This window comes from Sphingobacterium sp. 2149, assembly GCF_031455655.1.
In the GTDB taxonomy this organism is placed as follows: domain Bacteria; phylum Bacteroidota; class Bacteroidia; order Sphingobacteriales; family Sphingobacteriaceae; genus Sphingobacterium.
Map to the genome: position 1 here is coordinate 230,686 of NZ_JAVDTD010000012.1, position 48,910 is coordinate 279,595.

Sequence of the window (48,910 nt, forward strand, 5' to 3'; positions counted from 1 at the left end):
CGTTTGGCTGGCATTACCGAAATTCCAGCATATATCCGTACAGCCAACGACCAGCAGATGCTGGAAATGGCTTTGATTGAGAATATCCAGCGGGAGAACTTAAATGCGATTGAAGTAGCCTTGAGTTTTCAGCGCATGATTGAGGAGTGTAATTTAAAGCAGGAAGAGCTGGGAGAGCGTGTGAGTAAAAACCGGTCTACTGTCACAAATTATCTTCGTTTATTGAAACTTCCGCCTGTCATTCAAGCGGCGATACGGGATGGAGCATTGACCATGGGACATGCTCGCGCATTGATTAATATTCCTGAAGTTGATAAGCAGCTTTATATCTTTAAGTTGATTATTGATCAAGGTTTATCTGTTCGTAAGGCCGAGGAATTGGTTCGTGAACTACAAAAAGGTGGTAAGAAAAAGGCTGGAAAGGATAAAGCTCCGATGTCTTTTCAACTACAGAAAATTGAAGATGATCTGGCATCTAAATTCTCTTCGCGTGTCAAATTGAATCTCAAGAGTACCAAAGGGAAAGGTGCTATCGAGATCCCTTTTGAATCAGAGGATGATTTAAGTCGCATTCTAGAATTATTAGATTGGTAATATGGCCAAATTAATAAGCTTGATACTTGCAGTGTTTGCGCTGGCGATAGTACATGGGCAGACGGTGGATTCCATTGCGAAGAAACAAGTGGCACCTGTAAAAATAGATAGCATAAAGCAAAAAGGGGTACAGGATACTGTAAAGAAAGAATCTAGGAAAGAACGTAAAAAGCGGGAGAAAGAGGAAGCTAAGGCAAAGGAGAAGGTGGTGTTCAAAGATTCGACCCGCTTGGCTATTGAAGCAAAAAATAAGCAAGCCTGGAAACGTTCTTTGGTTCTTCCCGGATGGGGACAATATACAAATGGAGGCGTTTGGTGGATAAAGGTCCCTGCAATTTATGGCGGGTTATTGACAACTGTGCTTGTTTTTGATTTTAATAACCGTTATTATAAAGAATTGTTGGGGGTATTGCAAGACAAGGCTCTTGGAAGGCCAATCGATCCATATTATCTCAACGTTTCCGAGCAGTCTATCATTCGTGCAAAAGATAATGCGCGGCGAGATCGCGATCTCATGGTGCTTCTTACTTTGGGAGTGTATGGCCTTAACGTCGCCGAAGCCTATATCGACTCGATGCTTAAATATCGTTGGAGCATTGGTGATGATAAGCCTAAAAAGACTGCTTTATTAATTGGACCGACTCTAATGGATGCCAGTCTCGCGTCGGGAACTTATTCGTTTAAACCAACTGTTGGACTTAAATTGACCATGAAATTCAATTAAAATCTGATTTCTTCAACCTCATATTTCGATCGAAAATGACTGTTGATGTGGGGATGTATAATCTGAATTTCAGTAATATTAGTTTTACACGGTCTGTAAGATCAAGGATTATGGTTTTTAAATAGGGGTATTTCATTGAAATTTTTTAATTTTAAAAATAAACTATACTTTTTTCTGAATATATGAACATCATTCTCTTGGGATATGGCAAAATGGGGCAGATTATCGAAAGATACGCACTAAAAAGAGGCCATCAAATTTTTTTAGTTGTGGATGAACATAATCGTCCTAACCTGACTGCTGATGATATGAGAGGAGCTGATGTCGCGATAGACTTTAGTGTGCCTTCTGCAGCATTGGATAATATAAATCTTTGTCTGGAAGCAGGGGTGCCTATTGTGGTAGGGACAACGGGCTGGTACGATCAATTGGAAGATGTTAAGGCGAAGTGTTTGGCGTTTGGAGGTTCGATTTTGTACGGGTCTAACTTTTCTATCGGTGTGAACGTGTTTTTCCATATCAATCGCATGTTGGCAAAAGCATTACAACCTTACAAGCAATATGATGTTCAAGTCGAGGAAATTCACCATATCCACAAATTGGATGCTCCGAGTGGTACCGCAATAACCATTGCTGAGGGGATATTGGAGAATAGTGATGTGAAGACCAACTGGGTGAATACTGTCGTTGGCGAGCAAGATGAAATTATTCCAAAGCCCCAAGAACTTTTGATAGAAAGTCATCGCATTGAAGAAGTTCCGGGAACACATACGGTACTTTATAGTTCGGAGGTTGACCAGATAGAATTTAAGCATACTGCACATAGCCGTGATGGCTTTGCTTTGGGTGCTGTTGTTGCTGCGGAATGGTTAAATGGTAAAAAAGGCTTTTATCAAGTTACAGAGATTTTTGATTTTAATAAATAGTACTAATTAGTAGTTTATGGGCTTAATTATATTTGCGGTTTTAACAGCAATATCGGGATATGGGTTGTGGCAATTGTTTGTTAAAGCTGGCAGAAATGGCTGGGAAGCGATCGTTCCTTTTTACAGCCAGTATATTCAGGCAAAATTGATGGGGAGACCGCTATGGTGGGTAATATTATTGCTCGTTCCAATTGTCAATGTCTTTATTTTCTATAATCTTTATCTTGATTTTATCCATTGTTTTGGGAAGCGTCGTTTTTGGGAGAATGCGGCTGCGGTTTTAGTCCCTTTTATCGTGCTGCCCATGTGGGCAAAGGATAATAATTTGCGTTTTTTGAACGGCCTGTACGCTAAGAATCTGAAAGCTGCTAGTCAGGAAGGCATTGTAATGACTGAAGAGAAGCGTGCCGAAATAGCCCTTGAATCCTATAAAGAGTATAAAATTAAATATCCATACAAAAAGTCTATGGTACGCGAATGGGCTGATGCTATCGTATTTGCCACTGTCGCAGCGTCCCTTATTCGTGGTTTTCTGATCGAAGCTTATATGATTCCGACAGGATCTATGGAACGTACCTTGTTGGTTGGCGATTTCTTATTCGTCAGCAAGTTGAATTATGGGCCACGTATTCCTAATACGCCGATTGCTTTTCCTTTTGCGCATCATACCATGCCCATTACAGGAGGGAAAGCATATTCTGAATTGATAGAACTCCCTTATAAACGTCTACCTGGATTTCAAAAGATTGAGCGCAATGATGTGGTCGTCTTTAATTTTCCCGCTGGTGATACTGTCGCCCTCGAAAACCAAAATGCAAGTTATTATGATCTTGTTCGAGCGTATGGCTGGCAGACCGTGAATTCGCAGTTTACGATTCAGGCAAGGCCGATTGATAAGCGTGAGAACTATATTAAACGTTGTGTGGGATTGCCAGGGGATAAGATTTCCATGAAAGATGCCAAGCTTTTTGTAAATGATCAACCGGGATTTGATCCTCCTGAAAGTCAATTGGACTATCTGGTATTAACGGATGGTACACCCTTAAATATGGAAAGGTTAAAGGAGTTGAGAATTGAAGCAGTAGGTGGCGATCAGCAGCCTGGGGTCTATCAGTTGTTCATGACTCAAGATGAGCTGGCCATTGTAAAGTCCTGGTCGAATGTCAAAGAAATCAGAAGGAGCCCCGTTGGAGAAGGTGCTTATCCATATGATGCGCAATATAAATGGAATTTTGATAATTTTGGACCGATTTTAATTCCGAAAAAAGGTTGGTCAGTTGCTTTAAATGAGCAGACTTTACCCATCTATGAAAGAGCTATCCGCGTGTATGAGAATAATAAGCTTGAAAAGCGGTCGGATGGAATCTATATCAATGATGTTAAAGCAGATCACTATACATTTAAAATGGATTACTTTTGGATGATGGGTGACAATCGGCATAATTCGCTAGATTCAAGGGGATGGGGATTTGTTCCCGAGGATCATATTGTTGGAAAGGCTTTATTTACTTGGATGAGCTGGGATGACATTGGTACGGGACTCTCGAAAATTCGCTGGAATCGAATCTTTAAGGGCATTCATTAATCGGTGCAAATCAACATGCTAGCCTTCTGATCTGAAGGTAATAAAAAGGGCTTTCGTTAAGAAAGCCCTTTTTTCTGAAATTACTTGTGTTTACTGCTTATAGGCCTCGGTCTTCGCCGAAAGTTGTACTACTTCAAACAGGCGAGGTAACGTTTGATCGTTTCCTCTAATCCTAAATATAGTGCATCGGAGATAAGTGCATGGCCTATGCTTACTTCCAACAATTCCGGAATATGCTGATTGAAATATTGCAGATTGTTGAGGTCCAGATCATGGCCTGCATTGAGTCCTAATCCAACTTCACGCGCCTTTAAGGCTGCTTTGAAATAGGGCTTTATAGCAGTTTCTTTATCGAAACCATACTCCGTTGCAAATCCTTCTGTATAAAGTTCAATACGATCTGTTCCTGTTTCTGCGGCAGCTTCTACCATTTCTTCGACAGGATCAACAAAAATAGAAACACGTATCCCGGCATCTTTGAACAATTTGCACATATCTTGTAGGTAAGCTTTGTTCTTAATGGTATCCCAGCCATGATTGGAGGTCAATTGACCTTCGGTATCAGGTACTAACGTAACCTGTGCTGGTTTATTGGCCAATACAAGGTCTATAAATTTCTGCTCCTGGCAGTTTCCTTCAATATTTAGCTCAGTCTGAATTGCTGCTTTTAAGTCAAATACATCCTGATAGCGGATATGTCTTTCATCAGGTCTGGGGTGAACAGTGATACCCTGAGCACCAAAACGTTCACAGGCTAATGCTGCTGAGACTAGATTAGGATTATTCCCACCTCTAGAATTTCTGAGCGTTGCGATTTTATTGATATTTACTGAAAGTCTAGTCATTTTGCTGTATGTTGTGTTGTAAAAATACGAATAATATCTATTTTTTTTTAACTTGCATGTATGGATGGAATCGACTATAGCCTATTTAGCGGCTTTCGCCTCTTGGACGTTATCGATATTATATTGGTAGCGATTATTATCTACTATATTTATAGTTTGATTAGGGGTACCATTGCTGTTAATATCCTAATTGGTGTCGCATTGTTTTATGGCGTTTATATTGTCGTCAAGCAGATGCATATGCGTTTGCTGACAGAAATATTCGGCGGTTTTATATCGGTGGGTTCGATTGCGTTGATTGTCGTATTCCAGCAGGAAATCAGGCGGTTTTTGCTGCATGTTGGGAAGAATATATCGATGAAGCGAAAAAAGGTTTTTTGGTCGTTTATCGGGAATAAGAAGGCTATACAAAAGGATTTGACGGATGATTTAAGACCTGTAATTGAAGCCTGTAGAAGTATGTCGCGTACGCGCACCGGGGCATTGTTGGTTTTTTCAAAATATTTTGATGAGGAGTATTACCAGAGTAGTGGTGAATATATCGATGCTCATATTTCCAAACGTTTGATTGAAAGTATTTTTCATAAAAATAGTCCCTTGCATGATGGTGCGGTCGTTATTGTCGATTTTAAGATTATGACAGCATCATGTGTATTGCCTTTGTCGGATAGTGAGGATCTGCCCTTGCAATTTGGATTAAGGCATCGCGCGGCAATTGGAGTAACGGAAGTCTCCGACGCTATTGCTGTTATTGTTTCAGAAGAGACTGGCGAGATCTCTTTTGCGAAAGATGGAAATGTCAATATGAACGTTTCGCCGGAAGAACTTGAGCAGCTACTGAAAGATGAGTTGTAAAAAGTGATCATTGAATGCAATGCCCCAAAAAGTTAGTTGCTTTTTGGGGCATTGTTATGTATAGACCGCTATTTTTTCGCAGCATTGATCACTTGTGTATTCAACTTGATGTACTCAGCATTCTTGTCAGCTGTGGCCACTTCAAGACCTTTCGTGGCAGTTTCCACCGCTCCTTTTTTATCTCCTGCTTTCAATTGAGCTTTTGCTTTCCAATAAAGAACATGTGCAGCTTTGGGTTGGGCTTTAGCAGCTTCATCGAACCAGTTTAAAGCTTTATTCAGATCCAAATTATTAGTAAAGTAATATTGAGCGGCTGCAAAATATGGTTTTTTCTCCCCTTTCATAGCCTCATCGATTGAAGCTAATATTTTATCCTGCTGGTTTACTTTAAGGGCAATTTTTACAGCAGTTTTTTCCCAAGCCAAACTTAAAACCGCATCCGTTGGCGTAACATTGTCAAAAGCGATGGTAAAAGTTTCCACCGGATTGGCTAATGTCTGTGGTTTAACATTGAAGCGTAAAGCGTCTTCGGTTTGTTTATACGTGTATGCGCCCCATTGTTTTGTGTTTTTACTGATGATGATGGTCCACTCCGATTTGTTTGGGATAGTAAAAAGCGAATAGGTTCCTGCTGAAAGCTTATTGCCATTTAATGTAACATCTCCTTCAAAAGTTAATGTGGTATTGGTATTTGCTCCTGTACGCCACACCTGATTATAAGGGACGAGATCACCAAAGATCTTACGTCCATTCATACTTGGTCTGCTATAGTTTAGTGTTACATTTTCAATACCTAATCCTTGTGTAATCGTTTGTGAGCTGCTGGCTGCAGGAAGCTTAATTTGAGCAAAAGATTCTCCAGCCGTAAACATCATGGTTGCGGCAATGGCAATTGCAAAAAGATTTTTTTTCATCTGTATCATTGTTTGTTTTGTTGTCTACGCGTTTTGAACAGTTTCACGCCTCTATCTATCTTCTAAAAATAGGAAGAATTTCACAGAAAAAGGGCATCTATTTTTAGATGCCCTTTCGCTAGTTGCACTAAGGTGTTCTATTAAGCGTTTTCTTTTCCAATTTTATGCCCTTTAGTGGCAAAAAATAAGATATACAGGTAGGCCGGAACCATCGCAAAGAGAAACGCATGTTGGAAGTCAACATGTAAAGTGTCCTTTAAATAACCATATATCAAAGGCCAGATTGCTCCTCCGGCAATACCCATAATCATAATGCCTGATCCTGTTTTCGTAAAGCGTCCTAGTCCTTTTATACCCAGTGGGAAAATTGCTGGCCACATCAATGCATTCGCGACACCCAATAGGGCCACAAAGATATAAGACGTCAGTCCTGTAGAAAATGCTGAAATTGCCGTGAATGTTATTCCAACAATTGTACAGATACGTAAAGCGGTTTGCTGCGATACAAACCTCGGAATAGAGATAATACCAATGAAATAGCCAACTAGCATACATACTAGTGTAAACGTAGTGCCATACTTAACAAAAAATGGCGGCAGAGATAATAATCTCCCATAAGTTCCGATGATGTCGCCTGCCATTACTTCTACTGCAACGCAGAAGAAAATAGCGAGAAATCCTAAAAATAGATGTGGAAACTGAAAGATACTTGTCTTTTTAGTACTTGTGACAGCAGCGTCATCTGTTGCTTCTTCTTCCTTATTGACATCAACTTCGGGCATTTTTACAACAAATACGACAATCGCTAAAATCGCAACACCGATAGCCACTCCAATGTAGGGTCCATGAAGCCTTTCAGATAATTCCGCTAACAGTGCATCGTGTTCTGCACCTGCTTTGAGTTCTTTGATTCTACTGGAAATGCTGTCGTAATCTTTTAATAGGATGCTCCCCAAGACTACTGGAACAATCATGCCAGCTGTTTTATTGAAAATCCCTACGATGGAGATCCTTTGGGCGGCACTTTCTATGGGGCCGATTATACTTAAATAAGGGTTAATCGCTGTCTGTAAAAGCGCCATGCCTGAAGCTTGCACAAATATAGCAACCAAGAAGAGTTGGTAGCTCAGGTTTGATGCGGCAGGAATAATGATAAGGGCGCCTAAAATAATTAACACCAGACTGGCCACTAATCCATTTTTGAAGCCTGTTTTCCCTAAAATCCATGAACTGGGTAATGCGAGAAAAAAATAGGCAATATACGACGCGAACAGAATTAAAAATGCTTGTGTGTCGGTCTCTAAATTAAATGCTAAGCGTACAAAAGGGATCAATGCGCCATTGGCCCAAGTGATATATCCAAGAATAAAAAATAATGCACAGCAAATGAGCATAGGGACTATTGCTGTTTTACCCGAATTAGGATTAGTGGTCATTTTTTTAATTATATTTAGTTAAGTTATCGTTCACGCAGTAGAAATCTGTCGAAAAAGTAGCGTTAAGCAATCGATTGCATGCTATTTTGTTGATTTTTAAACTATCCAACGTACAAGACTACTTAAATTTATTGAATATAGGAAATAAATAAAGGCATATTTTTGCGCGGTTTTGGGAATTAATTCGTAGAAAAAAAGGAGGATAAATTGTAATTTATCCTCCTTTAAATTTTAATCTGTCAGATTAAAATTTGATGGTTTTGGAATTCGAGTTGCCAAAAGCCCTATAAATTGTATTATTTTGGAACGATCGCTACTGTAAGTCTGGAAATACAATTTAATTTATTGAACCGGTCATACATCTTTATTTCCCAGATATGTGTGGAACGGCCAATATGTATTGGACTGCATTTCGCTGTAATTATTCCGCTGCTTACGGGACGTATATGGTTTGCGTTCACTTCAAGTCCAACGCCGCGATATTTATCTGGATCAACCACCAGGTTAGAGGCAATGCTGCCTAGAGACTCTGCCAGGACTACCGAGGCTCCACCATGTAATATTCCGTGCGGTTGCTTGACTTTATCCGTTACAGGCATAGTCGCTGTAATGGTGTTGTCATTTATTTCTGTCGCTTGAATTTCCAGGAGACCTGACAGGTATTTGTTAAAAAATACATTTATTTCCTCAATGCTGTAATGCTGAAACCAAATTTTTGACATCGTCTGAGTTTAAGTAACGTTCTTGGATAATAATGCGGTGATGATTGAGGTGTCCCGCAATAACATATAACAGTGCCTTTACACTTGTGAGTCGCTCAGATGCCATTCCTTTACGCTCCAATTCAGCGTCATTGAAACTGTTGAAAAGCATCATATTGGCTTTGCGAAGAAAGGTGAATTCTTTGCTCAAGCTTTCTAACGTACGATCATTATAGCGTGAATACTGGATGAGGTAGTCTTGGTCATAACCGGCTAGCTCCTTCAGGTCATTACGGGAGAAGCGCAACGCACGATAGGCCATGATTCGTTCATTATCGATGACGTGGCCAACGACTTCTTTGATGGTCCATTTATCCTCGGCGTATTTAAAATTGCCTCTTTCCTCAGGAATCGTGTCCAGAAATGCTGGAAAGGAGAGCGTTTGTTCTTCAAGTGCATCAAACACGTTATCGACGACAGTCTCAATATATGGCGCATAGACTGCTGGATATTCGTCAGATTTGAGTGGCTTCATATTTTAAATTGCTTTTTAAGATTATTCGAAATGTTGTTCCTTTACCTAATTCAGATTCTTTTACAAAAATTTGTCCTTGGTGATACCGTACCATTCTTTTTGTCAGACTAAGCCCAAGCCCCCAGCCTCTCTTTCTTGTTGTGAAGCCCGGCTGGAAAACTGATTCAAAATTAGATCTCGGAATTCCTTTGCCCGTATCGCTAATGTCTATAAAAATTTCTTCTTTCGCAATATTTTCTGAAATATTAACAGTTATCTTTCCTTCTGTACCAATGGCATTTACTCCATTTTTCAATAAATTTTCTATAATCCAGTCGAAGAGCGGAATATTGAGCTTTGCTTCAAGATGTTTGTCTCCTTTTAATTCGAAAGTAATTTTATTGCTAGTCCGTATACGGAAATAATCCATGTAATTTTTAATGACCTCGTAGAGGTTGTGATTGGTCAGTACGGGAGTAGACCCTATTTTTGAAAAGCGGTCAGCGACGATTTCAAGCCGCTTTATGTCGTTTTCCATTTCATTTAGGGTATCATCTTCTTCGGCATCAAATTTTATACGAATCAGTTCTAGCCAACCCATCAACGACGAAATGGGGGTGCCCAATTGATGGGCAGCTTCTTTGGTGAGGCCTACCCAAACAAGATTTTGTTCAGATTTTCGGATAGAGTTGAAAACGGTATACGCAATGATCAGGAAGAGCGCAATGAGCGATAGTTGTACGTACGGAAACACCCTTAGCTGTTGCAAAAACCAAGAATCCTTGTAGTATACATGCCATTTTTGCCCGTTCTCTAATTCCAGAGTAATGGGGGGATGGCTTTTTTTCATAAATGCCAGCTGTTTCTGAAAATAAGCCGGGTCGTAATTTAGATGCTTTGTAACACTGTCGTTTTGTCCGGGCTTAATATTGGTCTTCGTAGAATCGAGGTTCCGCCAAAAAATGATATCTTCTTTATCGTCAGTAATAATCGCTGGTAAATTTAAGCTGTCTCTCACAGCGTAAATAAATGTAATGAACTCATCATCTACGTCGGGCATGGTCATGATATTTTTAGTACTCATGGCCCATACCTCGGCCTTTGAACGTTCGGCGTGAGCAAGATTTCGAACGAGGTAATTGGTGTACACCAAGGAGGCAACAGCAATGACTGCAGCAAAGATGAGCAAGATAAATTTCCAGCGTTGCTGGCTAATCTGATAGGGTTTCATGATTCCGTATTCGTGTCCTTCATCGCAAATTACTGAATAAATGTCTGTTTTCTGCACTTTTATTTCATTGAAGAAGTGGTCGTAGCGCCCAAATCAAAAATTTTGTGGTAATTTTGCTTCATGAGTTCAGAAAGAAAAGTAAGAGTGCGTTTTGCACCAAGCCCTACAGGTGGTCTTCACCTTGGTGGGGTACGTACAGCTTTGTTTAATTTTCTCTATGCGCGTCAGCATCAGGGAGATTTTATTTTACGTGTCGAGGATACGGATCAAACTCGTTTTGTCCCAGGTGCTGAAGAATATATCAACGAATGTTTAGCATGGTGTGGTCTGACCCCTGATGAAAGTCCGTTAAAAGGGGGGAAATATGGGCCTTACCGTCAAAGTGAGCGAAAACCATCTTACCGCAAATATGCTGAGCAGTTGATCGCAAATGGGTATGCTTATTATGCCTTTGATACTGCTGAAGAGCTAGATGAACAGCGTAAATTACAGCCTAACTTCCGGTATAGCCACGAAAACAGACTTCAATTGCGCAATTCGTTGAGCCTATCTGAGACTGAAACTCAACAACTGTTGGATGCGGGAACTCCGCATACCATTCGTATAAAAATTCCTACAGATGACACGGTAACATTCACGGATATGATCCGAGGTAAGGTTGCTTTTGATACAAATCTTGTTGATGATAAGGTATTGCTTAAAGCTGATGGTATGCCCACTTATCACCTGGCCGTTGTTGTCGATGATAAAACCATGGATATTTCGCATGTATTCCGTGGCGAAGAGTGGTTGCCTTCGGCACCTATCCATATCTTGTTGTGGGAATACCTTGGGTGGAGCGATAGCATGCCGAGCTGGGCACATCTTCCTCTAATCCTCAAGCCCGATGGAAATGGTAAATTAAGTAAACGCGATGGCGATCGTTTGGGATTCCCTGTTTACGCGATGAACTGGACCGATGCGAACTCTGGCGATACAACAAAAGGTTTTCGTGAGATGGGTTTCTTGCCGGAGGCTTTCGTCAATATGCTTGGGGTGTTAGGCTGGAATGATGGAACTGAACAGGAACTTTTTTCTTTAGATGAATTGATCCAGAAATTCGGCGTTGACCGTATCAGTAAAGCTGGGGCGAAATTTGATTTTGAAAAAGCAAAATGGTTTAACCATGAATGGATCAAACGATCTTCAACAGAGTCGTTGTTACCGCAGATCAAAACAGTTTTGGAACATCATCAAGTAGCGGCTGATGATACTTATGTGAGTAAGGTATTGGATGCGGTAAAAGAGCGCCTGACCTTTGTGGAAGATTTTTGGAGCCAAGCGTCGTTTTTCTTCCTGCAACCTGCAGAATATGATTTAAATGCAGTAAAGCCTAAATGGTCTGCGGAAAAAACTGCATTTTTTGAAGGCATTAACCAGTCTTTCGCAGGATTTAATACCTGGAAGGCCTCTGAGTTGGAACCTTTCTTCAAGGATGCAATTCAAGCATCCGGAATGAAAATGGGCGAACTGATGATGCCATTCCGTATTATGTTAGTCGGTGGGAAATTTGGACCAGATGTGTTTCAGATAGTTGAACTGCTGGGCAGAGAGGAAGTTGTAAATCGTGTAAAAAAAGCACTTCAGGAATTTGATGCTTAAAGGAATAGCGTATAAAATACTAAAAGAGGCTATTTGCATTGATTTGCAAATAGCCTCTTTTAGTATTGTTGACTAGGGTTTCCATGAGTTTACTATGTGCAGTTTACTGAAAACGTTTATTTTCTTTGGCTTTGATGGAGTTGTTAGACCTTGTTAGGTAGGCGTCCCCTAGTTTGGTTATACTAGGCGTTTCCCTAGTTCGATTTATAAGTAAGGTAACCTCAGCCGGATATAAAGGGTCTTGGCTGGGCCAAATAAGAATATTATTCCGGTGACAACTAATCCCAGCATTCCGAGGTAAGTAAATATTTCCATATTGCTGATTAGCGATGCTTGCTGACTCAAACTTCCGGAAAGACTTTTACTAACAATACGGTTTGCCACTTGATCGCCATATAATCCGCTATATTTCTCGATTAATGTGTTCCAATAATTCATTGTCAACGGATTGCTTGTATTCAGTGTCTGTTCGAGTTGATTATAATGCTTTTTATTTAGTATATAGCTGATGTTTTGGGTAAATGCAAATCCAATATTGGTACTCCAAAATCGAACAGTTGTACCCATGAGGCCGGCATTGCCTACATGTTGCGATTCGACACCTGTTAAAATGTAAATCACCAACGGGGTGAACAACCAGCCTTGTCCGATGCCCTGAATGAACAAAGGTAGACCTATGGCCCAGATTGTGGTATCAGGATAAAAGGTAGGGACAAAGAGAAAACACGAAATTGCCAATATCAGAAAGCCAAAGCCAAAGCTATATTTAGGCGATACGTCGCGTAGAAGTAAGACGCCAGAACTGCCAACACCCAGGATAGTACCTATGACATTGATGTATTGTACATCAATAATGTAGTGCCAGGGCCATTTCCAGACGGTAGCCATGACGGAATAGACATTGTTGAGGCAGCTGCGAATAATATAAAAGAGAAAAAATAGGATAACTCCCAAAATCACATTTTTGTATCTCAAGACCTCAAAGTGAAAAAGAGGTCTTTTGACCAAACTTTGTTTAATTATAAAGAGTGCTCCGAACATCAGGAAAAGGGCAAAGTTGATGGTAATATTGGTGTGTTCGAACCAATAGTATTTACGGCCATAAATTAAGACATAAGCGCCGCAACTCAATGAGAGCAGCAGAAACAGACAACTTGTGAGATCCAGTTGATAGAGAGGGAATTTTTTACTTAAGCGGTTATTGTTGAGTAAGAGCAGGGCTATCGCAATCACAATCAAATGCCAATAGAGTACAACGTGAATCATATCTTGCCATCCATAATCCATAATACTTTCTTTGAGCAAAGATGTTGTTAAGGTTGAGCCAGTAAGCATAAATGTATATAGGAAGAAATAGGCAATGGTGCGGCTCTTAGCATGTTTAATCTGGTTCATAACCATTGGAAGGAAGCAAGCTCCTTCAAGTACACAAAAAATACCTTCGGCTACACGCAAAACGCCAATAAGGAATGTATCTTTTGTCAATGAGATGCCTATTAAGATGAGGATGGAAGTACTGCAGGTCAACAGGATATATGTTCTCACCCTGAAATAAGAAAAAAGCCGCTGAAATATGAGTAAAGCAACCACAATGGCACCATACATCAAGGAAAGGAAATATTGAATATCTTCGGTTTCGATGTCAAGCGTCGACGCGGTAAATGCCGTGTTTGAATGGAATAGCGACATTAACATGAGATGGGGAAACATCGCTAGTATCATAAGCGGAAGTTTGATCCATTCGGGAACCCAGCTATAGTATAAAGATTTGTTGTTAAGCATGGTCAAATTAGGATTGATGGGCGGCATGAATGACAACGTTCATGCCGGCACGTAGTTTTTTAAGATTCTGCTGTGGATCAAAGACAATTTTAACGGGGATGCGCTGCTCTATTTTTACGAAGTTTCCGGTTGCGTTATCTTGGGGTATTACGGCAAATTTGGAACCTGATGCTGGAGAAAAAGAATGGATCTTTCCTTTAAAAAGAAGGTTGGGAAATGCATCCACCTGTATCGTCACGATAGTGCCTTCTATAAGATTTTCGAGCTGTGTTTCCCTGAAATTTGCATCGATCCATTTCTCTTCGCTAACTACATTTGCCAGCGTCTGGCCTTCCTTCACAAATTGTCCGGGTTGTATAGTTCGCTTGCCCACAAAACCGTCATAGGGTGCAGTTACTACGGCATAAGAAAGGAAAAGCTGCGCATTTGTTTTTGCGGCCTTTTTGATGTTAATATTCGCTTTTGCAGGTAACTCGTTTGCTTTTTCTTTGCTGGTATTCAGTCGCGCGGAATGATACTCTTCTGTCATAGCATGTAGTTGTGCTAATGCTAAATCGTAAGCTGCTTGGGCATTGTCGTATTGCTGTCTGGTTGCCGCATCAGCCTCATATAATTTCTTGAATCGACTATAATCCTGTTGCGTTTGCCATACACTTACTTTTGCTGCTTCTAATCTTGCCTTTTGAACCGAAATACTATTGGCAGTCGCATTGGCTGTTTTGCTGATTACCTCGGCATTTCTCTGGCTACTTTGGAGTTCGGCATTTGCGATATCTACCTTGGTCTGATATTCACTTGCATCTATGATAAATAGGGTGTCACCCTGATGCACATATTGATTTTCTTCAAATCGGACTTCTTTGATAAAACCGGGGATCCGACTAGCAACAGGGGTCACATATTGATCTATCTGTGCATCATTGGTCGTTACATATTGATGAGTAAAAATCAGATGCTTGGCCAGGAAGCCAATACCGGCCAATAATAATATACTGGCAAATAGGACAAGCACTTTATTAAATCCTTTTGTTTTGTCTTTTTTATCTTTTCTATTCATTATTCCATTCTACTTGCGCATTTTCCAAATTCTTCAGCTTTAGCATTCAGATCCATATTCCGATTCTGGTTATGAATTACCTGATACATCAATATCTGTCAATGCATTTTACTTAAAAGGGGGGCTTGAGTCCCGATCGACGTTTCTGTTTGGGAATATGGCCCATACAAAGATAGTGTAGGACGGAAATGATTTGTTTTGTATAGTCGGACGGATATTTGTTTATTTGCGCCATATTGTCGAAATAACGTAATTTTGAGTTATGGAAGAGGGCAAACTTGCAGCGATTGATGCTGAGCACTATGATTTTTATGTCGACCACCTCTACGTAGATCGTATTGATTCTCGCGAGTATAAACATAAAAAAGCGCGCCTGTTGTATGCTGAAGGCGGGATTATTCATGTGTTTACAGCAACAAAGCACTGGTATTTGCCTGCAAGATTTTATATGTGGATTCCGGCAAATACAACTTATCATCTGGAAAGTACAAGCTCTCGTATTCCGCTCTATAGTTTTTACTTTAAAGAAAGGCCGGGTATGCCATCTGTGCTTTCGGTGCCAAATATATTTCTAAGCAATGATTTGATGCGTGAAATGTTTTTATTTGCTCGAGATTGGGCTGGCGGGGTGAGCAAGATGACTGAATATTCTAAATACTGTCTCTTGCGTGCGATGATGGCTATTATTCCAGATACGAGCTCACCAGTAGATGCTTTTCCGATGCAGCATCCCTATCCTAAAAGTGAAAAGCTCAAAAGTGTGGCTCGGTATCTCAACAGCAACATCGATCAGGCCTTTACCATTGAACAGATTGCTGCGCGTTTTGGAATGAGTAGCCGCTCCTTATCCAGGCTTTTTAAAGAAGATATGGGCATCAGTTATATTCGGTTTTTAAGAGCGATACGAATTGCGAAAGCGCTGGAGCTCATGTCTGAAAATAACTACTCCATTCTCGAAATCGCCATGCGTGTGGGTTACAACGAGCTCTCTTCTTTCAGCAACATTTTTACACGCGTGACGGGTATTCGTCCATCGATTTATATGGCGAAGATCAACGGATACAAATAGCAGTAGTGATTGTATTTAGGCTAAAAGTTCCTGCAGATCTTCCTGAGAAAGTGACTTGATAAAGCTTTCTTCGGTTGTGATCAGGCTTTGTGCGATCGATTTCTTCTTATTCTGTAAGGCTAATATTTTTTCTTCAACGGTATCTTTGCTGATAAATTTATAGATAAAGACGTTGCGCGTCTGACCGATGCGGTGCGAACGGTCTACGGCCTGTTGTTCTACGGCCGGATTCCACCAAGGGTCTAGGATAAAAACATAGTCTGCTTCAATAAGATTGAGCCCCACACCACCTGCCTTTATCGAAATGAGGAATAGCTTGGTATCGTTGTTTTTACGAAACTGACTGACCGCTTCATCCCGATTTTTTGTGCCACCATCCAGGTAGGCGTAGTTTATTCCTTTATGATCAAAATATTGGCGGAAGATATTGAGTTGTTTTACAAACTGCGAGAAAATCAGCACTTTGTTACCTCTCTGCATGACCATTTCAAGTGTTTCAATGACCGCTTCGAACTTACCGGAATCGCCCGAAAATTTCTCATCCACCATTCTGGGGTGATTGGCTAATTGCCGCAGCTTTGTCAATCCTTGTAAAAGTGCAATTTGGCTAGATTTTGGTTTGTTTTCCAATTGTCCGTCGAGGATTGCATTGCGATATTCAGATTTAACCTTCTCGTAAAGTTCGGACTGTTTTTCTGTCATCTCACAGTAGAGTACCTGTTCTGTCTTTGGCGGTAATTCTCTTGCCACCTGATCTTTTGTACGTCTTAATATAAACGGTTTAACAATCGCCTGGAGGCGTTGTGCTTTTTCTTCGTCTTTTTTCTTTTCTATTGGCTGCACAAACTCCTTTTGAAAATAGGTGTAACTACCCAACAGTCCGGGATTGGTGAAGTGCATCTGTGCCCAAAGATCCGAAACTGAATTTTCGACCGGGGTTCCACTTAAGGCCAGTTTATTTTTACTTTTTAGGCTTTTTATGGCTTTGAAAGATTTGGATGTAGGGTTTTTAATGTTCTGGCTTTCATCCAAGATAATATAGTTAAAATAGAAGCTACTCAAAGTATCCTCGTCTATACGTGCTATCCCGTAGGTGGTGATTATCAAATCATATTTGGAGAATAGTGAGGCATCTTTAATACGGTTATTCCCAGTATGAAGGTGAATGTTAAGCTGTGGCGCGAATTGATGTGCTTCTTTTTGCCAGTTATATACCAATGATGTCGGTAAGACCAAAAGCGAGGTACGTACATCCTGTTCGTCCTGAAGTTGTTCTTTTTGCTGCTGCAATAAGGCTAATGTTTGTATGGTTTTGCCTAAGCCCATATCATCCGCAAGACAGCCTCCAAATCTATACTGCTTTAGAAAATTAAACCAATTGTATCCTGCCTTTTGGTATGGTCGAAGATTTCCTTTGAAATGTTTTGGTTCGGGAATATCAGCAATTTCTTCAAAGTTGGCCAGATTTTGAAGTTTTCGGGTAAATACCAGTTGCGTATGTTCGCTAATTTCAAAGAGTAGGCCTATATGTACCTTATTTAATTTAAGTTCATGGCGATCTGCAGAAAATTGAAATAAATGATTGTACTGTGCAAACCATTCTTCGGGAATCATGGCAATTTCTCCATTCGGTAAAGTAAATTCCTTAATGTTATTGAGGATATGATTGCGCAGCTGAATAAATGGGATTTCGTAAGGTCCAAATTTTGCGATAGCACTGATGTCAAACCAATCATTATCTTCTTCAATGGAGATATCGAGCGAGGTCTGTCCTATGAAGAAGCGCTTTTCTTCATTATTTTGTACAATTTGAAAACCAAGTTTCTCCAGTTGTTCTTGGTGATTATTTATCCAGTCAAATATGGAAAGTCGTTTTCCAGCGGCTATCGCTGGTGTCAATAAACCGAGTTGAAGGTCAAAATCCTGTAGCCCCAGCTTTTTTAAGTTTTCATGCTGTTGTTCTTCCCATTGCAAAGATCGTTTGACACGGTGGAAAATATAACGATCGTCTTCCTCCTGATAGACCATGCGGACGGTAACTTTATTTTCGGCACCAGCTGTAAAGATATGTTTACCGTACTTAAATTGCAATTGAAGTTGTGAAGCTCCATCTTCGATATAAATCAAACGGAGAATTGGAATTGCTTGATGCTGATGGGTTTGGATGTCGAATCCTTCGGCATAAACATGATAGCGTTCTATCAAGCCACAGACAAAGGTTTCAAAATATTTTTTTTCAGTGCTCCTACCGACAGAAATATAGCGTTTATTCAAGAAGGGGCTAAGCTTTTTCCCTTCAAGGGTCTGATCGAAATAATAAAGGGTATTATTTAAAAGTAGCCATGCTTGTACATTAGTCAGCACGATAGCATTTTTGAACATGAACTCCAAACGCTGATTTTCATATTTGATGGTCGGGAAATAGCGTGTTTCTTCTTCGTTTCGACGGAAATGAAAAAGTATCGAGGCGGCAGATGTGGCCAGTTTAATTTCTTGATCTGCAGGATACCCATCTTTGCTCATCATAAAGAATGGTTTGTCTCCAACAGTTTCAAAAAATTGAATCATTTTTTCATCTATTTTAGGACGAAGGAGTTCATAAAGCTTTTTATCAAAAACTTTGGAAAAGAAATCTACAGGTCTGATCGCTTTTTTGTAGTATTTTTTGATGAGGTGTGTTTGTTCAATTTCATCAAGCAGTCGAATGAGTTTGTAATCTACTTCATCTAATTCGGCGGCGTAGGCACCGACAGTGTTACTAAATATGCGTTGATATCGGAGTGAGTAAGTCCCATTGGGATTGAGTTGGACCATGTGTGGCTCAATGAGATAGCCGAGATAAGGGTGCTCACATATGGAATAAACGATTTTATATACTGGGAATGACTTTGACTGTTGCATTAAAAATAGCGGACCTTATAAATAAAGGTATCTAATATACAATAAAATATACCATTACTCGCAATTTGCCCGATGAAATTTTAAAAATTGACGTGCTTGGATTGAAGATTTTGGAAGCGATTAGTGTTGATTGCCTGTAGCAACCTAATAGTTTCCATTGAAGACAAACTGCGCCGGTCCTTTTAAGAACACCTTTGTAAAATGCTGACCATTTTTATGGAAGGAGATGTAAAGCTGCCCTCCTAATACGCGGATAGGAATATTGATATCGCCTGTGAGATTCTGCTTTAGGGCGACGGCCATGGCTGCTGCAGTAGCACCAGTGCCACAGGCATAGGTTTCATCTTCGACACCGCGTTCAAAAGTACGCAGGAAGTAACCGTCTCTTTCTGCTTCGATGAAATTTACATTGATGCCATCTTTTCCATATGTCGCATTATTACGAATGGCGTAGCCGTCTTGATAGACATTTTTATGCGCGAGATTTTCTACAAATTCAACATAATGTGGAGAACCTGTTTGTAACAGGTAGGCGTCTCCATCACGGGCAAAATCTTGCACGTCGATCATTTGGAGATTGACAAGATCTGCAGATAAAGATGCATGGTGTATACCGTCTACTGCCAAAAAGACAGTTTTGTCAGTAATAATGCCAAGGTCGCGAGCGAAGGCGACAATACAACGGCCTCCATTACCACACATGCTTCCTTCTCTACCGTCTGCATTAAAATAAACCATCTCAAAATCGTAATTTTCGTTCTGCTGTAAGAGCATCAGCCCGTCAGCACCAATACCAAATCGGCGGTCACATAGCTTCGCTACTAATGCTTCGTCTGCTCTGTCAAATGCATTTTCGCGATTGTCTACTAAGATGAAATCATTGCCTGCTCCTTGGTATTTAGAGAATCTTACTTTTGTTGCCATTCTGTTGATTTTTAGTAACAAAAGTACGTTTTTTTGTTACAAAAAAACCTTCTAAAGTTAAGATTTGTTAAAATGGTTGTATTTGTCTAGTAATTAACATTTTTTAACGTGTCGGATTTTCCGAAGGTTTCGAAATGGTATTACATTTGAACATATCCGAATAAAATCGGTAATTTTAAGAGCAAAAGTTATCAGCTTATATTAAGACATTTTAAAATAGAAATAAGTTTATGAATAAGGTCGGTTTAACGCTATTAACAGCTGTTTTCGGTGGAGCGGTAGCATTAGGAGGTTACAAGCTTATTGAGAATAAGAAGTTTGATGGTATGTCTTTCGAAGACAAACAAAAGGTTTATTTTGCAAATAATCCAACAGGAGTGATGTCCTCTACAGGTAACCCTGATTTTACGCAGGCTGCTGCTGCGGTGTCACCGGGTGTTGTACATATTAAAACCACATATAGCCGTAAGGGATCACAACAATCGCAGGGTTCTCCGTTTGACATGTTTGAAGAGTTTTTTGGCATGCCACAGGGGGGCGGGCGACGTCAAATGCAGTCGCAACCTGTACAAGCATCTGGGTCAGGTGTAATTATCTCAGATGATGGTTATATCGTAACCAACAACCATGTGGTGGAAGATGCAGACAAGATTGAAGTTGTATTAACAGATAAGCGAACATTTGAAGCTAAATTGATCGGACGTGACCCAAATACCGACCTAGCTTTATTGAAGGTATCGGGCAAGGGGCTTCCCGTTGTTAAATTAGGTAACTCAGATAATGTCAATGTTGGTGAATGGGTATTGGCTTTTGGCTATCCACTTGGACTTCAGTCTACAGTGACTGCAGGTATCATTAGTGCGAAAGGGCGTCAGATTGGGATTTTAAGTGAAGGTCAGCAACAACAGCGTGGTAACCCATTTGGAGGTGGACAAGACCAAATTCCTGTCAGTTCAGCGATCGAATCTTTTATTCAGACAGATGCGGTAATTAATAGGGGGAATAGTGGTGGTGCTTTAACAAATGCTTCGGGTGAATTGATCGGTATTAATTCCGCTATTGCTTCTCCAACAGGTACCTATGCGGGTTATGGTTTTGCGATTCCGGTCAATTTGGTAAAGAAGATTGTTGATGATTTTGTTGAATACGGTAATGTAAAACGTGGTTACATAGGTGTGACTTATACTGAAATAACACCAGAATTGGCGAAAGAAAAAGGTTTTTCAGATGTTGATGGTCTTTATGTTCAGGATGTCGTAGCTGGCGGTGCTGCGGAGGCCGCAGGTATCAAGAAAGGTGATATACTGACCAAAATTAATGGAAAAGTGATTACAGGTTCACCTGTTTTAAGTGAAACTATAGGTCGTGCGCGTCCTGGAGATAAGGTAAATGTTACTTACAAACGAGATGGTAAGGAAAAACAGGTTACTATGGCATTGAAAGGTGAAGATTCGTTAAAGTCTGCGAATGCTGGCGGAAAAGCTTCGAAAAGCGCAACCGAAATTTATAACAAATTAGGAGCAAGCTTTATTCCTGCGTCTGCACAGAAGAAAAAGGAATTGGGTGTGAACTCCGGAGTTGTTGTCACTCAAGTGAACCGTGGAGGTATCTTCGATTACTTCGGTGTAGAGCGCGGATTAGTTATTACTGAGGTCAACGGAAAGGCCGTTAATTCAGTTGATGATGTTGAAGCCGCTTTAGGAGCAACACAACGTAATATTGTACGTTTGAAAGGTGTGTCACCTCAAGGTGGTGCTGTTCAATTGAGCTTCCCAGTAGAATATTAAGCATTGAATTAAGAATTGGTTGATTAATATAGTTTAGGTGGCTCTAGCCGTTAGGTTAGGCCACCTTTTTTTTGGCTCGGCAAAACTGCCTACGGTAAGGTTTGATTTCTTTTACAAAGGTGGAAGAAGCGACACCGTATTAAAAAAACATGGCTTGGTAAGAAGTTGGTCACTTTTAAGCGGGTTGTTTCGTTAATAATTTTAGTTTAGCTATTTTGCGGAATAAAAGTACAGAAGCAACTCGGCACTTGATAAGCTCAGACTTTTTGGACTTGCAATCTACGATATATAGTGCTATTAATGAATCGAAGGGGTGGCTAGTTGATTTAATTGAGTTTTTACGGAATTAGTCGAATTCCATAGCAGTAGTGGTATTTATTGTATAGCTTTTTAAACGTTATAAAAATGAAGATTTTAATGGTTTGTTTGGGGAATATCTGTCGTTCACCCCTTGCACACGGTATATTGAAGCAAAAGGCATTGGATAAACAATTGAACTGGGTCGTTGAATCGGCTGGTACAGGTGATTGGCACATTGGTGAAGCACCCGATCATAGGGCAATCGCAGTTGCCAAGAAATACGGTATCGATATATCTGGTCAGCGGGCCCGGCATTTTAAACCACAGTTTTTTGCTGAATATGATCTGATATTTGTCATGGATAGACAAAATTATGAAGATGTTTGTGCTCAGGTTATAGATAAAGCCGATCTGAACAAGGTTAAATTGTTTCTAGGAGACGATATTGTTCCTGATCCCTATTTTGATGATAATTTGTTTGATCCGGTTTTTCAAATGATTGACCAACGTTGTGCAGAGGTGATTGCCAAAGAAGGGAATCGAATAGCATAAATGTATTCTTCTATATGTAAATTTGTTCGCAAATCAACACAAACTTATCTTAGTTTGTTTAAATCAAAAAAATGAAGGCAGCTGAAGTTAACAAGAAATGGATTATCCTGCAGGAGGAGATTGCTGCACTATTTGATATGGAAAAGCCAGACATCAAGGTGTGCTTATTCCTCATTGGTGTTCAGGAATTGGGCAAGGGAGCCCAGAAATTCTCGAAGCGGGAAAAGGAAGAATTGATGCATATTGCCACCTGTCGTCTTTTTAGTGCGATGGGATTTTATACGCTGAAAGGTCTTGATGAGGAAGGATGGCCGCACTGGGAATTAATAAAACCAATTCCTAACTATACACTTTTGGAACAAGAACTGATTATAAAGTCTCTGATCATCGATTATTTTGAGGAATTAAATGTTATCTAGCGATCACGTCAAGAGAAAAATTAAATGTTCAAATGGGAACGTAGAACTATTAACAGATGAAATTTTTAAAAGCTAGTTTAATTGCAGTATTCTGCTTTTTACAGGTTTTGGCATTTGCGGCTAAACCTGAATTTAAATATGTACAGATCGTTACTGACAAGGGCATCTGTATTGTGCGGCTGTATAATGAAACGCCAAAACATCGAGATAACTTTGTCAAATTGGCAAAAAGCCAATATTATGATGGGACGCTGTTCCACCGCGTCATTCAGAATTTTATGATTCAAGGCGGTGATCCTGACTCAAAAAATGCGGTTGGCGGAGCTCAGTTGGGTAATGGGGGGCCTGGATACACCATTCCTGCGGAGATTCAGGATGGTTTATTTCACAAAAAAGGTGCTATCGGAGCTGCCCGGGATAATAATCCTGAAAAAGCTTCGTCAGGCTCTCAGTTTTATCTTGTTCAGGGAAAGGTATTTAGTCCTGAAGATCTCAATCGGTTGGAGCAGACCCGAATGAATGGCAAGAGATTTTCTGATACTCAACGTCAGGTATACACCACTATTGGTGGTGCGCCCCATTTAGACTGGAATTATACAGTATTTGGTGAGTTGGTCAAAGGTGTAGATGTTATCGATCAGATTGCAGCGGTAAAGACAGATCAGCATGATAGGCCAGAAACCGATCAAAAAATGAACATGCATGTACTTACGAGGCGAGAAGCATTAAACTTGGAGCGTGAACTTAAAGGTTTAAAACCTCAAACGGGTATCTTTTCAAAGATTGGTGATTTATTCTCTTCAAAGGACTACTAATGTTATGTTGAAATAATATATAAGGGATTGAGAAGGTTTCTTGTTTCTATAATCTAGCATCACAATAATAAACAATGAAAATAGTAACTTATAATGTGAATGGCTTGCGTGCGGCCTTAAAGAAAGATTGGTTGGGCTGGTTGAAAGCTGTAAATGCAGATGTCATCTGTCTTCAGGAGATTAAGGCTACGCCTGATCAGATTCCCGAAGTTGCCCTACTGGAGGAAATGGGCTATGAGCATTACTGGTATCCAGCGCAAAAGAAGGGGTACAGCGGAGTTGCCTTGTTTACCAAGCTGACACCTAAGCATATTGAGTACGGTTGTGGTCATGAGGATTATGATTTTGAAGGTCGTATTATCCGTGCTGATTTTGATCAACTGTCGGTGATGAGTACCTATTTTCCTTCGGGTACAACCGGGGACGTAAGACAGGATTTTAAATACCGCTTTTTGAAGGATTTTCAGTTGTATAGCGATAAGCTTTTGATGGAAAAGCCGAATCTGGTTGTCTGCGGTGACTATAATATTTGCCATCGTGACATCGATATTCATAATCCAAAATCAAATGCGAACTCTTCGGGATTTCTTCCGGAAGAGCGCGAATGGATGGAGAATTTTATTAATTCAGGTTATATTGACTCTTTTCGCCATCTAAATCCAGATCCGCACCATTATACCTGGTGGAGTTATCGTGCTGGAGCGCGTGCAAAGAATTTGGGTTGGCGCATTGATTATAATATGGTTTCTAAGTCTTTGGCCGATCATATCAAATCTTCCAGTATATTGCCGGATGCTGTGCATTCCGATCATTGCCCGGTAGTATTAGAGCTAGCGCTCTAATAAAATGTTAATCATACAAAAGGCTTTCATACCCATGAAAGCCTTTTGTATGATTAACAGCAGCAGCACTGCCTTTTGAATAGCTATTTTAACTGACTATGAATGATGGAAAGCTGCTGAGCAACTTTTTCTGCAATCGTCAGAAATGATTTTGTTACAGGATCTTCGTTGTCTATCGCAATGGGGAATCCATTATCTCCAGCATCAGAAATACCCTTTAATAGTGGTATCTCGCCAAGGAAAGGTACTTTATATTCTTCAGCTAACCTTTTTCCGCCGTCTTTTCCAAAAATATAATATCTATTATCAGGAAGCTCCGCTGGTGTAAAATAAGCCATATTCTCCACCACGCCCAGTAACGGAATATTGATACTATCCATTAAAAACATACCTATACCTTTGACAGCGTCAGCTAGGGCAACTTGCTGCGGAGTAGTGACGATCACTGCGCCCGCAATCGGGAAAGTTTGTGATACGGTAATATGGATGTCGCCTGTACCTGGCGGCATATCAACCACTAGATAATCGAGTTCACCCCAGTGTGCATCATTAAAGAGTTGCTTGATTGCAGAGGTGGTCATTGGGCCACGCCATGGGATAGGCTGGTTTGGGTCGGTGAAGAATCCGATTGAAAGTAATTTTAGTCCAAATTTTTCAAGCGGTTCAATTTTAACCTGGCCATCAGGCATTTCTACTGATCCGGGTTTAGCACCCTCTAGGCCAAACATAATCGGAAGTGATGGTCCATAGATGTCAGCGTCTAAAAGTCCTGTTTTAGCTCCTTTAGCATGGAGAGCAAGCGCCAAATTGGCGGCAACAGTTGACTTTCCAACTCCACCTTTTCCTGAGGAGACCAAGATGATGTTTTTAATACCTGAAACCTGTGCGCCTTGTTTCCCGATCACATTGGATGTCATGTTGATCTGAACTTCGAGATTTTTGTCGATGAAATGAGCGATGGCGTTTCGGCACGCGTGTTCAATATGGTCCTTAAGCGGACAAGCGGGAGTAGTTAAAATGACATCGAAAGAAATTTTTTCACCTTCGATCCCGATATTTTGAATCATATTCAATGTGACAAGATCCTTTTTCAAATCAGGCTCTTCTACATAGGATAATGCATTTAATATTTGTTCTTTGGTAACCATCTATTGTTCATTTGTAATCATGGATTACAAAACTACTCATTGCGGATCAATTTCATGTCATTTCTCTGTTTTTAATGGGATTAAAGTTACTGGATATAGGGCTGGCTTTTAGGAAAGATCGCTTTCTTGGAACATTTTCATTTTTATGTAATTAATGCGTTTGTCAATAAATTTGTCGTACTGAAGTCACGGATAAAAGCGACCATCGTTTCCGTGAATTATAATTGTATATACAGCCAAATTTATCTAAGTTTGACTGTTGATATGCACGAGTTTGCATTTAGTAATAATTATGTCCAATCGATTTATAACATCTTTTAAGTCCCGCAAATGGCGATGGCTTTATATCTCTTTAGCTGCTATTTTGGTTTTGGCGTTTGCAGTTGGCGCGTATGCTTATCAAAAAAGAGATGCGATGCTCATGGGGGTAATCAACAAAGCAAAAGCGAAGTTGCTTGAAAAATATGATTTGGATTTGAAGATCCAATACTATGCTTTCCGTGGAATTAATGCTGTACAGTTTAAGAATATCCAACTATTGCCTAAAAATAGAGACCAATTGGCTCAAATTAATGATCTGACAGTATCGGTAAAATTATGGCCCTTATTATTCGGGGATGTGAAGTTGGGACAGGTTATTTTAGATCACGGTACGGTTTCTCTTATAAAAAAGGATTCAATTAGTAACTACGATTTTCTGTTTAAAAAGCAGAAGAAAGATACAATAGAAAATGATAATCCGAAACAGAATCTGGCAGCTTTGGCAGATCGATTGTTGAAAAATGTGTTTTTTAAGATTCCCAATGATCTCGATCTGAAGAGCCTTGAACTTTCTTATCGTGATGACAGCACTTCACAACGTGTTGTCATTCCTTCTGCTGTGATCGATGGCGGTGATATGGAAACTAAATTTTTGTTAAACGATCATGAGGCCGCCTGGAATCTAACGGGAACAATTGATTCGGATAATCAAGAATGTGACCTCCGTCTTTTTTCTGATAAGAAGGGCGTAAATCTTCCCCTATTGCAACGCAAATTTGGTCTTGCTGTAAGTTTTGATGAAATATCCTTCCGATTGGATAAGGCACACAGAAGAAATAAGGAATTGCTGGAACTGCATGGGCAATGGGGATTTAAAAATTTAAAAGTAAATCATAGGCGTATTTCTAGTAAAGATGTGATCTTTCCTGAGGCCCAAATGCAGGGGGCTCTGAATATCGGAGCGTCTTCTCTCGAAGTAAGCAAAGAAAGTACGGTAAAGGTCAAAAATTTTGTGTTTTCTCCCTACGTTAAATATATTCACAAACCCGAGAAAGAGCTCTTTTTGGCTATTCATACGGATAAGATAGAAGCGCAACACTTTTTTGATGCTATACCAGTTGGATTGTTTCCAGGTCTGGAAGGAATTCAGGTGGAGGGGCACATTCAATATGACCTGAATTTTGCTCTTGAATTTAAGAAGCCTGAAAATCTCCTTTTCTCTTCTAAAATGGACGATAAGGATTTAAAGGTCGTGAAATGGGGAGAGGCTAATATTGCAATGTTAAACACTCCTTTCACGTATACCGCTTATGAAGATGGCAAGCCGATGCGGGAGATCGTTGTGGGCCCACAGAATCGCAATTTTACGCCTATCGATCAAATCTCCCGGTATATGCAAATTAGCTTGATCAATACCGAGGACCCATTTTTCTTTAAACACAAGGGCTTCGAAGAGAAGGCTTTTAAATTGTCCATTGTTACAAACATCAAAGAAAAAGGATTTAAGCGTGGAGCCAGCACGATATCGATGCAGCTGGTGAAAAATGTTTTTCTAAATCGCAATAAGACGGTTGTACGGAAGCTGGAGGAAATTCTGTTGGTATGGCTGATGGAGCGCTCTCAGCAAGTGAGCAAAAAACGCATGTACGAGGTTTATCTCAATGTGATCGAATGGGGAAATAATGTCTATGGCATTACCGAAGCTGCACGCTATTATTTTGGAAAAACTCCAGCACAATTAGGCCTTGGAGAGAGTATATTTTTGTCAAGTATTGTTCCACGACCTAAAAAAGGGTTGAACTTTTTTGACTGGACAGGTCACTTAAAAGGGAATATGTTGCGGTATTTTAATACTTACGGTCATATTATGACGAAAACCGGACAGATTAGCGTGGATTCAACAACCTCAAATTATGGGTTTTATGAGGTTGTTCTGCAACCACACCTGCGTGCAGCAAGACCGGCTGTGGTGGATTCTGTCGATATATTCGATATGGGAGAAGATCCGTTGTTGTTCGATCGTCTTGATAGCAGCCCTCCTGGCGACAATCTCGAAAGTGTATCTGTTCCAAAGAAATTAAACAAAATGGATCTCACGGAAAAGAAGGACGAGGAAACCGGTGAGCAGGATAAGCCAAAGCGATCGTTATTTGACAAGATATTGGGGCGTAAAAAAGAGGAAAAAGATAAGGATGCACAAAAGTAGTGTGTGTCATGAAAGAATAATAATAGCATGAGAAACATAGAAATTGACGGATTGTTATTTGAGCCTCTCATTGAAGAGGAGCAGATTCAGAAGCGTGTTCGCCTGATGGGTATCGATATAAGTCTGCGTTATGAGCATAAACAGCCTATTTTTATAGGCGTATTGAATGGATGTTTTATGTTTATGGCAGACTTGCTCAAGCAAATTGAAGTTCCGTGCGAGATGTCATTTATTAAATTGGCATCGTACATCGGAACAGGCCAATCTGAGTTAAACGAGCTTTTAGGGCTTGGTATTGATCTGGAAGGGCGTGATGTGATAATCGTGGAAGATATTGTAGACTCTGGGCATTCACTCAAACATACGTTGGATGCGGTAAAAAAATTAAATCCAACGAGTGTCATTGCCTGTGCGCTTTTGGTGAAACCTGACGCGCTGCAATATCATTTCGAGGAATTGAATTATGTTGGGTTTGAAATAAGTAAAGAATTTGTGGTCGGGTATGGCATGGACTTTAACGGGCTAGGCCGGAATCTGCCCGATATCTATAAAAACATACCTGGTTAGAAAAAACTGGATGTTCTAAGAGTTTGAAACAAAGAAGTTTTCTTTGATTTTTAGTGCACTGCGCTATTTCACATTGCAGTGCACTGGTATTTTTTGGTGTTTATGATACTGCATCTGCAGGATATTTAAAAGAGCAAGTTTCAACATGATCATTTACCATTCCAACGGCCTGCATGTAGGCATAGCAGATGGTAGATCCAAAAAACTTAAAACCTTTTTTCTTCATATCCTTGGCGATTTTATCAGAAATATCAGTAGTAGCTGGTACGTGTTGTAAACTAGACCAATGGTTTACGATGGGCTGCTGTTCGGGTAAGAAGCTGTATAAATAGTTGTAAAAGCTGCCATGTTCGGCCTGGACTTTTTTGAAAAGCCTCGCATTTGTGATGGTTGACTCAATTTTATTGCGATGTTTTATGATCCCAGAGTCGGCGAGTAACTGTTGTACATTTTCATTATTGTAGTTTGCTACCTGATCGACATCAAAGTTAGCAAAAGCTTCTTGGTATGCCGTTCTTCGACGTAGGATAGTAATCCAGCTTAATCCCGCTTGTACTGATTCTAATACTAAAAACTCGAATAAGGTTTTATCATCTTTGACTTGTCGGCCCCATTCGTTATCGTGATAGGCAACATATTGTTCGTCAGATCCGCACCATTGGCAGCGTGTGATTTCTTTGTGCATGTTCTATGAAGATTTTTTGAATGCAATATAACTTTTTATCCTAACTTTACGACCACAATTAAAGAGTTTCGATTATAGACGGTTCTTGAATATTTCATTGCCGTTAAAAGACAATTCATTTTAATGAACGCAGCTATTTTCAAATATCATATTCTATTTGTACTATTTCTTTTATTCGCAATAACGAAATTGAATGCGCAGGGGCGTACTTATCGAAACGTTGTTCAAGACGGTAGCACAATTGGGATTGATAGTACACATGTTGTAAAGGATTCGCTTTTAACGCCTAATGAGGAAGTTTTGGCATCCTTGAATCCAGCGTTACAGGATCAATATCGAATCGTAACAGTGGAAAGGGAGGGGTTAATGGTTCATAATATTTATAGCTTCGATGTGCAGCAATATTTTCAAGGAGAATTGCGAACTAGCAAGTTGGATAGACAATATGGGACACTTAAAGTTCACCGGGAAAATTGGATACTTTTCACAGTTCTTGCATTAATTTTTGGTGTTGGGATGATTCGGATATTTTTCCCTTCTGATATCAAATTGGTTTTTCAGGGGTATTGGGATGATCGGGTGTTGCTATCGGTGAGCAAAGAGGACACCATCTTGACGTCATGGCCCTTTATTTTTCTATTTATATTATTTTCAGGAGCATTGGGCTTATTTGTGAGTCTATTCTATGCCTATGAGTTAGATAGATTTGATTTTATCACGTTCTCCAATTATATGAAGACGGTGGGCATGGTTGGCGGCTTATTTTCGTTAAAAATCGGATTTATTCGATTTCTATCCTTTGTGTTTGAAATTAGGAAGTTGGTAAAGGAATATGTGACAGTGCTGTATCTGATTTATTTCAATACACTTTTTTTAATGCTTCCTGTACTATTAATATTGAGTCTTGTACCCTTAACATCGGTAGGTGTTGTACTGCACTTGGCCATTGTTGGAGCGGCATTACTTTTTTGTTATCGATTTCTTAAGACAGCGGCTCATATTATGTCGATGTATAAATTTTCAATTTCCTATTTAATTTTGTACCTTTGTTGCCTAGAAATAGCACCAATATTAATACTATTAAGATTATTGAGCTAAAAGTGGTTATATGCAAACTTCAGACGTAGAAAGAGCAAAGAAGGTAAAAAGTGTACTGGTAACTTTACCGAAACCTGAAAACGATAAGTCCCCTTATTATGATTTAGCAAAGAAATACGGGTTAAAATTAGATTTTCGAGGTTTTATACACGTAGAGGGAGTTCCTGCCAAAGATGTGCGTAGGGATAAAGTGAATTTGGCAGATTATTCTGCCGTAATATTTACAAGTAGAAATGCTGTAGATCATTATTTTAGAGTTTGCGAAGAGATGCGATTTGAAGTGTCTGCAGAGATGAAGTATTTCTGCATTTCGGAGACCATTGCGCTTTATCTTCAAAAGTATATTCAATATAGGAAACGAAAGATTTTCTTTGGTAAACAGACCGCGAAAGACCTTGAAGACGTGTTGAAAAAACACAAAAGTGAGAATTTCCTATTTCCATGTTCGGATGTAGCGAATGAGGAGACCAGGAACTGGTTACAGCAAAACGGCTATAAGTTTACACCAGCTGTGCTTTTTAGAACTGTTGTAAGCGATTTGACTGACCTAAAGGATGTTTTTTACGATGTTATCGTGTTCTTTAGTCCTTCCAGTGTACAGTCTTTATATGATAACTTCCCAGATTTTAAACAGAATAATACAAGGATTGCAGCGTTCGGCGCTTCTACTCAACAGGCACTTTTAGATCATGGATTGATTTTAGATATTCCTGCTCCAACGCCAAAAGCTCCTAGTATGACTATGGCTGTTGAAGAATACATCAAAAAGGTAAATAAATAATAGCCTAGCAAAAGGTAAATACGGAAAAGGGTTCTTAAGACCCTTTTTTTTGTTATCTGTAGAGAGCTTGGCAAGCTAAGGGCTTTTGGGGCATAAGATCGGTAAACACAAGCTTCCTTATGTTGGTCTATTGAGCTATGGACTGATGTTTAGCTGGATCGGAGGTGTTAAAATATAATAAAATGACGAAGGTCATTGAGATTTTAAGTATATTTCTATTAAATTGCTTGATATAATTCATTCTATGTAAAATAACGCATAGGTGGTATTTTTGAAATTTGGTAGAAATATTTTTTTATGTTTGTAATTAAGCAAAATTAATCAGTCGTGAAGTTAAAGCAAGTTGATAAAATTTCGGGCATTCGATCAGAGGACTTCCTAAAAAATTATCTGAAACCAGGTTTTCCTGTCATTATATCAGATTTTATAAGTGCAGAAAGTCCAGCGTGGAAGAAATGGAGTTATGATTACTTTAAAGAAATTGCAGGAGATATAAAAATAGATGTCTACGGAAAAGAGGAGGAATCGATGGACCGTGCTGCGAGCGCTCCTGTTGGCCATATGACATTTGCAGAATATTTGGACCTGATTACAAAAGAACCTACGGAGTTACGATTGTTTTTGTTCAATCTGCTTAAAATTCGTCCTGAACTGAAGCATGACGTTATTTATAACGATGTCACAGGTGGCAAGGTATTGCAATGGTTGCCATTTATGTTCTTTGGTGGTGAAGGTTCGAGTACCCGTAATCATTTCGATATTGATATGTCACATGTGTTTATCTCTCAATTTCAGGGGTTAAAGCGTATTTGGCTTTTCCCAAATGATCAATCTGATTTGATGTACAAATTGCCATACAATTTTCATAGTATTGCTAATCCAAAATACAGTAATGTAGAGGAATATCCTGGGATTAAGTATTTGGATGGCTACGAGGCAGTTATTCACCCTGGAGAGACTTTGTATATGCCCGCAGGATGGTGGCATTATATTCAATATGAAACTGAAGGGTATTCAATTTCCGTTAGGGCTTTAGCAAATTCAATCAGCGAGAAATTGAAGGGTGCGCGCAACTTGTTTATCACAAGACATTTTGATAATACGATGCGAAAGATCTTCAAAGGGCATTGGTTCAACTATAAAATCAATACAGCGAAACGTCGCGCTAATAATGCAATAAAAAGAAAAGCACGTTAATATAGAAAAGGGACACCAAATGTCCCCTTTCTATATTAACGTATTGATTACAAAAGTTTATTTTGACCTCTCCTGTCAAACCGTAGTTCCTTTTATTCTTCTGCTTCGGCCCATTTGCTTGCTTCTCGATAAAATAAGGTATAGGGATCGCTTGGATAAACTATTGTGTCCGGATTATGCCGAAATGGAACATCCGGATTAAAGATTTCTTGTAGGATATCGCGTAAGAATCTGATAAAATTCTCTTTTTGGAATGCGAGAAATTCATCGGTCAATATTCCCTCTTTACCACTGAATAAGGTTCCCTCTTCCCGCATTTTCCGCGCAACGTAGAGATGAGGTTCAAGTTGTTTTCTCCCTGTTTTCTGTTCAAATACATAGGCATAAAATAGCGTCTGCACCATGGCTTTATTTTCGGTGTTGGGAGCAAATACCTGATCGATTTCTTTGAATAGAATCGAATCTCCGCCCGTTTTGTAATCGACAATTCTACTGATAATACGGTCGTCGTGTGTTACTACCTCGTCTACACGGTCAATAATACCGTACAGTGAGACTTGATGTTGCTCTCCATTGATTTGAAGTGGGAATGGTAAGATATAATCGGTGTCGTTTTCAAGTTCAATAATCCGAAATGACTTATAGTTATTGATGTCATATTCGAGATACATTTTGACATACTCGGAGGCAATTTTCAGCATGATCCGCTGCAAGCTATTTAAGTCCTTTTCTTCTTTTAATTCAATCTGATATTGAATGCCTATTTCTCGGGTCACATATGCTTCGATACGGTCTATCTGCCCGCGTAGCATATGTGTTGATGTAAACTCCTGTTTCCCTTTGAAGGGTAAAAATATATCCTCCATGACATTATGGATGACTGTTCCGAGCTTATTCATTTCAAATTCCTGAGAGAGTGAAGGTGGCTCTTTAATGTTGGCAATATGTTTTAGGAAAAACTGTAATGGAGATTGGAGGTATGTCGTCAGTGCGGTCGCCGATATCTTTTTCTGGTTAACGATAAAGTCCTCGTACATTTTTTTCCATATTTCGCCCCGCTTTTGGATAACAATCTCTTGCGCTTTATCTGCAAATTGGATGGGCTGTTGTTGAACTTTTCGGTCAAACTGAAATTTGCTTTCAAATTCTAACTGTTTGATAAACCGGCTTTCTTCACCAGTGGAGCTTTCGTCAACTAAACCATTGTAGAAAATATGTATTCCCTTACTGTATTGAAAATGACGATAAAACAAATAGGCCGATAGGGCATTCTGATTTTCCAATATAGGAAGACCGTACGCGCTCCTCAGACTATTGGGTATAAAGGTCGGTGAATTGGATGTTTTGGGTAGAATACCCTCATTAGCTCCCAGGATATAGATGTTGTCAAAATTTAAACAGCGGCTTTCCAAGAGCCCCATGATTTGTATGCCTTCGAGTGGGTTCCCTTCTATGGCAGAATTTATGGGAGCAATGGCTTTTTTTATCAAACCGATCTGGAAGCTGATACTTAACGGGGCAACAGTTTCAAAGCCTAGTAAAAGCTGGTTCAGGATTTTTTTTGTTTCGATTAGGAGATTGTTGTCAATTTGGCGGATGCGCTCTTGAGATGAGATACTATGTAACAAATCATCGACGAGCAGGATGAGCGCTGGTACCAAATGAGCTGAATTTTCGATAGGTACAAAAAATTGTGGTAAGGAGCTTTTGAAATGAAGCTCTTCCAATGTGATCTCGAAGAGTTGTTTGTCGGCAATCTCTTTCTGAATCTGAAGTTTATCTGCCAAGGAAACCATACTCAGGGGATGATTTATGAAGGTCTCTATGATTTGATAGGGAAGTTTCCGTCTTTTAAACTGTGATATCTCCAAATGTACCTCCATCCATAGATCCAGTATGCCATAAATAGGAGACTGCGTCAAGGGGTAGCCCGTAGTGATATTAGGTTTTACATCTGGTAAACTTTGCAGTAAAGGGACAAGTAAATTTTCATCTGCTAGAAGAATAGCGGACGTCTCCTCCATATTCTTGTGCTGTTCGAGGATATCATGCAGTAATTTTGTTTGGCTGATCTTCCCGGTGCTAGCATATAGATTTACGGTTGAAGTTCTATTGCCAATAATATTCGGGCTATCGCCGAGGGCGTTGACCAAGCCTGTTTGGAAAATATTTCGACGAATAAATAGCCCGGCCTCCTGCATGGTGTCTTCCAGATAATAGGCATCGGCATCAAAGTAAAATAGGGCGCGGCCTTCCTCCTGCCATTGTCTGAATAATTTTGCTTCGACTTTGTTTAATGCATTGAAACCGACAAAAAGGATATGTTGGTAGGATGATGCAAATTGCTGATGCGTAGCCTTGCCTTCAGCTAAATCGCGGTAAATGGTTGGATAGTTGGTTTGTCCTTCTGCTTTAAGCTTTTCTTTAAATCGATTATACAATACAGGTAGTCTTTTCCAAAGTTGTAGAAAGCGCTCTTGTACGCCACTATGTCCAGCAATGGAAAAAGACTGCCAAAATTGACGTATAAATCCTTGCTGTTCTTGGGTTAGATGTTGAAAAACAATGTCGATTTTGGTGTTGTCATAAAGTTCTAGATAGATCTGCTCAATAGGCACAAGATCATAATCGAGCTGGCCGAAGTCACTCAGTATTATTTCGGCAATTGGGTAAAACTCTTCCAACGTTTCTGGTTGTTTTCCTTCAATCACCAATAACTCATTATGGATATTAAAAAGGTGGAAAAATTGTGCCAAAGGACTGGCTTCGGTATCATCGGTCGAACGTCTAAAAAATTCCTGAATCGTAAAAAACTGAGGAGACCAGATCGCCTGTCCATATACTTCAGAAAGATGTTTTTTGAGATAGGTAATCGGGCGTTTATTATTAAAGACGATGGCAATCTCACTCAGATCGTTTCCAAAACGTTTTTGAATATCTGTTGCTACTAATTTTAGAAAGGCTGTCTGCATCGTGCTATTATTTTACTTCAATTAATTGATTTGATTTTGCATAATAGAGAAAGGCCCTAACATTGTTGTAGCCTAGATTCTCTAGATTTTTTTTGTAGTTATCGACTTGATACTGATGTCCGATATAATCTGTCTGCGTAAACTTGAAATCGAGTACGATTGTTTCCTCTTTGGAAGTGAAGACTTTATCCGGCCGAATGGTTTCGCCCTTGGCGGTAATGATACTGGCCTCATTCCAGATCTTATAGTTTCCGGTAAGCCATTTATTAATGATGGGATGCTTCCAGATTTGATTGATCTCCTGCATGAGGAAGGGCTGCTCCTCCTTGGAAAGGATACCTTCCTGGATCAGTTGGCCAACCAGTTTATGGATGTCTTCTTCGTTTGAAATCTGAGCCATAATATCATGTGCCAATATGCCATACTGTGCCGCTTTTTCCAACATCAGAATATCATTGATACTGCGCGTACTCGCTTTTTCTAAAGCCATTTCCAGTTCTTTGGAAATGGGATAATGGCTTAACGAAATAATACGGTCATTTCGAAACTTCGCTTTTCTTTTTTGGATTATCTGATCAATATATAAGACTTTATTTTCGAGTTTAAACGGGGATTCTGGAGTCTCTAAGACTTGGAAGAGCACATCGCTGATGTATTCGTCTTTCTTATCATAGCCTGTAATCTCTCCTGTCTTTTTGTCGACGGATTCTTTAAAGCACGGAGCAGTAATATAAAGGTGTTCAACGGCGCGGGTTGTTGCCACATAGAACGTATTAAGGGCGTCCATGTAGTTGAATAGCATCTCTTCAAAATATTGTTTGAAAAATATAGATTTGCCGACGGTAGATGTGTATTTGATTGGAATTTTTCCCAATTGGGCAAATGGAGTTTCGGATGTTTCAATCCAAAAATCGCCGTTGATCATGCCGTCGAGATCCCATGAACAAAATGGAATCATGACCACGTCATAAGCCAGCCCTTTTGATTTGTGTATCGTCGTTACCTCAATCGCATTGATTTCTCCATTGGAAGGGAGTACAGCCCGGTTGCCATCTTCTTCCCAGAACTCTAAGAATTGTATAATGCCACGTTCGCCATTCGTGGAAAACGTTGAGATCATATCTTTGAATGCGAGCAGGTAAGGGAGGTGAATATTGTCCGTGGTTGTGAAACCGTAGATTTCGATAAGCTTTTCAATCAAGTGGACCAATGGCTGTTTCTGTGCCATTTCCCAAGAGTCAATTAAGGCTTGAGGTAGAAAATCTTTAAGCTCATGGATGTCATTTGTGGCAAATTTTAACCATGCATTCTGATCAACGGTCGTATTATTCTGTATATGCTGATAGAGATAGACTATCTTTGCTTTATGAATGGTATGTTTCTCCGAATTATAGACTAATGCTTTCAGCGTTTCGATCAGTAGTAAAACGGCATCATTGCTGGCTAGCGACAGCGCATCTCCTGATATGACTTCAAACGTGAGCTGTTGCTGTTTTTTGAAATCCATGAGTTTCTGGATAACCAACTTGGCTTGCGAATTACTACGCACTAAAATACCGATCTGTTGGGGTTGATAGCGTTCGTCGAGTAGCCATCCGCTTATTTTTTGGCATAAATTTACAAGTGATTCTTCGATAACCTGATTTCGTCTGTAGCGTCCATCAGCAACGGGAATGTAGGAGATCTCAATGGAACCTAATTGGTCAAGTTTTCCTTTTTTATGTTCAGGCACCTCCTGTTGGCTGTTTTCATACGCTTTGACAAGCATGCTATCATTGCCTGAGGAAGCCCACCACTGTTTGCCTTCTTCATCCAGGCTTTCGGATACTTTTTCATTTAATACCTGTTGCAAATGTTTTGGAATACTGTTAAATAGGTAATTGTTTAAATGAATAATATTTGGAAGACTTCTAAAATTGGTATCGAGACTTCCGTTTTCGATAAAGGTTGTTTTGCTATCGTTGTCCAAGTGAAAGGCATGGACAATTTGTTGTTCTACCTGTTGGAGTAAAATTCGCCAATCGCCATTCCGCCAGCGATAGATGCTTTGTTTAACATCACCTACAATCAGGTGTTCGCTGACAGTACCTTTGGCATCTGCCAATGCATTGATCAGTAGCGGACTATAGTTTTTCCATTGAATGCGCGAAGTATCCTGAAATTCGTCAAACAAAAAGTAGTTAAAGCGATTGCCGATTTTCTCCCAGATAAATGTTGGGTCGCTATTTTCATCAAGTCCGAGTTTGTTTAACAGAATCTGAGAATCGGAAATTAACTGGGCACCATTGTCGCGTCGCCACTGTGTCAGTAAATCGCTCATTTCTTTGAGTAAACGCAGGTAATAGAGGTTATTCTGTACGGCTTGATAGGCAATGTAAGCAGATAGGTTGTCGTGTAACTTTTGGAAGGACGCCCAGATAGGGCTGAACGCAGCCATAAGATCATGACGTATATTTTTGTCACTATCCGTAAAAGCATCTTCATTGTCGATTAACAGAAGGTATTTTTCTATTATCTTGGCAATTTCAGAAGCGCTGAGTTTTTCCGTCTTTTTACTGGTTTTGCTAGCTGAGATTATCTTATTGCGCGATTTACCCTTCAGGTCACTTTCAGTGAGGTTGAATTTTTTGAATGTCTCACTAAACGCTTCAATTGTCATGGATAGCGCTTCGGTAAATGCGCTTATCTTCTGTTCAATCTCCAGATTAAGGAGATTAAAAACCTCCTTGGGGTTTGCCGAGTTGATATAACTATCAAATTCCTGGAAATTTTCAGAAAAAATAAGGCTCGCCAAACTCATTAATTGCTGACGGTAGTTCCAATTTTCATTTTTTGCTATCTTCTTTTCAGCATAAGTTATAATCCAATCGAGTAGATCGGGGCGCTCATCCAGTAATTGATTGAGCATAACTGTCAGCTCATTTTTCACTTTATTGACATTCATTTCAATCTTGTAAGCCGCATCAAGATTAAGTTCATATGTAAACGCGCGGATGACCTTTTGGGAGAAACCATCAATTGTACTTATCGTAAAATGACTATAATCATGTAAGATACGGCGATAAACACGGTGAGCTTTCTCCTGCACAAGATGTGAAGTCCAACCTGGCTGTTGTGCCAGTAATAACTTTCTGAAATCTTCAATTTTAGGGCTAGGATGGCCTGTTGCCAGGCCATGGAGTACCGATAGGATACGTTCCTTCATTTCGGCAGTTGCCTTATTGGTGAATGTCACCGCCAAAATTTCCTTGTAGCTATTCTCGTTGGATAGGAGAAGGGTGAGATAATGTAAAGTCAAGCTAAAGGTTTTCCCCGAACCGGCTGAAGCTTTTAGTATTTTTAATGGCGCAACGGATTTCATAGAATGAAGGTAGAAAGTAAAAAGTGAATTGGCAAAAATGGGGAAGATTATTTTAATTGAGAAAGCAGACTTAATTTGATTCTTATTTATTAACCAAATTGTTGTTTTATGATATATACTGGTGTCGTAATATGAGTAGGTGTTGCCTTCGGGCGAAGCCAACAGCTGTACACATTACTTTAGGTGTTGACGGCAGAGCTGGTGCAATGAGATCTGTTCTAAAAGGGGTGTTCAAGGTGTTAAGGATGTCATTTTCAGCGAAGTTTATAAAATTATGTTTATGAATAGAAAAAAATAACTATCTTTGCATCCCCCTCTAGTATGAAGCTCGGGGGATATGTTGAATACATAAAATAAATTAAAAAATGGCAACTAAAATCAGATTGCAAAGACACGGTAAAAAAGGACGTCCTTTTTACCACGTAGTCGTAGCGGATTCTCGCGCTCCACGTGACGGTAAATTCATTGAACGTATTGGTTCTTACAACCCAAACACTAATCCAGCAACGATCGTTTTGGATTTTGAAAAAGCTTTGGACTGGATGAACAAAGGTGCTCAACCGACTGACACAGCTCGCGCTATCCTTTCTTACAAAGGTGTTCTTTACAAAAAACACTTGCAAGGTGGTGTGAAAAAAGGTGCTTTTGATGAAGCTGCTGCTGAAGCTAAATTTGCAGCCTGGACTGAAGCTAATGATGCAAGAATCTCTGGTAAAAAAGATGGTTTAGCACAAACTAAAGCTGATGCTAGAAATGCTGCTTTAGCTGCTGAAGCTAAGAAAAAAGAAGAAAAAGCTGCTGCTGTAGCTGCTAAAAATGCTCCTGTAGCGGAAGAAACTCCTGCTGAAGAGACTGAAGCTCCTGCATCAGAAGAAACTGAAGGTTAATTCTTTCATAAAGTATTCGAGAAAGCCGACTCAACCTTGAGCCGGCTTTTTTTGAAACAGCCTATAGGCTATAGTTTGCCATTATCATGTCTTACATCTAATTGCTAAATACGAAAATATGACTATTGATCAAAGCTTTTACATCGGTTATATCAGCAAAACAAGAGGGCTTAAAGGAGAAGTACAGCTATTTTTTGAATTCGAAGAATACGAGAGTTTGGATATGGATGTCGTCTTCGTGGAAGTGAACAAAAAGCTTGTTCCTTATTTTGTTGACGCCATCAAATTTCAAAAGAACAGTACCGCTTATGTGACATTCGAGGATGTGGATCATATTGATAAGGCTCAAATACTTGTACGTAAAAAGCTATATCTTTCCAATGATAAAATGCCGGAGCGTGATCCAGATGATTTTAGATATACGGATTTAATCGGTTTTTTAGTAATTGATGAAAACCATGGTGAACTGGGGAGAATAACAGATGTTCAGGAGTTTCCACAACAATTTGTTGCTACCGTAGATATGGATGGCAAGGAGCTGATGTTCCCACTTTCGGACGATTTGATCTTAGGTATTGATGGCGAAGAGGAGATTATTGAAGTTGAATTGCCAGAAGGCTTAGTGGATCTGTATAAAGAATAAGTATATCCTTAGGCTTATATAAATGAATAGCCTTTCATAGACTATCGCAGTAATTTATTATATTGGCATATATTATTTTGCCATAATTATTAATTGATTTTGAAATCGTTATTACTCCTGCTATTCCTATTTTCACTGTCTTCTTGTGCTTTCTTTGGAAAGAAAAAGGAGTTTCCTGAAGGTAATTATCAGATGATATTGGGCTATTCGAATGAGCAATATCATAAACTTAAGAGAGAATCTCCCCAGAATGTGGAGGCAAATACCTATGGGAATGATCCTACTTTATATCGGTCCTTTCTCTCACTCCATAATAAAGACCGCTTTGTCTTGGCGCTCGACGATATATTACTCTTCGGAAAGTATAGATTCAATGGTGACAGATTAGAGTTGACCGACGAGAAAAAAGGTAGCATCGCATTGGATATTGTTAAGGTAAAAAAAGATTTTATTCAGCTAAGAGGTGATTTTTCACAGTTTAACTCAGCGCGTGTACCTACTACCGAAAGACTTTATCTCAACTTTGCCTTAGATAAAACCCCTATACGCGAGACACCAAGCAAATTTGACAGTCAAGTGAATTTGTGGCGGAATGCTCCCGTAAGAGCAGAAAGTGAAAAGGAGGTCAAGGCGAGGGCATTGAATTTTGTTGATTATTCCATCGCTTACTTTCAACATATATCAAGTTCTGGTACACATCACGATTATCGAATGGATGGTGTTGAATCGCCAATTATTTATGCTGAGAACGGTATTGTGCTCAAGGCGTGGACAGATGTGCCGGAATCTTGGAAAGAGTTGTTTTACAATGAACAAGATGCATTGATCGCCTATCGCTATTTATTTGATGGCTTTAAATATGCATCGAAAGAGGAATACCACGTAACAGGACTTTTATTAATCACATTTTATCTCAAAAATCTACGGAATTCCCTGGCAGCGCATCTTTAGCCAATGATTCTCGATCCTTACTTTCGCCTGTTTTTTTAACATTTTTTGGTGGTGCATACATTTCTTTTGTTGCGTGTAAGCAGAGCCCAAAGGTCTTATTGCCCTATTTTCGGTGCCATTTTAGTCTTTTCGAAAAAATATTTTTGTCTTTTGATTTTTTAAAACGATATTAGCAACGCTTATAGAGAAAGGCCGAGGGAATAGACCCGTTGAAGCCTTAGCAACCTGTATTGTTCAAGGTGCTAAATTCTACCCTACTCCATGTGGGAAAGATAAGTTACATGAAGATAAACGATTCCTCGACGTGTGCGTTTCGATATAAGCCAACCAAACTAAAAAACAGTTTTTTAATGAAGATTATCGATCATATCCAGAATGCCAAAGGAAAAACATTATTTTCTTTTGAGCTATTGCCACCGGCGAAAGGGCAGGGCATCCAAAGTATTTTTAAAACCATGGATGAACTGATGGAGTTTAAACCTCCTTTTATCGACGTAACTTACCACCGGGAAGATTATATCTATAAAGAGCATGCAAGTGGATTACTGGAACGCGTTTCCTATCGCAAACGTCCTGGGACAGTGGCGATATGTGCAGCAATCATGAATAAATATAAAGTTGATGCTGTGCCCCATTTGATATGTGGTGGTTTTACTAAGGAGGAAACCGAAAATGCACTGATCGATTTGAACTTCCTGGGTATAGATAATGTCTTAGTATTGCGCGGAGATGCACGTAAGGGCGATGCTGATTTTATTCCGACGGATGGTGGACATGCTTTTGCAACAGACCTATTGGAACAGGTTGCTGATATGAATAAAGGAAAGTATCTGCATGAGGATATTGTCACATCGGAAAAGACTGATTTTTGCATCGGTGTAGCAGGTTACCCCGAAAAACACTTTGAATCGCCAAATTTTAATACTGACTTTAAATATCTGAAACAAAAAGTCGATATGGGGGCGGAATTTATTGTAACTCAAATGTTCTTTAATGTCGAAAAATATAAGGAATTTGTTACTAAATGTAGAGATAATGGAATACATGTGCCTATTATTCCAGGATTAAAGCCACTGACAACTAAAAAGCAGCTCGTGACCTTACCACGAATATTTCATCTCGATATTCCAGAAGAACTGAGCGATGCTGTTTCGGAATGTAAAACGAATGCCGACGTCAGACAAGTCGGAGAAGAGTGGTTAGTACAACAATGTCAGGAGCTGATCAAGTTTGGTGCTCCGGTTTTACATTTCTATACGATGAGTAATCCGGGTCCAACAAAGAAAATTGTAGAAAAACTAGCCTAACTCATAAAAATACCCGCGAAAGGGAGCTGATAAGCTCCCTTTTTCATTGTTAAGATATCCTATAATTGACCTTATAGCCGAGTCGTCGTGTTGGTAACGGAGTCATTTGCGTGCGTGCAAGTGTCAGTGTGTTTATTGTCAGGTACTTGTGTTAAATAGTGTTAATTAACATATTGGAATCAGGATAACTTTTTAACTTAAAGTCCTAAAAAGGATTTTAATAGAAGACCAATTGACCTTATGACGTACAACAGAATAAATTCTCTACTGGGTTTTGCTTGCGGACTCATTGCCACATGTGTATACATTGCTACCGTGGAAAAGACGGTAAGCTGGTGGGATTGTGGTGAATTCATTGCCTGTGCTTACAAGCTGGAAGTAGCACACCAACCTGGGGCACCATTGTTTCTTCTGATTCAGAATGTATTTTCAAACTTGGCTTTGGGTAATGCAGGTAAAATCGCCTATTGGATGAATATCGGATCGGCAATTTGCAGCGGGCTTACGGTTACATTTTTATTTTGGACGATAACAGCAATTGCCAAGAAGATACTCCGCGAAGACAAATACGCACCTTTATCCAACTGCTTGCAGATCTTCGGCGCAGGAATTGTTGGTGCAATGGCATTTAGTTTCAGCGATTCATTTTGGTATTCGGCCGTAGAATCCGAAGTTTATGCGATGTCGTCCTTGTGTACAGCAGTTGTGTTTTGGGGGATATTAAAATGGGAAGCTCGTGCTGATGAAGAAGGTAGTGATCGTTGGCTGGTATTTATCGGTTTTGTTATGGGGCTTTCTATTGGAGTCCATTTATTGAATCTTTTGGCTATCCCAGCGATAGCGATGGTGGTCTATTTCAGAAAAGCAACTCAGGTGAGTGCGAAAGGTACCTTAAAAGCGTTTGTAGTAGGTGTACTGATCCTGGGAGCCGTTTTGTGGGGTATTATTCAATGGTTGGTTGGCCTGGCTGCTAAAGTTGACCTTGTATTTGTAAACTCACTTGGAATGGGATTTGGTTCCGGAATTTTCTTCTCGTGCTCATTGCTGGTAGGATTGATAGTTTGCGGTTTGTATTATTCGTATACAAAGCGCAAATACACGCTCAACACCGCTTTGTTAGTTTTTTGTTTTGTTTTATTTGGATACAGTTCCTACACCATGGTCATGATCCGGGGAAAAGCAAATCCATCCTTGAATAATAATGCGCCGGATAATGTATTTTCTTTTTTGGGATATTTGAGCCGGGAACAATATGTCCGGGAGCCATTGCTCAAAGGCCCGTATTATGATTCGCAAGTGGTTGGTGTAAAGAGTAAGACAGGCTATCGGAAAGATCAATCGGCGTATGTACCCTTTACACAGATAGACAAATATCAATTTGATAAGGAAACCTTTTTCCCGCGTATCTACAGCCAAGATGGAAACCATCAAGCCTATTATAGAAGTTACCTCAATTTGAAAGAGGGAGAGCAACCACAATTCTCCGACAATTTTAAATTCTTTTTCAATTTTCAGCTTGGCGATATGTATACGCGCTATTTCTTATGGAATTTTGTCGGTAGACAGAATGATCGACAAGGGTATGGGACCTATAGCGATGGCAACTGGCTGTCGGGGGTCAAAGCATTCGATAACTGGCGACTAGGTGCGCAAGATAAACTACCGCAATCGCAGGCACATGATCCGAGCCGAAATACCTATTTCTTTCTGCCGCTGCTTTTGGGAATAGCTGGTGCGGTATGGTTGTATCGAAACAACAAGCCTTATACTTTGGTCGTAACCCTGCTGTTTGTATTTACCGGAATAGCGATTGTTGTTTACCTAAATCAAACGCCCATGCAACCTCGGGAGCGGGATTATGCTTATGTGGGCTCTTTCTACGCCTTTGCAATCTGGATTGGATTGGGGCTGATCGCATTGGTTCGTTTTTTCAAACGTTTTGTACGAACACGTTATGCTTTGGCGACTGGTTTATCTTTTGCGTTGCTGGGCGGCCCCATTATTTTGGTTCATCAAAACTGGGACGATCATGATCGATCGGAGAAATCGATGGCAAGGGACTTGGCGCGTAATTATCTTGAGGCCTGTGCTCCAAATGCAATCCTATTTACGTATGGCGATCATGATACATTTCCGGTGTGGTACTTACAAGAAGTAGAAGGTGTGCGTCCCGATGTACGGGTGGTCGTCTTAAGTTATCTTACCGGTGATTGGTATATGCAACAGGCCAGGCAGCCGACTTATCGAGCAGCAGGCCTCCCCGTGACAATTCCGGCAGAAAAGACAAAAAAAGGTGTCCGTGATTATATCCCCTTTGTGGATAGGCAACTCGACAAAGCTGTTGATGCAGGTCAGTTATTACAATTTGTGACGTCAGATGATCCCGATTATAAAGTTCAGTTGAATTCCGGTGAGAGGGAAAATTATTTCCCCTCAAGAAAAGTCAAACTGGACGTTAATAAAGCGGAGGTCGTCAAGAAAAATGCAGTTCCATCTTATTTGCAGGAAGCTATTGTATCAATTATGGAATGGGAGATACCAAATGACCACCTAACAAGGGCAGATTTAACAATCTTATCGGTGCTTGAAAATAACAAATGGAACAGGCCCGTCTATTTTTCAAATATGTTGCCAAGTGATCTTAAATTAGGATTAGATAAATATCTTGTTAATGAAGGTTTCACGTCTAGACTGATGCCGGTCGCAGCTACAGGTGCGTCAACAGAAAAGCAAATTGAGCAAGCCGGACTAGTGAACATTGAAGCTTTATATCATAACATTATGCACACGTATAATTGGGGCAATATAAAAAACGCTCGATATGTTGATACGGATTCATTCCGCTTTTCAAGCATGTATGCAAGAGATATTTTTGGAAAAGCAGCGCGTCTGTTGTTGGCTAATGGCCAAATAAAACAAGCAGGAGAAGTTGCTAAAAAAGCATATGATCAATTACCTGCGCGCGTGTATGCTATGTCAGATGCAGTCAACTATGCTGATATTATTGATAGTCTATATCGTTCTGGACAACCTCAGCTCGCCAATAATATGATGGATCGAAATCTAAATTATGTAGCTGAAAATATGGAATATTTGCATCAACTCGTAGTGGATAAGAAAAATTTAAGCTTCGAATGGAATGATATTCAGGTTGGATTGGACTCGGTAGATCGCTACCGTAAAATTTTATCGGATGCGAAAGAGGATAAACGATTAGCGCGTGTCGAGGGCTTAAGGCGTCAATATCAAAACTGGTATGGTCTAGAGTAATGTTTGTAACAAACGAAGCCAATGTATTGGGTTTGCCTAAATGGTAACTGGATGAATATGCTTGAGCTAAGGAACCAGATGAGGCCGTTTTCATATACTGAAAGCGGCCTCGATACATATAGGATAGGGAAATGAGCCAAATGATTAGAATTTCATGCCGACTCCAAAGCCAAGGAGAAAAGGATTGATATCAACTTTTGCCGGTATGGATAAGTTGGGAGCCAAGTTGGATGCATCCACATTAACATCTGTCTTTAAAAGAATATATTTAGCATCTAAATTCACAAAATATTTGTCTGATAGCTTAAAGTCAATCCCGAGTTGGGTAGCGAAGCCAAAAGCATTGTCGTATTTCACATTCTTTACAGTTGATCCAGCGTTAGCACTATAGAATATCGTGTAATTTATCCCTGCGCCCACATAAGGTTTTATAGCTCCATCGGGGAAGAAGTGATATTGAGCTGTAAGCGTAGGAGGAAGAAGCCAAACACTGCCTAGATCGACATTGCTGGATGAACTTCCACCAATCGCAGTTAAATCTGAGCCTGTTGTATGCACATTATGTTTTGTCGTTCCAAGAATCAATTCCGCCGCAATGTTTTTTGTGAAAAAATAGGTGAAGTCCAGTTCAGGAATAAACTTTGTGTTGATGTCCACGTCTCCGCCTATCGTATTAATAGTAGCCGATTCGTTTGGCATGACTGCCACTCCTCTGAGTCTCATTTGCCAACGTTGATTAGGGATTGTTTGTGCTTGTAAACTTAGTGCTCCTAAAGTGAGTGTCAATGCGATTAAAAATAACTTTTTCATATCATTAAGGGTATTTATTTGACGTAAAACTATTGCTAAAATCAAGGCAAAAGAGTGACGATAATCAAGTTGAAAAATGAATGATATAATGCTTTGAGTAGTGTACATGACGTACCTTTATAAATTATTGTCAAAAAAAAGCACATCTGTATCTGTTTTTGACTCTGGGGGAATTTTGTTTGTCAGTCTTGAGTAAAGCCTGAATTTTCGAAGGCTATATTGCATGTTGGAGAAAAAGCAAAAATTTAGGATGATCTCAGGTTTGATAGCGTTGCCTAAATTTATCAGAAATGCTGTGAAGAGGATGACTGTGTTTATATATGCTTTTTGGGGAAGGAAAATGTCAAAGCTGGCTGCAGATTTAGTAAAAGGACATACCATAAACTAAAAGAGGTCGGAATCACTTCCGACCTCTTTTAGTTAAGAATAAATCTTTTATGCATTTTTCTTTACCTCTTTGCCCCAGGAATCTTTCAGTGTAACCGTACGGTTAAAGACTAATTGGGAAGGGGTAGAATGTGTATCTAATGTAAAATATCCCAGTCGTATAAATTGATAACCTTTTCCCGGAGTTGCATGTGTTAGATCCGGTTCAATATAAGCGCGTTCAATAATATGCAAGCTTTCAGGGTTAATCGATGCTTTGAAATCTTCTGCAGCAGCAGGGTTTTCATCATTGAACAATCTGTCGTACAATCTCACTTCGGCTTCTTTCGCATGCGGCACGGAGATCCAATGAATTGTTCCTTTCACTTTCAACCCAGAAGTATCTTCTCCTGATTTAGAATTTGGAACATAAGTACAATGCACTTCCGTTACTTTTCCATTTTCATCTTTCACAAAATCGTGACAGGTTACGATATATGCGTGTTTTAAACGCACAGAAAGTCCTGGAGCTAAACGGAAGAATTTTTTTGGAGCGTCTTCCATAAAATCATCGCGTTCTATCCAAAGTTCTTTTGAAAAGGGAATGGACCGCGCGCCTTCACCACCTTCAACTTCTGGATTGTTTTCACCGATAAGTTCTTCTACCTGGCCATCAGGATAGTTCGTGATGACTAATTTAATTGGATCTAATACAGCCATTCTGCGCCATGCTGTTTTGTTGAGATCCTCTCGAATACAGAATTCCAGAAGACTTACATCGATCATATTTTCACGCTTTTGAACACCGATTTTCTCACAGAAGTTACGGATACTCGCAGGTGTATAGCCTCTTCTTCGCAATCCTGAGATCGTAGGCATACGTGGATCGTCCCAGCTTTCAACAAATTTGTCATTAACTAATTGCAGCAATTTGCGTTTACTCATGACGGTATAGGTCATATTCAAACGGGAAAATTCGTATTGCTTAGAAGGGAAAATCTCCAATTTTTCAATACACCAATCATAAAGTGGGCGGTGTGGGATAAATTCCAATGTACAGATCGAATGTGTAATTTTCTCGATAGAATCGGATTGTCCATGTGCAAAGTCATACATGGGATAGATACACCATTGATCGCCAGTTCTATGGTGATGAGCGTGTTTGATGCGGTACAACAAAGGGTCGCGCATATGCATATTCGGGCTAGCTAAATCTATCTTTGCCCGGAGTACTTTTTCGCCGTCTTTGTATTTACCGGCACGCATTTCTGCAAATAAAGCAAGATTCTCTTCAACAGACCTGCCGCGGTAAGGCGTCGGAACTCCCGGTTCTGTAGGGGTACCTTTCGCGGCAGCGATTTCTTCAGCTGTGCTATCGTCAACGTATGCTAGACCTTTTTTTATTAGCTCAACGGCATAACTGTATAATGTCTCAAAATAATCTGAAGTATATAATTCCTCTGCCCACTGGAATCCAAGCCATTGAATATCTTTCTTGATGCTTTCAACATACTCAGTATCCTCAGTGACAGGGTTAGTGTCATCAAAACGTAGATTAGTCTTGCCATTATACTGCTGTGCTAATCCAAAGTTCAAGCAGATGGATTTGGCGTGACCAATGTGGAGGTAACCATTTGGCTCAGGAGGGAAACGTGTCAATACACGTCCGCCATGCTTTCCTGTACGAAGATCCTCTTCGACAATTTCCTCGATAAAATTTAATGATTTTTCTTCACTCATAGTGCAAAGTTAATTATTCGCGACGAGATATTTGCTAGGAGATCGTAGATATTCGGCTCAGGATAAGCGGTGGAATGTGCGTGTTATATAGCTTACTATGTACATAGTTAATAACCTTTTGATCTGGCAAAAAAAAGGGGCAATATTATGCGAGGGCACTGAAAAAGTCCCGTTTTAGATTGGGCAAAAAAAAGGAGTGGGAAATAACAGTTTTCTGCTCCTTTTTTCGTATCTTAAATTAGTCTT

The 48,910-nt window shown here is 39.8% G+C and carries 38 protein-coding genes and 1 riboswitch (1 of these 39 cut by a window edge); of the genes, 22 read left to right on the top strand and 16 right to left on the bottom strand.

Features of this window, described 5'->3' with window-relative positions; translation table 11 throughout:
• The 4 genes from J2X77_RS18310 to lepB all read left to right on the top strand — a co-directional run.
• On the top strand, window positions 1-594 hold the 3' portion of the coding sequence (locus tag J2X77_RS18310) for a ParB/RepB/Spo0J family partition protein (protein WP_209578517.1). The gene continues 342 nt to the left of window position 1, outside the view; only the last 594 of its 936 coding nucleotides appear in the window; its start codon lies beyond the left edge, outside the window; the stop codon is at window positions 592-594.
• Window position 595: 1 nt separating this feature from the next.
• Window positions 596-1,318 carry a DUF5683 domain-containing protein gene (locus J2X77_RS18315; protein WP_209578518.1) on the top strand — a complete coding sequence of 241 codons (723 nt, stop codon included), beginning with the start codon at window positions 596-598 and terminating at the stop codon, window positions 1,316-1,318.
• 182 nt (window positions 1,319-1,500) lie between these two features.
• Complete coding sequence (gene dapB / locus J2X77_RS18320) at window positions 1,501-2,244, top strand: 4-hydroxy-tetrahydrodipicolinate reductase (RefSeq protein ID WP_209578519.1); 744 nt, start codon at window positions 1,501-1,503, stop codon at window positions 2,242-2,244.
• 16 nt (window positions 2,245-2,260) lie between these two features.
• Window positions 2,261-3,829, top strand: a complete 1,569-nt coding sequence (lepB, locus tag J2X77_RS18325; RefSeq protein WP_209578520.1) for a signal peptidase I — start codon at window positions 2,261-2,263, stop codon at window positions 3,827-3,829.
• Window positions 3,830-3,957: 128 nt separating this feature from the next.
• On the opposite strand, the gene J2X77_RS18330 is transcribed toward lepB, so the two are convergent.
• Complete coding sequence (locus J2X77_RS18330) at window positions 3,958-4,674, bottom strand: pyridoxine 5'-phosphate synthase (protein WP_209578521.1); 717 nt, start codon at window positions 4,672-4,674, stop codon at window positions 3,958-3,960.
• Between the two features lie 60 nt (window positions 4,675-4,734).
• On the opposite strand from J2X77_RS18330, the gene cdaA reads away from it, so the two are divergent.
• Window positions 4,735-5,529, top strand: a complete 795-nt coding sequence (gene cdaA, locus J2X77_RS18335) for a diadenylate cyclase CdaA (protein WP_209578522.1) — start codon at window positions 4,735-4,737, stop codon at window positions 5,527-5,529.
• 68 nt (window positions 5,530-5,597) lie between these two features.
• Here the strand turns inward: cdaA and J2X77_RS18340 are convergent, their stop codons facing one another.
• The 5 genes from J2X77_RS18340 to J2X77_RS18360 form a co-directional block, all read right to left on the bottom strand.
• A complete protein-coding gene (locus J2X77_RS18340; RefSeq protein ID WP_209578523.1) occupies window positions 5,598-6,443 on the bottom strand; it encodes a DUF2911 domain-containing protein in 846 nt (281 codons plus the stop codon).
• 140 nt (window positions 6,444-6,583) lie between these two features.
• Window positions 6,584-7,879 carry a sugar MFS transporter gene (locus J2X77_RS18345; RefSeq protein ID WP_293884135.1) on the bottom strand — a complete coding sequence of 432 codons (1,296 nt, stop codon included), beginning with the start codon at window positions 7,877-7,879 and terminating at the stop codon, window positions 6,584-6,586.
• Between the two features lie 296 nt (window positions 7,880-8,175).
• Window positions 8,176-8,601 carry a hotdog fold thioesterase gene (locus J2X77_RS18350; protein WP_209578524.1) on the bottom strand — a complete coding sequence of 142 codons (426 nt, stop codon included), beginning with the start codon at window positions 8,599-8,601 and terminating at the stop codon, window positions 8,176-8,178.
• Window positions 8,567-9,115: a DinB family protein gene (locus J2X77_RS18355; protein ID WP_209578525.1), complete on the bottom strand. Its 549-nt coding sequence runs from the start codon at window positions 9,113-9,115 to the stop codon at window positions 8,567-8,569. Before J2X77_RS18355 ends, J2X77_RS18350 begins: the two co-directional genes overlap by 35 nt.
• Complete coding sequence (locus tag J2X77_RS18360; RefSeq protein ID WP_209578562.1) at window positions 9,096-10,325, bottom strand: HAMP domain-containing sensor histidine kinase; 1,230 nt, start codon at window positions 10,323-10,325, stop codon at window positions 9,096-9,098. The genes J2X77_RS18355 and J2X77_RS18360 overlap by 20 nt, the downstream gene beginning before the upstream one ends.
• A gap of 120 nt (window positions 10,326-10,445) precedes the next feature.
• On the opposite strand from J2X77_RS18360, the gene gltX reads away from it, so the two are divergent.
• Complete coding sequence (gltX, locus tag J2X77_RS18365; RefSeq protein WP_209578526.1) at window positions 10,446-11,966, top strand: glutamate--tRNA ligase; 1,521 nt, start codon at window positions 10,446-10,448, stop codon at window positions 11,964-11,966.
• Between the two features lie 204 nt (window positions 11,967-12,170).
• Here the strand turns inward: gltX and J2X77_RS18370 are convergent, their stop codons facing one another.
• A complete protein-coding gene (locus J2X77_RS18370) occupies window positions 12,171-13,775 on the bottom strand; it encodes an MFS transporter (RefSeq protein WP_310081923.1) in 1,605 nt (534 codons plus the stop codon).
• Window positions 13,756-14,805 (bottom strand): HlyD family secretion protein, encoded by a 1,050-nt coding sequence (locus J2X77_RS18375; RefSeq protein WP_209578528.1) that lies wholly within the window; start codon window positions 14,803-14,805, stop codon window positions 13,756-13,758. Before J2X77_RS18375 ends, J2X77_RS18370 begins: the two co-directional genes overlap by 20 nt.
• Window positions 14,806-15,067: 262 nt before the next feature.
• On the opposite strand from J2X77_RS18375, the gene J2X77_RS18380 reads away from it, so the two are divergent.
• The gene (locus J2X77_RS18380) at window positions 15,068-15,874 is read left to right on the top strand and encodes an AraC family transcriptional regulator (RefSeq protein ID WP_209578529.1); all 807 of its coding nucleotides are present in this window, start codon (window positions 15,068-15,070) and stop codon (window positions 15,872-15,874) included.
• A 15-nt stretch (window positions 15,875-15,889) separates the two neighbouring features.
• Here the strand turns inward: J2X77_RS18380 and J2X77_RS18385 are convergent, their stop codons facing one another.
• Entirely contained in the window at window positions 15,890-18,775 is a 2,886-nt protein-coding gene (locus tag J2X77_RS18385) for a DEAD/DEAH box helicase (RefSeq protein WP_209578530.1), read from the bottom strand.
• A gap of 144 nt (window positions 18,776-18,919) precedes the next feature.
• Window positions 18,920-19,699, bottom strand: coding sequence for a diaminopimelate epimerase (gene dapF, locus J2X77_RS18390; RefSeq protein ID WP_209578531.1), 780 nt, complete (start codon window positions 19,697-19,699; stop codon window positions 18,920-18,922).
• 230 nt (window positions 19,700-19,929) lie between these two features.
• Between dapF and J2X77_RS18395 the strand changes: the two genes are divergently transcribed.
• The 5 genes from J2X77_RS18395 to J2X77_RS18415 all read left to right on the top strand — a co-directional run bounded on the left by J2X77_RS18395 (window position 19,930) and on the right by J2X77_RS18415 (window position 24,414).
• Window positions 19,930-21,486, top strand: coding sequence for a Do family serine endopeptidase (locus J2X77_RS18395; RefSeq protein ID WP_209578532.1), 1,557 nt, complete (start codon window positions 19,930-19,932; stop codon window positions 21,484-21,486).
• Window positions 21,487-21,891: 405 nt separating this feature from the next.
• Window positions 21,892-22,338: a low molecular weight protein-tyrosine-phosphatase gene (locus tag J2X77_RS18400; protein ID WP_209578533.1), complete on the top strand. Its 447-nt coding sequence runs from the start codon at window positions 21,892-21,894 to the stop codon at window positions 22,336-22,338.
• A gap of 71 nt (window positions 22,339-22,409) precedes the next feature.
• Window positions 22,410-22,757 carry a hypothetical protein gene (locus J2X77_RS18405; RefSeq protein WP_209578534.1) on the top strand — a complete coding sequence of 116 codons (348 nt, stop codon included), beginning with the start codon at window positions 22,410-22,412 and terminating at the stop codon, window positions 22,755-22,757.
• Between the two features lie 56 nt (window positions 22,758-22,813).
• Window positions 22,814-23,572, top strand: a complete 759-nt coding sequence (locus J2X77_RS18410) for a peptidylprolyl isomerase (RefSeq protein WP_209578535.1) — start codon at window positions 22,814-22,816, stop codon at window positions 23,570-23,572.
• A gap of 74 nt (window positions 23,573-23,646) precedes the next feature.
• Window positions 23,647-24,414: an exodeoxyribonuclease III gene (locus tag J2X77_RS18415; RefSeq protein WP_209578536.1), complete on the top strand. Its 768-nt coding sequence runs from the start codon at window positions 23,647-23,649 to the stop codon at window positions 24,412-24,414.
• 83 nt (window positions 24,415-24,497) lie between these two features.
• Here the strand turns inward: J2X77_RS18415 and J2X77_RS18420 are convergent, their stop codons facing one another.
• Entirely contained in the window at window positions 24,498-25,562 is a 1,065-nt protein-coding gene (locus J2X77_RS18420; protein WP_209578537.1) for an Mrp/NBP35 family ATP-binding protein, read from the bottom strand.
• Window positions 25,563-25,854: 292 nt separating this feature from the next.
• Between J2X77_RS18420 and J2X77_RS18425 the strand changes: the two genes are divergently transcribed.
• Together J2X77_RS18425 and hpt are read left to right on the top strand one after the other, a co-directional pair.
• Complete coding sequence (locus J2X77_RS18425; protein WP_209578538.1) at window positions 25,855-28,029, top strand: transglycosylase domain-containing protein; 2,175 nt, start codon at window positions 25,855-25,857, stop codon at window positions 28,027-28,029.
• A 27-nt stretch (window positions 28,030-28,056) separates the two neighbouring features.
• Window positions 28,057-28,596 (top strand): hypoxanthine phosphoribosyltransferase, encoded by a 540-nt coding sequence (gene hpt, locus J2X77_RS18430; protein WP_209578539.1) that lies wholly within the window; start codon window positions 28,057-28,059, stop codon window positions 28,594-28,596.
• Between the two features lie 100 nt (window positions 28,597-28,696).
• On the opposite strand, the gene J2X77_RS18435 is transcribed toward hpt, so the two are convergent.
• Window positions 28,697-29,281 carry a DNA-3-methyladenine glycosylase I gene (locus J2X77_RS18435; protein ID WP_293938086.1) on the bottom strand — a complete coding sequence of 195 codons (585 nt, stop codon included), beginning with the start codon at window positions 29,279-29,281 and terminating at the stop codon, window positions 28,697-28,699.
• 123 nt (window positions 29,282-29,404) lie between these two features.
• Between J2X77_RS18435 and J2X77_RS18440 the strand changes: the two genes are divergently transcribed.
• From J2X77_RS18440 to J2X77_RS18450, 3 genes are all read left to right on the top strand, one after another.
• Window positions 29,405-30,379: a DUF4271 domain-containing protein gene (locus J2X77_RS18440; protein WP_209578541.1), complete on the top strand. Its 975-nt coding sequence runs from the start codon at window positions 29,405-29,407 to the stop codon at window positions 30,377-30,379.
• Between the two features lie 10 nt (window positions 30,380-30,389).
• Complete coding sequence (locus J2X77_RS18445) at window positions 30,390-31,160, top strand: uroporphyrinogen-III synthase (RefSeq protein ID WP_209578542.1); 771 nt, start codon at window positions 30,390-30,392, stop codon at window positions 31,158-31,160.
• Between the two features lie 327 nt (window positions 31,161-31,487).
• The gene (locus J2X77_RS18450) at window positions 31,488-32,357 is read left to right on the top strand and encodes a cupin-like domain-containing protein (RefSeq protein ID WP_209578543.1); all 870 of its coding nucleotides are present in this window, start codon (window positions 31,488-31,490) and stop codon (window positions 32,355-32,357) included.
• Window positions 32,358-32,449: 92 nt separating this feature from the next.
• Here J2X77_RS18450 and J2X77_RS18455 read toward each other — a convergent pair whose 3' ends face one another.
• On the bottom strand, window positions 32,450-35,329 hold the full coding sequence (locus J2X77_RS18455) for a PD-(D/E)XK nuclease family protein (RefSeq protein WP_209578544.1): 2,880 nt from the start codon (window positions 35,327-35,329) through the stop codon (window positions 32,450-32,452).
• Window positions 35,330-35,336: 7 nt separating this feature from the next.
• Window positions 35,337-38,690 (bottom strand): exodeoxyribonuclease V subunit beta, encoded by a 3,354-nt coding sequence (locus J2X77_RS18460; protein ID WP_209578545.1) that lies wholly within the window; start codon window positions 38,688-38,690, stop codon window positions 35,337-35,339.
• A gap of 365 nt (window positions 38,691-39,055) precedes the next feature.
• On the opposite strand from J2X77_RS18460, the gene J2X77_RS18465 reads away from it, so the two are divergent.
• The 5 genes from J2X77_RS18465 to J2X77_RS18485 all read left to right on the top strand — a co-directional run bounded on the left by J2X77_RS18465 (window position 39,056) and on the right by J2X77_RS18485 (window position 45,748).
• Window positions 39,056-39,577 carry a 30S ribosomal protein S16 gene (locus J2X77_RS18465; protein WP_209578546.1) on the top strand — a complete coding sequence of 174 codons (522 nt, stop codon included), beginning with the start codon at window positions 39,056-39,058 and terminating at the stop codon, window positions 39,575-39,577.
• Window positions 39,578-39,695: 118 nt separating this feature from the next.
• Complete coding sequence (gene rimM / locus J2X77_RS18470; protein WP_293884091.1) at window positions 39,696-40,220, top strand: ribosome maturation factor RimM; 525 nt, start codon at window positions 39,696-39,698, stop codon at window positions 40,218-40,220.
• Window positions 40,221-40,319: 99 nt separating this feature from the next.
• On the top strand, window positions 40,320-41,171 hold the full coding sequence (locus J2X77_RS18475) for a hypothetical protein (RefSeq protein ID WP_209578548.1): 852 nt from the start codon (window positions 40,320-40,322) through the stop codon (window positions 41,169-41,171).
• A gap of 176 nt (window positions 41,172-41,347) precedes the next feature.
• Window positions 41,348-41,450: riboswitch (SAM riboswitch) on the top strand.
• A 71-nt stretch (window positions 41,451-41,521) separates the two neighbouring features.
• Window positions 41,522-42,478, top strand: a complete 957-nt coding sequence (gene metF / locus J2X77_RS18480) for a methylenetetrahydrofolate reductase [NAD(P)H] (protein WP_209578549.1) — start codon at window positions 41,522-41,524, stop codon at window positions 42,476-42,478.
• A 315-nt stretch (window positions 42,479-42,793) separates the two neighbouring features.
• Entirely contained in the window at window positions 42,794-45,748 is a 2,955-nt protein-coding gene (locus J2X77_RS18485; RefSeq protein WP_310081934.1) for a DUF2723 domain-containing protein, read from the top strand.
• Window positions 45,749-45,892: 144 nt separating this feature from the next.
• Here J2X77_RS18485 and J2X77_RS18490 read toward each other — a convergent pair whose 3' ends face one another.
• Both J2X77_RS18490 and J2X77_RS18495 read right to left on the bottom strand, forming a co-directional pair.
• Entirely contained in the window at window positions 45,893-46,558 is a 666-nt protein-coding gene (locus J2X77_RS18490) for an OmpW family protein (RefSeq protein WP_209578551.1), read from the bottom strand.
• Between the two features lie 435 nt (window positions 46,559-46,993).
• Window positions 46,994-48,664: a glutamine--tRNA ligase/YqeY domain fusion protein gene (locus J2X77_RS18495; RefSeq protein ID WP_209578552.1), complete on the bottom strand. Its 1,671-nt coding sequence runs from the start codon at window positions 48,662-48,664 to the stop codon at window positions 46,994-46,996.
• Between the last annotated feature and the right edge of the window lie 246 nt (window positions 48,665-48,910).

Bases quoted from the DNA above. Each gene is read 5' to 3' on its own strand.
- J2X77_RS18350 (WP_209578524.1), bottom strand. From the start codon at position 8,601: ATGTCAAAAATTTGGTTTCAGCATTACAGCATTGAGGAAATAAATGTA.
- hpt (WP_209578539.1), top strand. From the start codon at position 28,057: ATGAGAAACATAGAAATTGACGGATTGTTATTTGAGCCTCTCATTGAA.
- J2X77_RS18460 (WP_209578545.1), bottom strand. From the start codon at position 38,690: ATGAAATCCGTTGCGCCATTAAAAATACTAAAAGCTTCAGCCGGTTCG.
- J2X77_RS18445 (WP_209578542.1), top strand. From the start codon at position 30,390: ATGCAAACTTCAGACGTAGAAAGAGCAAAGAAGGTAAAAAGTGTACTG.
- J2X77_RS18410 (WP_209578535.1), top strand. From the start codon at position 22,814: ATGAAATTTTTAAAAGCTAGTTTAATTGCAGTATTCTGCTTTTTACAG.
- J2X77_RS18435 (WP_293938086.1), bottom strand. From the start codon at position 29,281: ATGCACAAAGAAATCACACGCTGCCAATGGTGCGGATCTGACGAACAA.
- J2X77_RS18405 (WP_209578534.1), top strand. From the start codon at position 22,410: ATGAAGGCAGCTGAAGTTAACAAGAAATGGATTATCCTGCAGGAGGAG.
- J2X77_RS18395 (WP_209578532.1), top strand. From the start codon at position 19,930: ATGAATAAGGTCGGTTTAACGCTATTAACAGCTGTTTTCGGTGGAGCG.
- J2X77_RS18360 (WP_209578562.1), bottom strand. From the start codon at position 10,325: ATGAAACCCTATCAGATTAGCCAGCAACGCTGGAAATTTATCTTGCTC.
- J2X77_RS18355 (WP_209578525.1), bottom strand. From the start codon at position 9,115: ATGAAGCCACTCAAATCTGACGAATATCCAGCAGTCTATGCGCCATAT.
- J2X77_RS18420 (WP_209578537.1), bottom strand. From the start codon at position 25,562: ATGGTTACCAAAGAACAAATATTAAATGCATTATCCTATGTAGAAGAG.
- J2X77_RS18345 (WP_293884135.1), bottom strand. From the start codon at position 7,879: ATGACCACTAATCCTAATTCGGGTAAAACAGCAATAGTCCCTATGCTC.
- J2X77_RS18495 (WP_209578552.1), bottom strand. From the start codon at position 48,664: ATGAGTGAAGAAAAATCATTAAATTTTATCGAGGAAATTGTCGAAGAG.
- cdaA (WP_209578522.1), top strand. From the start codon at position 4,735: ATGGATGGAATCGACTATAGCCTATTTAGCGGCTTTCGCCTCTTGGAC.
- J2X77_RS18490 (WP_209578551.1), bottom strand. From the start codon at position 46,558: ATGAAAAAGTTATTTTTAATCGCATTGACACTCACTTTAGGAGCACTA.
- J2X77_RS18330 (WP_209578521.1), bottom strand. From the start codon at position 4,674: ATGACTAGACTTTCAGTAAATATCAATAAAATCGCAACGCTCAGAAAT.
- J2X77_RS18380 (WP_209578529.1), top strand. From the start codon at position 15,068: ATGGAAGAGGGCAAACTTGCAGCGATTGATGCTGAGCACTATGATTTT.
- rimM (WP_293884091.1), top strand. From the start codon at position 39,696: ATGACTATTGATCAAAGCTTTTACATCGGTTATATCAGCAAAACAAGA.
- J2X77_RS18400 (WP_209578533.1), top strand. From the start codon at position 21,892: ATGAAGATTTTAATGGTTTGTTTGGGGAATATCTGTCGTTCACCCCTT.
- J2X77_RS18375 (WP_209578528.1), bottom strand. From the start codon at position 14,805: ATGAATAGAAAAGATAAAAAAGACAAAACAAAAGGATTTAATAAAGTG.
- gltX (WP_209578526.1), top strand. From the start codon at position 10,446: ATGAGTTCAGAAAGAAAAGTAAGAGTGCGTTTTGCACCAAGCCCTACA.
- dapF (WP_209578531.1), bottom strand. From the start codon at position 19,699: ATGGCAACAAAAGTAAGATTCTCTAAATACCAAGGAGCAGGCAATGAT.
- lepB (WP_209578520.1), top strand. From the start codon at position 2,261: ATGGGCTTAATTATATTTGCGGTTTTAACAGCAATATCGGGATATGGG.
- J2X77_RS18425 (WP_209578538.1), top strand. From the start codon at position 25,855: ATGTCCAATCGATTTATAACATCTTTTAAGTCCCGCAAATGGCGATGG.
- J2X77_RS18440 (WP_209578541.1), top strand. From the start codon at position 29,405: ATGAACGCAGCTATTTTCAAATATCATATTCTATTTGTACTATTTCTT.
- dapB (WP_209578519.1), top strand. From the start codon at position 1,501: ATGAACATCATTCTCTTGGGATATGGCAAAATGGGGCAGATTATCGAA.
- J2X77_RS18315 (WP_209578518.1), top strand. From the start codon at position 596: ATGGCCAAATTAATAAGCTTGATACTTGCAGTGTTTGCGCTGGCGATA.
- J2X77_RS18370 (WP_310081923.1), bottom strand. From the start codon at position 13,775: ATGCCGCCCATCAATCCTAATTTGACCATGCTTAACAACAAATCTTTA.
- J2X77_RS18465 (WP_209578546.1), top strand. From the start codon at position 39,056: ATGGCAACTAAAATCAGATTGCAAAGACACGGTAAAAAAGGACGTCCT.
- J2X77_RS18455 (WP_209578544.1), bottom strand. From the start codon at position 35,329: ATGCAGACAGCCTTTCTAAAATTAGTAGCAACAGATATTCAAAAACGT.
- J2X77_RS18340 (WP_209578523.1), bottom strand. From the start codon at position 6,443: ATGAAAAAAAATCTTTTTGCAATTGCCATTGCCGCAACCATGATGTTT.
- metF (WP_209578549.1), top strand. From the start codon at position 41,522: ATGAAGATTATCGATCATATCCAGAATGCCAAAGGAAAAACATTATTT.
- J2X77_RS18385 (WP_209578530.1), bottom strand. From the start codon at position 18,775: ATGCAACAGTCAAAGTCATTCCCAGTATATAAAATCGTTTATTCCATA.
- J2X77_RS18415 (WP_209578536.1), top strand. From the start codon at position 23,647: ATGAAAATAGTAACTTATAATGTGAATGGCTTGCGTGCGGCCTTAAAG.